Origin of the sequence: Streptomyces sp. NPDC090032, assembly GCF_044748025.1 — a bacterium.
In the GTDB taxonomy this organism is placed as follows: domain Bacteria; phylum Actinomycetota; class Actinomycetes; order Streptomycetales; family Streptomycetaceae; genus Streptomyces.
On the sequence record NZ_JBIVFF010000019.1, the window covers coordinates 55,254 to 111,154 of the forward strand.

Sequence of the window (55,901 nt, forward strand, 5' to 3'; positions counted from 1 at the left end):
GACATGGTGGCGCCGGAACGCGAGAAGCCGGGGAAGAGAAGGGCCAGGATCTGGGAGGAGCCGACGAGCATGGCGTCCTTGAGGGTGGTGTCGTCCTCGCCACGCTTGTGCCGGCCCATCTGGTCGGCGGCCCACATCAGTCCGCTGCCGACGATCAACGATCCGGCCACGACCCAGAGCGAGGCCAGCGGGCCGTCGATCAGCGGCTTGGCGGCCAGTCCGACGACCACGACGGGAATGGTGGCGTAGATGACCCACCAGGCAAATTTGTAGTCGTGGTGCTGGCGCTGGTCCCGGTGGCGGAGCCCACGCCCCCAGGCCCCCATGATCCGGACGATGTCCTTGAAGAAGTAGAGAAGCACTGCGGCGATGGCGCCGACCTGGATCACCGCGGTGAAGGCGACGACGGACTTGTCGTCCACCGGGATGTTCATCAGCCCCTCGGTGATCTTCAGGTGGCCGGTGGAGGAGACGGGCAGGAACTCCGTCACCCCCTCCACCAGGCCGAGGACCACTGCTTGTCCGATGCTGATGGCGCTCACGGGCGCTGCCTTTCCATCGAGGGGGTAGTTGAGGGTGTTTCAGCGGTTCGGCCGGCGGTGATCGCCGCCGGCCGGTACGGGGGGCCGTGGCTTCGAGGACTGAAGGCAGGCGAAGGTTGCATCAGGCATCCTGTGAGCAGGGGCCACCGCGGGCAGGGCGATGCAGCAGGGGCTGAGCGGACACAGTATCTTCTATTCGCGAATAGAAGATACTGGTGACTGTAGACCACGAAGGCAGGAGGACGACGTTGGCGGGCCACGATCAGGCACCGGGTTCGGGTGGCAGGCGCCGGGCGAACGGCGCGCTGGAGGCGGAGATCCTCACCCTGCTGCACGCCGTCCGACGCGCGCTGACACCTGGCGAGGTGACGGAGCGTCTGACCTCGCCGCTCGCGCACACCACGGTGGCCACCACGCTCGCCCGACTGCACACCCGTGGCGTACTGGACCGCACGCCGCAGGGGCGCAGTTACGTGTACGCGCCGGTCGCCGACGAGTCAGGGATGACCGCCCGGCACATGCATCAGGTGATGGAAGGGGGCAACGACCGCGCCTCGGTACTGACCCATTTCGTGGACGAGCTGTCCGATGACGACGAAGACCTGCTGCGCCGCCTCCTGGGCAACGACAGGTAGCGGAGAGACACACACCGATGCACCTGGCCGTCTACCTGCCGTTGTTGCTTCCTGCCCTGGCCGGCGTGGGCGCGGGCCCGCTCGCCCGCCGCTTGGAGCCTCGCTCGGCGACCTGGCTGCTGACCGTCGCCGGGCTGATCCTCGCCGCGTCCAGCACTGTGGTCCTGGGCCTGCTGGCCCTGGCCGGGCTGGTACGCGTCCCCCTGATCGCCGCGCTCAAGGGTTACTCGCCCGGGGTGATCGCCCGCGATGATCCGGCGACCTGGCAGGCAGCCGTCGCGGGGGCCGTACTGCTGGCCCTCGCCGCCTCGGCCACCGTCCGCTTGACCGTGCGCCGGGCGGGGGCGCTGTGGTCAGCCGCTCTGGAGGCGGCCTGCCTGCCCGGGCGGGAATCCGTCGTCGTCACCGAGGACCGGCACGCCGATGCCTACACGATGCCCGGCCTGCCGGGCCGCATCGTGATCTCCCACGGCATGCTCGACGCCCTCGATCCCGCCGGCCACGACATCATCCTCGCCCACGAGAGGGCGCACCTGGACAACCATCACTACGCGTTCGTCACGCTCGCGCAGATCGCGGCCGCCGCCAATCCGCTGCTGCGCCCGCTGGCCACGTCCGTCGCGTTCACCGTCGAGCGGTGGGCCGACGAGTACGCCGCTCAGCACACAGGTGACCGGCGCGCGGTGGCCGAGACCGTGGCCAGAGCCGCCGTGGCCGCCAAACGCACCCGGTCCCTGCCCGCCGCCGCTCTGGGTGTCCTGGGCCGTCGCCCTGCCCCGGGCGTCATCCCCCGCCGGGTCGCCGCCCTGCTCGAGCCTGCCCCGCGCAGCCCGTACCACCTTCTTGTCGCTGTGGGTGCGCTCGTGGCGGTCAGCGGCGTGTGCGTACTGGAAGCCGCTCATGACCTGCACGAGTTCCTCGAACTGGCCCACATTCACCGGCGGTGACCATCCAGGAGGGCGTGGTCTTGGTCGCGCTGCTGCTTCCTTCCGTTCCCGTGGCGTTCGGCGCGCTGAGAAGCGCCATGCTCGCCTTGGGTATCGCCTACGGTGACAACTCGCCATGAGTATCGCGTACGTGGACAAAGCGATAGGTGGTCTTCCGAGCCGGTGGACATTCCCGGTCAGGGCACTACAACCAGGCCCTGAGGACGATCTTGCCGTGGGTGTGGCGGTGTTCGAGCTCGGTGTAGGCCTCGCGGACCTGTGCCAGCGGATAGACGTTCGCGATCGGCACCTCGAGGTGTCCGTCGGCGATCAGGGCGGCAAGCTCGGCCAGCACCTTGGCACCCGGCCCGGCCGCGCTCCCCCCGTCAGTCTTCACCCCGTGCTTCTCGGCGGCCGCGAAGTCAGCGATGGTGTCGATCCGGTCGGTCGCCACGCCGAGGGCGAGGGCCAGCTCGACGTATCCGTCGCCGAAGGTGTCGATGAAGGCGTCCACTCCGCTGGGCGCGGCGGTCCTGATGCGGTCCGCGACGCCGTCACCGTACGCAATGGGGATCACGTCGTGGCTCTTCAGCCACTCGTGGTTGCTCTCGCTCGCCAGGCCGATGACCGTGGCCCCGGTACGGCGCGCGAGCTGGACGGCGAGCGAGCCGACTCCCCCGGCGGCTCCGGAGATGACGACGGTCTCGCCCTCCTTGAGCTGGACGGCGTGTACCGCCCCCCATGCGGTGACGCCGACGACGTACAGGCTGCCGGCCACCTCCCATGAAACCGTCTCCGGCTTCTGCGTGAGGTCATCGGTCTCGGCCAGGACCAGTTCGGCCTGGGAGGCCCGCTTCTGGGTGAATCCGAGCACCTGGTCGCCGGGCGAAAATCCAGTGACCCCGGTGCCGGCCTCCTCGACGACCCCGGCGAAGTCGCTGCCCTGCCCGGACGGGAACGTCGACGGGAACATGTCTGCCAAGGCCCCCGTGCGGATGACCGCCTCACTGGGGTTGATGCCGGCCGTTTTCACGCGTACAAGCACCTGCCCGTCCCCGGGCACCGGGCGTTCCACCTCGTCGACCCGCAACACGTCGATCCCGCCGAACTCGTCGTACCTGACCGCCTTGGGCATGATCTCTTTCCTTCGACTCGCTGAAGCTGACAGCTGACACCTGACAGAGGCGTGGGTCGGGGGCTACGCCCGCCGGAGTTCGAGCACGGGAATCATGCGGATTCCAGCAGTCTGGCGTCCGTACTCGGCAAACCCGGGGTAACGCCGCGCTTGCTCGGCGTAGACGCGGTCGCGTTCGGCGCCGGCCAGTTCACGGACGGTCACCTGGTAGGTCTCCGTGCCGCGTTCGACGGTGCCTTCACCGGCGGCGGTCAGGTTGCGGTACCAATCCGGGTTGGTGGGTGCTCCGCCCTTGGATGCGAAGACGTAGACGATGTCCGGCGCGGTGTCGTGCGGGAGGTACATCATCGGGCTGACGTACTCCTGCCCGCTCTTGCGACCGCGGTGATGGACGAGGACCAGCGGAGCGCCCTCGAAGACCCCGCCGACCCTGCCCTCGTTCGCTCGGAACTCTGCGATGGTCTTCGCGTTCCAGTCGCTTGCTTCGCTCATGTCGAACTCCTGTCGTTCACGATCCGGGTCAGGCTCAGGGGCGAGGGTGACCTCGACGTCGGCGACGTCCTGCCGGTGCCGGTAGACGGGCCGCTGGCATCGTCTCCACGAGGCAGGTGAGAAGGCATCACCGGATCACGGTGATTCGCCCGGCCGGGGCAGCCGCAGGACCGCCAAAGCATCAGCAGCGAAGTTCAACAAAGCCGCTTAGCATAAAACGTAAGGCTCCATCTCCAGGTCCGCGCCGCAGCGGCAGGGAGGCCGTCATGGCGTTCGACACGACCGGTTTCGAGCAGGCCGACAGCCGCTACATACCGATCTCGGAACACGGCCTGATCGGCGATCTTCGGACGACCGCCCTGGTCGCCACGAACGGCACCATCGACTGGTACTGCTGCCCGCGCTTCGACGCGCCCAGCGTGTTCGGGTCGATCCTCGACGCCGACCGGGGCGGCTCGTTCGAGCTGGCCGCCGAGGTCCCGACACGCACCAGGCAGTTCTACTTCCCCGACACGAACGTCCTGATCACGCGGTTCTTCGCCGCGGACGGCGTGGCCGAGATCCAGGACTTCATGCCCGTCGTCGACGAGTCGCGGGAGGCGTCCCGGCACCGGCTGATCCGGCGGGTGATCTGCGTCCGCGGAACCCTCCCCTTCAAAGCGCGGATCGCCCCCCGCTTCGGCTACGGCACCGAAGCGCACACCACGCACCTCGAAGGCCACGAGGCGGTGTTCGAGTCCCCGTCACTGACGCTCGCGCTGACCGCCACCGCACCCCTGGAGACCGACGGCCGGGACGTGTGGTCGCACTTCAAGCTCCTCGAGGGCGAGTCCAACGTGTTCGCCCTCGACCAGGTCGGCGACGACGTGGCCCCTCGGGCCTGTCCGCGCCTCGAGGCGCAGGAGCAGGCCGATGCGACGGTCAGGTTCTGGCGTCACTGGCTGGCCGGTTCCCGCTACCACGGGCGGTGGCGGGAAATGGTGAACCGCTCCGCTCTGCTGCTCAAGCTGCTCACCTACGTGCCGACCGGTGCCATCGTCGCCGCACCGACCACCAGCCTGCCCGAGCAGATCGGCGGCGAACGCAACTGGGACTACCGCTACGTCTGGGTCCGCGACGCCGCCTTCTGCGTCTACGCCATGCTGCGCCTCGGGTTCACCTCGGAGGCCGAGGCGTTCATGGGGTTCCTCTCCGAGCGCGGTACCAGTGCGAACGGCCCGCTGCAGATCATGTACGGCATCGACGGGCGCAGCGAGCTGCCCGAGTACGAGCTGCCGCACCTGGAGGGCTACCTCGGCTCCGCACCGGTCCGGATCGGCAACGCCGCCACCGGCCAGCTCCAGCTGGACATCTACGGAGCCCTGATCGACTCGATCTACCTGTACGACAAGTGGGGCCAGCCGATCAGCAGCGACCGCTGGGACGAGGTCGGCACGATGGCGGACTGGGTCTGCGAGCACTGGGACCAGCCCGACGAGGGTATCTGGGAGACCCGCTCGGGCCGGCGGAACTTCGTCTACTCGCGGCTGATGTGCTGGGTGGCGCTGGAGCGGGCGATGCGCATGGCGAACCACCGGGGCCTGCCGGCGGACCTACCCCGCTGGCGGAATTCCCGGGACGCGATCTACCGGCAGATCATGCAGCGTGGCTGGTCGGCCGAGCGGGGCGCGTTCGTCCAGGCACTGGACGACGGGCAGCTGGACGCCTCGCTGCTGATGATGCCGATGGCCAAGTTCATCGCGCCCACCGACCCCAAGTGGCTCTCCACCCTGGACGCCCTCACCGCAGACCTGGTCTCCGACTCCCTGGTTCACCGCTACGACCCGGCCACCAGCCCCGACGGCCTGCACGGTCCCGAGGGGACCTTCTCGATCTGCTCCTTCTGGTACGTCGAGGCACTGGCCCGCGCGGGCCGGCTGGAGGAGGCCCGGCTCGCTTTCGAGAAGATGCTCACCTACGGAAACCACCTCGGTCTCTTCGCCGAGGAGATCGGCCCGACCGGCGAACAACTCGGCAATTTCCCCCAGGCCTTCACCCACCTCTCGCTGATCAGCGCCGCCTTCAACCTCGACCGCGCACTCGGCTGAGTTGGCGCCGCCGCCCGGAGGCAGGGCCCGACGCGCAACGAGGCGTCGTCGCACCGCGAGGCGATGCCGAGCGCCCACTTCGCCACCGGTTCGCCGTTGCGGTGGCGACAGGTGCTGCCGAGAACGGCCCTGACTGTTTTCGCCACCGGTTCACCGTTGCGGTGGGGACAGGTGCTGCCGGGAACGGCCCTGGCTGTTGCGGGACATGACGTCATTGGCACGGGCCGGTGCCGGTACCGGCCCGTGAAACCGAGGTGCCTTGGCGGGCATCGGTCGGGTAGCGTGCGGGCCATGTCGAGCCCTGAGTCAGACAAGGTGGGGGCTTTCGGTCACGCCGTCAGCCCCCTGAACCACTGAGTTCATAGCCCTGTCGTCGCACCGCATTCCGCGGTGGGACGAAAAAAAGGGTGCTCCTGGGGCTGGCCGCGGTGACGAGATGACCTTCTCGTGCCTCTCCTCACCTCGGAGCCACTCGATGCCTTTTCCGCTGTACCTGCTTGCCATGGCGGTCTTCGCCATGGGCACCTCGGAGTTCTTGCTCGCCGGCCTCTTGCCGGACATCGCCTCTGATCTCGACGTCACCGTCGGGACAGCGGGCGTCCTCACCTCCGCCTTCGCGGCCGGCATGATCGTCGGCGCCCCCCTGGTGGCCGTTCTTGCCCGCAACTGGCCCAGGCGCTCCACCCTTCTCGGGTTCATCCTCACTTTCGCGACAGCTCACGCCGTGGGCGCCGTCACCACGAGCTTCGCCATCCTGTTCGCCACCCGAGTCGTCGCGGCGCTCGCGAACGCAGGGTTCCTGGCCGTGGCTCTGACAGCCGCCGGCACGCTGGTCCCGCCCGACAAGAAGGGACGTGCGCTGGCCGTGCTGCTGTCAGGCACGACAGTTGCCACGATCGCCGGTGTCCCTGGTGGGTCGCTGCTCGGCACGTGGCTCGGCTGGCGGGCCGCATTCTGGGCCGTCGCCGCTCTCTGCCTGCCTGCGGCTGCCGGCATCCTGAAGGGGATCGCAGCGGGACGCGTGAAGGACGAGGCAGCCGGCAGACCGGCTCTGCGAGCGGAGCTCGCCCAGCTCGCAAAGCCACGGTTGGTCCTGGTGATGCTGCTCGGCTCGCTGGTGAACGCGGCGACATTCGCAAGTTTCACGTTCCTTGCCCCCGTTGTGACCGGCACCGCAGGGCTGGGCGAGTGGTGGGTCTCTCTCGTCCTGGTCCTCTTCGGTGCCGGTTCCTTCGTCGGCGTGACGATCGCCGGCCGCCTGTCCGACCAGCGTCCCGCCCTGGTCATCACTGTGGGCGGTCCGCTGCTGCTCATCGGCTGGCCGGCCCTGGCGGTGCTGGCCGACCAGCCGGTCCCCCTGTTCACCCTCGTGTTCGTGCAGGGCGCGCTGTCGTTCGCGCTGGGCAGCACGCTGATCACGCGGGTCCTCTACGAGGCCGCGGCAGCTCCCGCCATGGCCGGCTCGTACGCGACCGCGGCACTCAACGTCGGCGCCGCCCTCGGCCCCCTCATCGCAGCGACCACCCTCAGCACCGAAGTCGGGGTTCTCGGGCCGCTATGGGCTAGCGGACTCCTTGTCGCGGTCGCGCTGCTCATCGCGTTCCCCCTTCTCACCGAGTGGAAGAAGCAGCGGGCTGCGCCCATGGTGAGGGTCTCGCCGTGGTCCCGCACCTCGTCCTCCACGAACACCCAGTAGTACGCCCTACTCCGGTCTCTGGAAGCTACTCCGGTCTGTGGACTACTCCGGTCTCTGGAAGCCGCCGATCTTCTGCTCGAGCAGTTCGGCCAGCCGCAGCGGGGTGCGGTCCTCGAACATCGGGCCGATGAGCTGCACTCCCACCGGCAGGCCCTCGGGGGATCGGCCCGCCGGTATGGCGGTGGCGGGCAGGCCGGGCATCGTGGGCAGGCCGGCCCAGACGAGCTGGTCCAAATACGGGTACTTGACGCCGTCGATGTCGATCTGGCGTCCCATCAGATCGGGGTTGTGGTCGTGCGGGAACGCGGGAGTGGGCGTGATGGGGCACACCACGGCGTCGAACTCGGCGAAGAGTTGCCGCCAGCCGTGACGGTGAGCCTCGCGACGGTCATTCGCCTCGATCCAGTCGCGGTGGCTGCACACCATGCCGCGCAGCCGCGCCGCTTCGAGACTCTGGTCGTCCGCGCGCAGTGCGGCGGCTTGGGTCCGCAGCTGCTCGTACGCTTCGACCGGGAAACGTGCAACGGAACCCGAGAACAGCAACTGTGTGTAGATCACGGCGGCTTCGGTCAGATCGGGCAGCAGCGGACTGTGACGTTCGACGCGGGCGCCGCCGCCGACAAGCGCGCCGGCCACCCGGTTCACGCCCGCCCGCACATCGGCCCCGGTCGGAATCAGTGGATGCTCGTCGAGGACCAGGACCCGGAAGTCGCAGAGCCGGTCGCGGCGCGCGGGCGGCAGCGTCAACTCATGCGCCACACCGAGCGTCAGCGGGTCCGGTCCGGCCATGACGTCGAGCAGGAGAGTGAGGTCGCGGGCAGTACGCGCCATCGGACCGACTACGGCGAGGTCAAGGTCGACCGGCAGAGCCGGTGCGGCCGGCGGGACCATACCGCGGCTCGCCGCCAGCCCAAGGGTGGGTTTGTGTGCGTAGATGCCGCAGAAATGCGCGGGGGTGCGCAGCGAACCGCCGATGTCGGAGCCGATGGACAGCGCGCCGAATCCGGACGCCAGGGCCGCCGCCGATCCGCCGGAGGATCCGCCCGACGTGCGACCGTGATTCCACGGGTTGTTGGTGGTGCCGTAGATGTCGTTGAAGCTCTGCACGTCTTGCAGTCCCAGGGGCACATTGGTCTTACCGAGCACCACCGCGCCCGCGTCCTTGAGCCGCGACACCTGCACCGCGTCCTCGGTCGGCATGTGGTTCCGGTGGGGCGGCATGCCCCAGGTCGTGGGCAGCCCGGCGATGTTGTACGACTCTTTGACCGTCACCGGAATGCCGAGCAGCGGCCGGTCCTCACCGCGGGCGCGGGCCCGGTCGGCATCACGCGCGGCAGCCCGCGCCCGGTCGAAGTCCGGTACGCAGATCGCGTTGATGGCCTTGTCGTCCCGCTCGATACGGGTGATCGCCTCGTCGGTCAGTTCCGCCGAGGTGACTTCACCAGCGCGCAAGGCCGCAACGAGTGTTTCGGCCGTCTGAAAATTCCAGTCCATGAATCCGACCGTAACGGCCTGTGGAAGAAGTCATAAAATGCCGTTTGGCGCAACAGGATGGACGGATCGCCGTACGTCTCAGTTCTCGTCAAGTCCCCTCTGGCCACAGGCAGTTCGTCCGGCCGCCGACGATGGCGACGCGCGGCGGGATCGGTGGCGGCCTGGGAGTTCAGATGGCCTCCATCGGACACCCGCGCGCGCTTCAGGGGCTGCGCAGCGCCGATTCCTTGAACAGCTTCATCAGCTCCGAACCGCGACCGGAGAAGCCTCTTCCTCCAGCTCCCCCGGACCGGCGCCATCCTCCAACTCCCGCGCACCAGCGCCGTCTTCCAGCTCCGTCAGACCGGCATCCAGCCGGCGGCGGAGGTCTAGGGTGTCCTCGGCGAGCGCCGAGGGGGAAGTTGCAGCTGATGAGTGCATCCGTAACCGCTGTCCGGGTCTCCGACGAGGTCCGGGAGGCCGTTCGTGAGGGGCGTCCGGTGGTGGCGCTGGAGTCGACGATCTTCACGCACGGTCTGCCGCGTCCACGGAATCTGGAGGTGGCTCCGGAAGCCGAGGACAGCCTTCGTGCGCAGGGTGTCGTGCCCGCGACGATCGGAGTGTTCGAGGGCCGGCCGACGGTGGGGCTGAGCATCGAGGAGATCACCGAGCTTGCCGCGACGGACGGTATCGCGAAGGCGAGTCTGCGTGATCTGCCGGTCGTGAGCACCCTGGGCCTGCACGGCGGTACCACGGTGGCGGCCACGGCGTTCCTCGCGCACCACGCCGGGGTCAAGGTGTTCTCCACCGGTGGTCTGGGCGGTGTTCACCATGGCGCGGCCCAGACCTTCGACGAGTCCGCGGACATGACCACGCTCGCCCAGACCCCGGTACCGGTGATCAGCGCGGGCGTGAAGTCGATCCTGGACGACGGCGCGACCCTTGAGCGGTTCGAGACGCTGAACATCCCGGCCCTCGGGTTCGGCATCACCAAGTACCCCGGCTTCTACGTGACCGAATCCGGACACGAGATCGCGTACTCGGTCGACACCCCCGGACAGGCCGCCGCCGTCCTGGACAGCCGTGACGCCCTCGGACTGCCCCAGGCGGTCCTGCTCGCCAACCCGGTCCCCGCGGACAAGCAGATGCCGCCCGCCGAACTCGACGCGATCCTCGCCCGCGCGTGGGAGCAGGCCGACAAGTCCGGGATCACCGGCAACGACACCACCCCCTTCCTCCCGGGCTTCATCCAGCGCGACACCGGCGGGCACAACCTCGAGGTCAACATCGATGTCTACCGCGGCAACGTCGCCCTCGGCGGCCGCATCGCCACCGCCCTCACACACTGATCCGCTCATACCGAGTGGAATAGCGGCACTAGGAGGCCTACCTTGCTCGGGATCATTGGCGATCTCGTCCAGGATGTCGTCGTGTGGCCGGCGGAGCCGGTTCAACACGGTACGGACACCGAGGCTGAGATCTTCCACACCCGTGGCGGCAGTGGTGCGAACGTCGCCGCCTGCGCGGCGCGTCTCGGACCGACCCGGTTCATCGGATGTGTCGGCGACGACGATCTCGGTGACTCGCTCGTGGACGGTCTGGCCGCGGAGGGCGTGGACGTCCGCGTCCAGCGCCGCGGAAGCACCGGCACGATCGTGATCCTCATCGACGAGAACGCCGAGCGGACGATGTTGCCGCACCGAGGCGCGTCGACACTGCTGGACGAGGTTCCGGACGCGTGGCTCGACGGGTTGCAACTGCTGCACGTACCCGCGTACACCTTCGACGGCGAGCCCATCGGAACCACCGTCGTCGAGGTGATCCGCCGGGCGAAGAAGCGCGGTGTCCTGGTCTCGGTCGACGCCTCGTCGACCGGCATGCTGTCGCACTACGGCGTCCAGCGGTTCCTGGACCTCATGGCTGACCTGAGGCCGAATTTCCTGATCGCCAACGAGGGCGAGGCCGCGTTCCTCGGCCTCTCGGCCGGCGGTGTGGCCGGGCCCAGCCGGGACCTGCTCCCGGAGACGGTCGTGGTCGCGAAAGCCGGGCCCGATCCGACCGTCGTCCACGTACCCGGAGGCGAGCGCGTCGTCGTACCGGTGCCGCCGGTGGAGCGGATCCGCGACCTCACCGGTGCGGGTGACGCCTTCGCCGCCGGCTTCCTGACGGCGTACCTCGCGACCCGTGACCTGCACGAAGCGTGCGTCGGCGGCCACGGCACCGCGGCACGCGTCCTTGCCTCCCCCGGCTCCACGATGGCTCCCGATCCCTCAGCCGGCCCTGACACAAGTGCAGGATCCCGATGACGCGACCCGCGGGCGACACCCTCGAAGCGACCGTGCCGCAGAGGGTGACAGGCCCGGGGTCCGTGGTGGCGTTGGTGATCGCGCTCCTCGCCGCGTGCACCGCCTTCCAGCTGAGCGCCAGCATGCTCAACCCGGTGCTGGTCGTCATGGGCAGACACCCGGCGCCCCGCATGCGCAGCCGGACGTGCCACGCACACGCTCCTCACCCCGGCAGGGCCCGCGTGACGGGTGGCGTTCGGCGGGGTGCAGGATCAGGGAGATGAGAAGAGGTTCGATGTACGTCAAGATCTGCGGTCTGCGCACCGCTGAGACCCTCGATGCGGCCGTCGACGCAGGTGCCGACGCCGTGGGCTTCGTCTTCGCTCCAGGCAGTCCGCGGCTGATCGACGCCGAGTCGGCCCGCGCGCTGGCTGAACGCGTACCCGCCGGTGTCGAGACCGTCGGTGTCTTCCGTCGGCAACCGGTGGAAGAGGTGCTGGCGACGGCCTCGGCCGTGGGCCTCACCTCGGTCCAGCTCCACGGGGACGAGTCGGACGGCGACTTCGAGCGGCTGCGCGCGTCGGGATTCCGAACGATCCGCGCAATGGCCCGGGACACATACCTCGCGCGCCCGTCGACGGAGACGGACCCTGCGGACCGTCTGCTCATCGATGCGCCGCTGCCGGGCGGCGGTACCCGTTTCGACACGGACGTGCTGCGGGCGCGGCCTCCGCGGGGGTTCTGGTTGCTGGCCGGCGGTCTGGATCCCGCGAACGTCGCCGAGGCCGTGCGGTCGGCACACCCTGACGGCGTCGATGTCTCCAGTGGGGTCGAGTCGTCGAGAGGCGTCAAGAGTGCCGACCTGATCCGCCGTTTCGTCGAGGCCGCGCGCAAGGCCTGACCTGGACGCGTCAGCGGGCCAAGGTCGTGGACTTCACGGACGTCTACTACCCGGGCGGCCTCGCGATGTTCGTCGCCGAGAACGACAACTCGGTGCACTCGCTGAACGACCTGGCCGGCAGGAAGGTGGCCGTGCGGGTCGGTACGAAGTCTGTCGAGTGGCTCAGGGAGCACCAGACCCGCGCCCAGTGAATGTGCTCGGGCGCAGCCGCGAGGAGGCCGAGGAACGCGGCCGTGCCCTGCTCGGGCGGGTCGGCACGAGCCACCGGGAGGACGTCTTCCCCAACCGGCTCTCCGGAGGCCAGAAGCAGCGCGTCGCCGTCGCACGGGCCGTGGCCATGGATCCGCAGCTGACGCTCTTCGACGAACCCACGTCCGCGCTGGACCCCGAGGTGGCCCACGATGTCCTGGAGGTCATGAGCGGTCTGGCCAAGGACGGCATGACCATGGTCGTGGTCACGCACGAGATGGGATTCGCCCGGCGAGTCGCCGACCGCGTCGTATTCATCGACGGTGGCCGGATCGCTGCGGACCTGCCGCCCGAGGAGTTCTTCTCACCGGCCAACGACAACGCCCGCGTCAAAGCCTTCCTGGCCAAGGTCCTTCAGGCCGGCGCGCCGGGGGCGTAATACCCCGGGGCGCCGCTGCGGCCTGGGCCTGGCGCCTGGTGTGCTCGCTCATGTGGGGGCGTCATGCGGTGAGCGTCATGTGGTGAGCAGGACTCCCGCGTAGCTCACCGACGCGACGACCACCCAGGAGGCGAGACCGAGCAGGGCCGTCCTGACGCCTGAGCGGGCGAGCGACGGCAGATGTACGGCGCTGCCGAGGCCGAACAGTGCCATGGCCAGGAGGAGTTGCTGCGCGGTGTCCGCGGCGTCCAGCACTCCGGTGGGGAGCATGCCCGTGCTGCGCAGGGCCGTCATCGCCAGGAAAGCGATGACGAACAGCGGCACCACGGCCGGGCGGCGGGTGCCCGCCATCTGCGGGCCGCCGGCCGCGTCATGGTTCCGGCGGCGCCGGTACGCCACCGCGACCCCGGCGACCAGCGGTGCGAGCATCGCCACTCGGATGAGCTTGACCATCACGGCTTCGCCGAGCGCGGTCGGGCCCGCGGTCTGCGCGGTGGCCACTACCTGGCCTACGTCGTGGACGCCGGCGCCCACCCACCGGCCGAACTGGATGTCGTCGAGGCCGAGCGGGTGGTGCAGCAGGGGAAGGACGGCGATGGCGAGGGTGCCGCACAGGGTGACCAGGGCGACGGAGGTCGCCACGTCGGCCGCCAACTGCTCGTCGTCCTCGTCCTTGCCGAGCGCACAACTGACGGCGCTGATCGCGGAGGCGCCGCAGATCGAGTAGCCGGTGGCGACGAGCAGCGGCTGGTCGCCGGGCAGGCCCAGCTTCCGGCCGAGCCACCAGGTCCCGAAGAAGGTCGCGAGGACCACGCCGAGCACCATGGTCACCGTCGCCCAGCCGAGGCCGAGGACGTCGCCGATGCTGAGTTTGAGTCCGAGCAGCACGATGCCGGCGCGCATCAGTCGCTTGCCCGCCGTCGTGAGCCCCGCACGGCCCCGACCGCGTACGAACGGATGGCCGCCGGGAAGGTGCGCCGCCATGACTCCGAGTACGACAGCGGCAGTGAGCATCGGCACGGCGGGCAGCAGGGCGTGCAACGCCTCGGCGAGGCCGAGCCCTACGACGGCGAGCGCGAGGCCGGGAGCGTTGCGGCGCACCGGACCCAATGCCTGCGCGCTGCCCCCGGGTGAAGGCTTCACCTGTTGTCGACCGGGGGACGGTGACGGGGCGCGTTCCGTACTCATTGTCATGATCACCAGCGTGTGGGGGATCGACACGGCCCGGTAGACGCCAATCAGAGCCCAGGTCATAGGGTTCCCCTATGGGGTTCTCTTGGGGAGGCCGCCACATGGAGGGCGTCGTCTGAAGGGCGTCGTTCGAGGGGGCGTCGCATGAGCGGCGTCATAGGAAAGGTGTCGTATGAGCGAGCGCGGCGAGGCCCCGGACGGGGGTCAACGGCCGCTGCCCGACCTGCAGTCACTGCAACTGCTGGTCACCGTCGCCGAGACGGGCAGCCTGGGCAGGGCTGCGGCGCGGCTGCTCATCAGCCAGCCGTCGGCCAGCGCGCGGATGCGCACGCTGGAGCGCCATCTCGGGCTCCAGCTCCTGGACCGGTCCACCGCGGGGTCCCGGCTCACCCCGGCGGGAGCGGTGGTGACCGACTGGGCCCGGGCGGTGCTCGAACAAGCCGCGGCACTGGTCGAGGGGGCGGCGGCCCTGCGCTCACGGCAGGACAGCCGACTGCACGTGGCCGCCAGCCTGACCATCGCGGAGGAACTGATGCCGGGCTGGCTCGTCACCATGCGGGACAGTGCGCCGGACGCCCACGTCGGGCTGACGGTGACCAACAGCTGGGGCGTGGTCGAGGCGCTGCGCCGCGGAAGCTGCGATCTGGGTTTCGTCGAGGGCCCGCGAGTCCCGGACGATCTGCACAGCTCAGCGGTGGGACGCGACCGGCTCGCGGTCGTGGTGACGCCCGGCCACCCCTGGACGCACCGCCGCAGTGCCCTCACCGGGCGCGAGCTGGCCGACACCCCACTGCTGCTGCGTGAGGCGGGCTCAGGCACCCGGGAGACACTGGAACGGGCACTGCGCCCGTACGACGGAATCGCGGTGCCGGTCCTCGAACTTGGCTCTACCGCGCCGCTGCGCAGCGCGGCAGCCCGGGGTCTGGCACCCGCGGTGCTCTCCGCTCTCGCCGTGCGCGAGGACGTGGCGTCCGGCCGGCTCGTCGAGGTCGAGGTCGATCCCGCCGTCCGGCTGCACCGGATTCTGCACGCGGTCTGGCCCAAGGGACGCGAACTCCCGGAGCCGGCGCTCCACTTGCTCCGGGTGGCCAAGCAGCGTTAGAGCGCAGGCAGCGTCTGGTTCCCGCTCTACATGCTGATGTACCGGTTCCTGATCATCGCGACGTACTTCGCGTCGACAAGCTGCCGGACCTGAAGGATCCGAACAGCGCGTTCATCACGACAGCCATCCGCATCCTGCCGCCCTGGCTCGTCGGGCTCGTCGCCGGAGCCGCGTTCGTGTCGCCGATCTTCGTGCTGGCCTTCGGCGGCCTCCTGGGTGGGCTCATCAGCCGCAATGTCGTGCCCGACATCGCCGAGCGCCGGCAGCGGTTCTGGGTCCGCACCGGGATCGTGCTGTTCTTCTGCCTGTCGATCCTGTTGACCCTCTACACCTCGCCGGCGCTGTTGGTGACGATCCTCAACCTGCTGTACTACGTCGGCGTGCAACTCGTGCCCGGCACCTTGGCCATCTTCTTCATGCACGGCATCCGCGCGGTGGGTGTGTCGGCGGGCCTGATCGTCGGCACGGTCTTGGCGCTGGTGCTCTACTACGGGCATGTCGACACCTTCGGCATCAACGTCGGCCTCATCAGCGGAGTGCTCAACTTCACCGTGATGGTCGCGGTGAGCGGGATCGCGCGCCGCGGCCACACCCCGCTGCCCGCGACGGCATGGTGCCGATCGCCTCCGGCGCAGCCGAGGCCCGTGCTCGCCGAAGAGCCCAGCTGATCACCGAGGCCTCAGCAGGTCGCTCGATCTCGCATCGGACGCGGGGCGGTCACAAGTCGCGGAAGGCCTTGGCGGCGGGGTAGGTGACGTGGGTGCAGCCGCGCCGGGTGGTGATGTCGTCGACGTAGGCGCGGAACAGGGAGCTGAGCGTCTTGCGGCCGAGGACGTCGTCGTAGATGTGGTCGGCCGTGAGGGTGTGCAGGGCAGGCTTGCCTTCGCAGATCGAGGACGCCCACCAGGCGCCCACCTTGCCTCCCGCCGTTCCCGGCTCGAGGATCACGTCGTCGCCGAAGTCGTCGTAGCCCACAGACTCTGCTTCGGCGCCGAAGTAGGACTCCGTGCGCAGCCACCAGGGTGAGTGCGTGAGCGCGCCCTCGGCGTATTCGCGCTGATCGTCGTCCAGGCCGCCGGCGATGGCTCGGACCCGGCCGGGGCCGACCGCCAGCAGGCAGCCTTCGACGGGGTTCGCATCACGGGCGGGGACAGCCAGAACGCGGTCGGGCAGCCGGCCCTGCCCTTGTTCCTTGACCAACTGGCCGGCCCAGCGGCAGGAGCCTGTGGCCGAGGTGGCCTTGCCCAGCTTCGTAGGGACGGCGGTCATCCGGTCGGGCAGGGCCGGTAGTTGGGTCCGGCAGCCGATCCGTTGGTTCAGCTGCTGCATGGCCGAGCGAGCAATGAGGGCCAGACGTCGGCGGTCCTCGGCGGAGACCTCCGAGTACCGGGCCGCGGCGGTGACGTTCAGCAGCCTCGGCGCCCCTTTGGTACTGCCGGGACCGCATTCGGCGCGGATGGTGGTGCGGAAGTTCGTGTATGAGCCCAGCGTGCCGTCACCCAACGGCCGCGCCTCGGGCTCGCGGTCGGCGACCGCGGTGACGTCGTCCTTCGGGCGGTAGCCGCTGAACGTGCTGAACGGGGAGTCCGTGCCGCCGACCACGTTCACCGGCTCGGAGCGGTCGCTGCTCTCGACGATCAGCCGGAACAGGTCCGTGGTCCTGTGCGAGCCACTCACCTTGTAGATGGTGCAGGCGCTGGGCAGATGCCGTGCATCGAGCCGGTACTCGTCGTAGTCGTCGGACTCCGCCCGGACCATGCCGCCCTGCAGGTCCATCACCTGCTCCCCCGACACCAGGCGGTCGCAGGCCGCGGCGATGTCGCGCTCGCTGGAAGCCCGGTCGCGGATGTCGTCGACGGTCAGCAGGCCCGCGTACAGACTCAGCCCGATCCCTCCCACGGCCAACGTCTGCCACAGCCTGCGCCGGCCCTCACCCATCACGTTCTCCCCCATGGCTCCCGTTCACGGCGGCTGCCGCGTCGATCACCGAGCGTAGAGGAGGTGCGCTTGAGGACCATAGGCGCCCCGACCGGCCGAGTAGACGGCTCAGCTTCGCCCAGTGACCGGCGGTCTTCACCGAAGTCGTCACCGAAGCTGTCGCCGCTGACTGGTGATCACGCAGCGGGCCCTCTTTGACCTTGACACCGTGGCAAGGCATTCACTGCATGCCAGGAGGTGATCTCGATGACGATCACGAGACAGACCACGGATGCGATGCGAGCGCTCCAAGGGCTGGAGGACGGCCGTTCATCCGTGCGACTGCGGGCTGCGCTGGCCGTCGGCACGACGCCCGACCCGCGCTTCGTCGACAAGCTCATCGAACGTTGCGCGATCGAGCCCGAGTTCTTCGTCCGCGACATGCTGACCTGGGCGCTCACCCGCCATCCGGTGACCTTGACGCTCCCGGGGCTGGTCCGCGAAGTCCGCTCGGCGCGTGCGCAGGCACGGAGCCAGGCGCTGCACACACTGTCCAAGATCGGGGACCGGCAGGCCTGGCCGGCGATCACACGGACGCTGTTGTCCGACGCGGACGACGAAGTGGCGCGGAGCGCCTGGCGGGCAGCGGTCTTGCTCGTACCGGAAGGCGAGGAGTCCGATTTGGCCGCGGTGCTGGCGACGCAGCTCGGGCGCGGTGAGCGGGAGACACAGCTGAGTCTCAGCCGGGCACTGGTCGCGCTAGGTGAAGCAGTCGTACCGGCTCTGCGTGCTGCGACGATGGTCCCTGACCCGCGCGTGCGTGCGCACGCGCTCGCCACACAACGGCTGCTGCGCGACCCGGACACCGGATTCGAGTTCGCGATCGAGGAGGCGAAGCGCGCAGTGGCCCTCGGCGGGTCCGGCCAGGAGGGACGATAGGACGTGTTGATCGGCGAGGTGGCGCGACGGTCCGGGGTCAGTGCCCGCATGCTCCGGCACTACGAGTCGCTGGGCCTGGTCCGGCCTTCCGGTCGTACGGGGTCCGGTTATCGGGAGTACTCCGGGGAGGACATCCGGCGGATCTTCCACATCGAGAGCCTGCGATCTCTGGGGCTGTCGCTGCGTGAGATCGGGCGCGCACTCGACGACTCCGGCTTCACGCCCTCGGCGCTCGTCGGCGACCTCATCGCTCAGACACGCGAACGCATCGCGGCCGAGACGGAGTTGCTCACGCGGCTGCGCCGTATCGATGCCGCGAGTCCCGCCGCCTGGGAGGACGTCCTTCAGGTCGTGGCACTCCTCCAGGCACTGGGCTCGAAGAGCGCCGACGCACGCCAGCGCGCGGCTCTATCCTCGGTCGAGGTTCCGGTGCCGGTGGAGGCCCTGGTCGAGGCGGCGTTGAGTGAGACGGAGCCGAACGTCGCCGGAGCCCTTCGGTGGGCGCTGGCGCGATCGGGCGACGGTGGCCCGGCACTGCTGGCGGAGGGCCTCGGCTCACCGGTGGCCGCGGTGCGGGAACGTGCCGTTCAGTCCCTCGCCGAGATGACCGGCGGTGCGGCCACCGCGCTGCTGCGGCAGGCCCTAGCGAACCCGGACGTCGTGGTCCGCAGGTGTGCGGCTCTGGCACTCGGGACACGTGGCGTGGCCGATGCGGTCCCGATGCTCATCGACATGATCGTGGAAGGAAGGAACGACGTCGATGCGGCCGACGCCCTGAGCGTGCTGGCGAGCGACACCGCGAGGTCCGATCAGATCGCGTCCTGGCTCGTCGGCCGTCTGGCCCACGGCACCACTGAAGCGGCAGCACGCGGACGGGTCACTCAGGCGCTGGCCGCCGTCCCGGGGAAGGCGGCGTCACGTGCCCTCGTGGAGCTGTCGGGTGACGAGGACCGTGCCGTTGCGCTGACTGCGGCGTACCTGCTTCAGCTGCGCGAGGCACCGTCCTCGGCATCACCTCCGTCGACGGCTACGGTTCGCCCTGCGGCACCGCCACGGTCGAGTTCGCCGACGGAACATCCACCGGCTTCACCCTGAAGACCTGGGGCTACTGCCACGGACCGCTCACCGGTGACGACGGCCGTGCGGCCTCCGACCAACTGCTGCTCGCCAGCGCGTGGCAGAGCGGAGGGGGCAGAGCGGAGCGGGGCTCCGGCGGTACGGGCAGCCCCTCGAACGGTAAGGGCGTCACGGCTTCAACTGCAGCTTCTGCGCGGCGTCGGTCATCTCCTCCAGCAGCGCCTCGATGATGGTGGCGTGCCGGGAGCCGGACAGCAACAGCCGCTGGGTCCCAAGCTTTTGCGCCCACTCGACTTTCTCCGCGCACGCGGCAGGTCGAGCCGAGGGTCAGCTCCACGTCTTGCGGGTCGCGCCCCGCCGCCCGCGCCTCCTCGCGCACCAGGGTGATGGCGGCCTCCAGTTCCCCCGGCCAGGCCGAGCGCCTGGAACCCGTCACCGCGCCGCCCGGCGCGGCGGGCCGCGGCAGCCGAGTGGCCGCCGATGTGCAGCGGCACCCCGGAGGCTCGCTGCCGGTCGCGGTGTCGCCGCACACCTCGGCGAGGTGGTTGCCCACCAGGTGGAAGGTGCGGTCGAAGACGGTCAACTGGTCGAGTGTCCTTGCCAGTTCCTGCGGGCCGGTCCGCTCCCGCCCCACGGTGCCGTCCGGCTTGTGCACGATGAGTCGAGTCGCCCGTCGGTGGTGACAACGTCCACAAGAAGCAACGGACCCCTGCTGTCGATGGCGAGCGCGTAGGTCTCCACCAGGCGGCGCAGGGCAAGGAGGTCGTTCATCGACTCACCGCTGCCACGCTGCCAGCCGGCGGGAGACGAGTATGGGCCGGAGGCAGGACGACGGCCATGGCGCTTTCCCGATGGGTGGGATTGCGCGGCCGTACGCCCTGGCAGGTTCGGCGGCGCACCTTCGGCCAGGCGCTGTTGGCGCGCGTGGTGACACGGATGGGGACCCGGCCCGCTCCGACTGCCGGCGAGAGGGTGAACGTAGTGCCTTTCGAGAGCAGGCCGTCCGGGAAGAGCGGGACGTCAAGCCGGCCGCTGAGCACGGCGACGAGGAACGCCATGAGTGAGCCCGCCGGGACGGTTTGCCAAAAGACGTACTCGCCGTAGTCGCTCACCACGTTGGGGAACAGGTCCCGGGCAAGGCGGGGGACGAACCGCCCCCGCTCCCCGTTGCGTTCGAGTTGTCGCAGAAAGAGCCGGGCCCACACCGTCTCGAATTGACGCCCCGTCACTGTCGATATCCACCTCGATCTCGATCTCGACGGAACTGCCATGACCCGGATTCGACGCGACCTTCACTTTCGGGATCGGTGATCGGCGAGGAATCGCCATGTGCCGTCCCGCCCACGCTCCCGTGCCAACAAACAGGGCCTCCTGCGAAGGAAGGGCCGGGCACGGACAGTCCGACATTGATGGATTTATGTCCGTTTCGATACGCAATGCCCCCTCGGCGATATGTCCGTGTTTGCACATGAAACATACTTCTTGGCATGATTAACGACTTATACCAAGACTGGCCGAATTATGAGTTATTCACATGAAACGTCATGCTACGACACCCTCTTCGAGTCGCATTCCAACCTGCTTCCCATTCAGTGAAATGGGTCACGCCTACGGCTTTGGCCCCCAAGAACAGCCGAGCGCACTTCCGTTCTGCGCAAAGAGAGTTGAGCTTTTCGATCAAAGGAAGCTCGGGGTTCCGGTCGCTGGAAAGCAGACTCCTCGCATTCCAAATTCAAATTTTGGTCTTGTTCCCTCCGAGCTTTCTCGCTTAACGTCACGGTCAATCCGGACGGAACGCCGAATCCTGCCGCTGTCCGGAAGCACCCACTCACTCACACGCTCACGGCAGGAGCGGGGAACCCAGTTATGCCGCCGATCCGGATTCCGGAACGGCTCGGGGTGAAGTCGCATTCACAGTGCGGCCGGACATCTCCCGTCCGAACCCGACAGCTCACCTCGTAGGCGACGGAGAGGAATTCGTCATGCCTGCAAAGGGAAAGCACCGCCGCGCCAAGTCCAGCTCGCTCACCCGGGGCCTCGCCGCCGCAGGCACGGGCGGGGCTGTGCTCGTTCTCCCGCTGCTCGGCGCGACCGCCGCCAGCGCGGCGCAGGCCGACACGGCCGCCAAGCCCGCCGCGGCCTCGACGACCTACGTCGTCGTCGCGGGAGACTCCCTCTCCAAGATCGCCCGAGACCACTCGGTGAGCGGCGGGTGGAAGAAGCTGTACGACGACAACCGCAGCGTCCTCGGCGACGACCCGAAGCTGATCCACCCCGGCGTCAAGCTCACCCTCGGTAAGAAGGGCCCGGCCGAGTCCACGCAGAAGCCGGCCGCCACCAGGGCGTCCGCCGAGCGGGCGGACCGCTCCGAGCGCACGACCAAGCTCACCGCCGAGCCCGCCGTTGCCCCGGCGAAGAAGACGTACACCAACGACCTCGACGGCTGGATCAAGGAGTCGCTGGACATCATGGCCCAGCACGGCATCCCCGGCTCCTACGAGGGCATCCACCGCAACGTCATGCGTGAGTCCTCCGGCAACCCGCTGGCGATCAACAACTGGGACTCCAACGCTGCCGCCGGAACCCCGTCCAAGGGACTCCTGCAGGTCATCGCCCCCACGTTCGCCACCTACCACGTGCCCGGCACCTCGATGGACAGCTTCGACCCGGTCGCCAACATCACCGCCGCCTGCAACTACGCGGCCGCCCGGTACGGCTCGATCGACAACGTGAACGGCCCGTACTAGACCGCATCCCACCTCGTCCGAGTCTCCTGACGGACACAGCAGGGCGAGGCGAGGCCACCTTTGCACGAGATCCCGTCCGATCTGACCCATCGGACGGGATCTTGGCGTTTGCGGGTCCTGCTGGGGGCGGTATCCGAACGGGACGCAGCGGACGTCCCTCATCGCCCTGCCGGACGCCGCGGTTCAGCATGCGAACGACACGGCCGTGGGCTGCCGAGAGCGGCGTGTTCCTGAAATAGCGTGTCGCCATGATGCGTAGCGGTGGTCCTCAGGACTGTGGACCGGACAGGTCTGCGGCTTCGGGCCGGCCTCTGGCCCCGCTGCTCGCGGTCTGCGCGGGCTACTTCATGGTCATCCTGGACGTGACCGTCATCAACGTCGCCGTTCCTGTGATGGGGCGGGACCTGTCGACCTCGCTGACCGGGATCCAGTGGATCACCAACAGCTACACCCTGGTCTTCGCCGGCCTGCTGCTCACCGGCGGCGCGCTCGGGGACCGGCTGGGCAACCGCCGGATCTTCTGCATCGGGGTAGCGGTGTTCACCGTCGCCTCGGCGGGCTGCGGGCTGGCCCCGAGCACCGGGACCCTGGTCGCCGCCCGGCTGCTGGAAGGACTCGGTGCGGCACTGATCGTGCCCCCCTCCCTCGCTCTTCTCCAGCAGGCGTACCCCTCACCCGCCGAGCGTTCCCGGGCCTTCGGCCTGTGGGGCTCCATGGCAGGCATCGCCGCCTCCGCCGGCCCCCTCCTGGGCGGGCTCCTGGTCACGACCGTGGGCTGGCGCTGGGTGTTCTTCATCAACCTTCCCGTCGGATGCGCCTGCCTGCTGCTCACGCTGCGCCGCGTGCCCGCTTCGGCCCGGCGGACGGACCGCCCCGTGGACTGGCCGGCCCAGTGCGCGATCATCGCGACGGTGGCCCTGCTGACCGCCGTACTCAACGAGGCCGGACGACGTGGTTGGACGGACCCACTGATCCTGATCGGGGCCGGCCTGTGCGTGCTGGCAGCCGCCGCGTTCGTCCTGCGCGAGCACATGGCCCGCACCCCCGTGCTGCCCCTGCGTCTGCTGCGCTCCCGCCAGATGAGTGGGGCGGCGACCATCGGCATGCTGTTCAACTTCGCCTTCTACGGCATGATCTTCACCGCCAGCCTGTACTTCCAGCATCAGCGCGGCCTGACCGCGCTGCGCACCGGGCTCGCCCTCTTCCCGGCGGTGGCGATGACGATGTTCGCCTCCGTCCTGTCCGGGCGACTGGCACCCCGTACGGGACACCGCCCGCTCGTGGTCACCGGCATGCTCCTCGGAGCAGCAGGCCTGGCCGGCTGGGCCGCGGCCGGACCGAACCCGGGCTACGCACTGCTCGTGGCGCCGATGATGGCGGCCGGCTTCGGGACGTCCTTCGCCCTCACCGGGTCAACCACCACCGTGATGGCAGCCACCCCGGACAAGTTCTCCGGCACCGCCTCCGCCCTGTTCAACACCACCCGTCAGGTTGGCAGTGCCGCAGGCGTCGCGCTGGGAGGCTCCCTGCTGGCCGGCACCGGCAGCTTCACCACAGGGTTGCGCACCAGCATGGCCATCGGTGCGGCCGCATACCTGACGGCCGCCGCCCTTGCGCTCTTCTGCATCCCGCGGAGGGCACCCCGCCACGCCACCGGCTGAACGGCCGGCGAGCCGAGGCAGGGCAGGCACGTCAGTCAAGGGATCAGCCCTCTCCCGCTACTTCTTGACGCGGTGCAACTGGATCTCTCGGTTCACGAAGAGGTGCACGAAGCCGCAACGCCAGCAGATCAGCCCCGTCGCTGTCTCATCGGCCCAGGCCAGATTGAACATCTCCCCGCCGGTGCTGTTGAGCTTGACGCCTCGCTCACGGAAGAGATCGCCCTTGCAGACCTGGCATGTGATCCACATCTCCCCCAACGAGGCCCGCACTGCTTTTGCCATTGCCGCTCCCCCATGGTTGCGCTTCAGGGACCGGGCGACGGGCGCTCAGCGCTCCGCCACTCGATCGCTTGGTGGTGGAGTGATCTTCACCGTGATCCAGCCAGAGATGAAGCGAGTTGAGCAAGACCTGAGCAAGACCTCAGCAACAGGAACGGGCGATGCCTCCACAGCGACTCCCGTACGGACAGCGCTACGGCGCCGTGAACAGGGTGGGGAAGCCCGGGGCGCGCCAGGGCTTGCGCCCCCAGGCGAGTATCTTGCCTCGCGCGATGGCCCGCGTCGGGCTGCACCGGCCCAGTGCCAGCAGGAAGAACGTGACCGGCTCGGCCGCGATCGTGCAGTCGGGGCGGCGCGGCGGTTCGGCGCTCACGGTCGCGACGCCGTCGGCGAAGGTCACGGCGAACCGGGAGCCGCCGCGCACGCGCAGTTCGTAGCAGCCGTTGTGACCGGCCGCGGCCCGTTTGTCGACGACCCGGGGCATCGCCAAGGTGAGGAACGGCAGGGCCAGTTCGAGGCGTTCACGGTCGATCATGTGGGGACGGCGCAGGGCGACGGCGATGTCGTAGCCGTGGCCGAGCATGTGGGTCAGCAGGTATGAGCCGAGGGTCGCCAGGTCCATGGGGCCCAGCGGGGTGAGCGTCGGTCCGTCCGGGGGGCGCAGGCAGGCCGCCTCGTTGAACGCGTGCGCGTGACGGACGATACCGTCCGCCAGCACGGTGCCGTCGCGCTCGGTGAAGACGGCGAGGGAGGCGGCGTTGGCCTCGGCGAGGCTCTCCGGGGTGCCGTCGCCGTACGGCAGTTGGCGGCCCTCGGCGAGGCCGGCCATCAGCTCGTTGGCCACCAGCAGATGGGCGGCGGCCTCGCCTACGGTCCACCGGGCACCGGGAATGGGCACCGCGGTGTCCACGCACGACCGCAGCAGGGCGGCCGTCTGCTCCGCCACGGCCGCGATGGCTTCGAACTGCTGCGAGCGGGCGGCCGTGGTGAACTCGTGGGGCTGAGAAGGGGTGATCACGGACGAGAAGAGTGGACCAGTTCCGCACATCTGTCCAGTGGCGGCGGCTTCGACGACGTTCCCGGTGCCGAGGGCCACGTCGACAGGTAGATCCCTCGGGGGCGGGGACGGCATAGGCTGCTGCCGTCGGTCAGCAGCAACTCGCTTGTTGACCAGGGGGCCAGGGGATCCGGGGAGCCGGGGGCCAGGGGATCCGGGGTCGGGTGATCCCGGGGATCAGGGGGTGACGAGTGGCGACGTGCGACGCGCATGAGGTGTTCGAGCCGCTGCAGGCGGACGATCCGTCCGTGGTGGCCGGTTACCGGCTGGCCGCGCGGCTCGGCGCAGGCGGCATGGGGCGGGTCTATCTGTCACATACGCAGGGCGGCCGACCAGTGGCGATCAAGGTCGTCCGGGCCGAACTGGCCGACGACCCCGACTTCCGGCGGCGTTTCCGCCGGGAGATGGAGGCTGCCCGGCGGGTCAAGGGCGCGTACACCGCGGAGCTGATCGACGGCGACGCGGACGGCGCACCGCCCTGGCTGGCCACGCTGTACGTACCCGGTCCCTCGCTGGCGGAAGCTGTCGGCCGGGGCGGGCCGCTGCCGGAGTCCGCGGTGCTGTGGCTGATGGCCGGAGTCGCCGAGGCTCTCCAGGCCATCCACGGCGCGGGGATCGTGCACCGCGACCTGAAGCCGTCGAACGTCCTGCTCTCGTCCGACGGACCGCGCGTGATCGACTTCGGTATCTCGCTGGCCGCGGGCGTCAGTTCGTACACCGCCACCGGGTCCACCATCGGCACACCCCAGTTCATGGCTCCCGAGCAGGCGTCCGCGGGCGAGGTCACGGCGGCGACCGACGTGTTCGCGCTCGGCCAGACCGCGGCCTTCGCGGCGCTCGGTGAGCCGCTGTACGGGGATGGTCCCGCGGTCAGCGTGCTGTACCGGATCGTGCACTCCGAGCCCGATCTGTCGCTGCTGCCCGCCCGGCTCCGTCCGCTGATCGCCCGCTGCCTGGCCGCCGATCCGGCGGACCGGGCCACCCTCGCGGAGGTCGTGGAGTGGTGCCGGCAGCAGCTGGGCGAGGACGCCGACGCGGGCGCGGGGCCCACCGTCTGGCGAGAGGTCATGGGGCCGGAGGTGACGGTGCCGCCGCCGGTGCCCGTCCCGACGCCGGCGCACACGCTGCCGTTGGACGCCACGGAGCCGCGGCAGGTGCGCGACCCATGGGCGGCGCCGACGGGCTCGGGCGAGGAGGCGTCACGAAGACGCGGGGCCGGACTGGCCGTGGGCGTGGCCGTGACGGCGGCCGTGCTGGTCCTCTCTGTTCTGGCATGGACGGTCATGGACGCGACGGGTGTGTTCCGCGACCGGGCGGACAAGGGCTCGGATCGTACGGGCGCGTCGGCGGGGGCCGATCCGAGGAGCTCGGAGAGCGCGTCGGCGTCGTCATCGGCGTCAGCTCGGGGAGCCGGGAAGGCGTCGGGGACAGACGGCAGCGGAGCCGACGAGCAATCGGACAAGACTGGGGACACGGCGGGCGACACCCTCACCACTGCCGGGCCGGTGCGGGGCGAGCCCCACTCGGGGCAGTGGCTGGACGCGAAGGACTCACTGAGCTTCAGGGAACCGTTCCAGCGCAAGGACCGCGCGGGGGACATCCGTTTCACCTGCGCGAAGGACGCCGGGTGCGCGCTGGAGAGCGACACCAGCGTGTTCACCATGGTCTTCGGCGAACCGGGCGCGAATCTCGAAGAGTGCCGCAGCCTCACCAAAAGCCAGACGGAACATCACCTCCCGCTCGCCGCGGCGGCGTCGGGTACCGAGATCTGCGTCCGGCACCGCAACGGAGACATCGCACTGCTCGTGATCCAGACGAAGTCGACCGCGATGCCGGACGTCGCCTTTCTGTCCATGGACATGACGCTGTGGCGGCACACGGACTAGGTCGTGCGTGGAGGAGGGCCGGGCCGACCGGCACATGCCCAGAGGGACACGGAACAGGTCGGCCGGCCACTAGGTGCCACGCTGGTGAATCCGGGGCTCACCTGGATCCGCAGTAGTGGGACCGTGCCGTCCACATGTCGCTCGCTCACCGCCCGATGGTCAGCCGGTACGTCCGGGAGGCGTCCGCGAGGCCTGCCGTGCTGCGTGCCGTGATGGTGAAGCGGGATGTGCCCCGCGCGGTGGGTGTGCCCGTGATGCCTCCGGTGTCCTGGTTGAGGTGCAGGCCGTCGGGCAGGGCTCCCGCGGATATCTCGTAGCGGACCGTCGCAGGGGTGTTGGTGGTGACGCGCGCCCCGTAGAGGTGGTTGTGCTGTGCCGCGGGCAGGGCGTCTGCTGACAGGACGGGGGTCGGGGTGAGGACGCGTTCGGGCGTGCCGGTCGGGGTGCCGTCCGCATCGGTCTGCTGGAGGGACCATTCCTTGCCGGGGGTGACGACGTCGAGGTGCCAGTTCGTGGTCAGGTCCCGCAGCCGCGTGCGCTGTGCCTCGGTGAAGGCGCCGACGTTGCGGGCCGCTTCCCACTGCTTGATGGCGTCGAGGATGCGCAGTGCCTTCTCGCCGCCCGCGGTCAGGTCGGCGATGCCGCCCTGGAAGCCGACGCCTGCGTTCAGGCCCGCCGCGCGCGCCAGCTTGCCCTCGATGCTCACGAGCGTCTCGGACGACCTGAGGCTGATCCAGCCCAGCATTCCGGGAAGGAAGTTGGCGCGGTAGAAGTCGTTGTTGACGAGGACCTGGTTCCAGGAGGTGACACCGACCTCGCCCCAGCTGGCCCGGGTCAGCGCGTCCCAGGTGTTGGACGACATCCTGCTGGTCTCGGTGACGAAGCCGTCCTTGCGCCGGTTCTTCCTGTAGGTGCCGTTGATGAGGCGCGCCATGCCGTAACTGCCCCAGCCCGACTCCCCCGCGGACTCGACACCGTCGTACGAGTTGGCGCGGATGCCGGTGGTGTTCCAGGCGGTGGAGAGGCGGTCGGCGATCTCGTCGATGATGCCGATGCCGCCGATGGGACTGTTGTAGCTGTTGAGCAGGACGCGCGCGGCGGTGTCGCCGCCGGAGTGGGCGACGGCGGTCGAGCCCCACTGGGCGCGCTTGACGCCCGTCAGTTCCCACGTGTCTCCGGACCGGGTGGCGGTCGCGTACTGCACGAACTCGTCGCCGATGCGCAGCATCTGGCCGTACGGGCCGCCGCCGAGGAGTGCGCCGGCGTCGAGGGCGAGGGTGGTGTCCGTCGCGGTGAGCGGGCGGGTGAGCCGCGCGCGGCCGCCGAGGGCGAGGCGCGGGTCGGCGGGGGCGGTGACGTAGGCGTCGTCGGTGGAGATGAAGTCGGAGATGGTGTGCACGCCGATGCGGACGCCGCCGGCCTCGGCGGCGCGCACGGCCGCTGTCGCACCGGCGTCGTCGCCGCCGAGCGAGGAGTCGAACTGGTAGTGGCCGGTGGTCTGCCAGGGGCCGACGGCGTTGGGCAGGGAGTAGACGCAGCTGACTCCGGCGGCCTGCGCGAGACGGGCCGCGTCCGGGATGCTCGCGGTCTTCAGGTCGTGGAACACGAGGAAGGACTCGCTGCTGGCCTGGGCCGTCTTCTGCCACTGGCCGTTCTGCGTGGGGTACGGCAGTCCTTCGGCGGCGGCGACGGCCGACAGGACGGTCGGGGTGAGGTCCGGCGCGGCGCCGAAGAGGGCGATGCGCGAGCCGGTCACGCGCCCCTGGTCGCCGGGCAGCGGGCCGACGGGGATGCGGTATCCGGCGCGGGTCCCGCGCGGGCGCTCCTTGGTGTAGTCGAAGGTGAAGGCGCGCAGCACGGAGCCCCAGGGGGTGCGCCCGGCCGCGCTCCACTCCTCGTGCGGGGCGACCTGGAGGTCGGACGGGTTGTCGGCGACCTCGCTCTCCCAGCCGAGGTTCTGGTACTCCTGGGGCCAGGCGCCCTCGGTGCGGTCGGTGAGCGGGCGCAGCCCGAGCGCGAACGCGTCGTCCCGTACGACGCCCACGCACTCGCCGACCGTCTGCGTCACGTTCGTCGCGAACGGCCCCCACAGCAGCGTCTGTACGTCCGCGCCGCGGGGGCTCTGGACCCGTACGGCTTCGAGCGTGGTGTACGTGTTCTTCGCCCGCACCTCCACGTCGACGGTCGCTCCCGCGGTGTCGTGGGTGAACCGCAGCAGGGAGTGGCCGGCGCGGGTGACGCGGGTCGGCCGGATCTGCTTGCCGTCGACGACGAGGCTGACGAGCGAGGCCGATCTGCCGTCGGCGGCGTACTCGTGACCGGTGCGGGTGTCGCGCAGGGAGACGACGGTGCCGGCCGAGTCGAGGCCGATGGAGAGGTGTCCCGCGGTGAGGGTGAGCGTGCCCTTGGTGTCCTGCGGCGCGAGCGCAGCTGACTGTCCGGCGGCGCCGGCGGGTGCGGTCGCGGTGATGCCCAGGCCCAGCGCCAGTGCGCCGGCTCCGAGGACCGTTCTTCGGGAGGGGTAGGTGCTCATGGCCTTCTCCTTCTTCCAGGGTGGTTCCGCGGTGGTCACAGGTCGGGGTGGGTGGCACGGACTACAGGCGCGCACGACCTGTCCCGTGCGCCGCGCGTGTTCCGCGGCGAAGACGATGCGGTGGGTGCCGCGGCTCTCCTGGGCGCCGGTCAGGAGCAGCTCGGGACGCCCTTGGTGCAGGGCCCGCAGGAACGCGGCCATCAGCCCTTCGTCACCGCAGCCGTGGCCCGCGGCGGAGGAGCCGCCGTTGTCCGTGTCGACGACGGTGCGTTCGTCGGTGGCGAAGTCGTAGATCTCGATGGTCCGGCCGTCTCCGGTGAGCTGGCCGCGCGTACCGAAGATCTTGGTGTGGCGGTTCTCCTGCGGGGTGAACGCGGTCAGCGTGAACGCGGCGGTGATCCCGCCCTCGTATTCCAGGTTCACCACCTGGTGGTCGACGACGTCGTTGTCGCTGCGGTACACGCAGAGTCCGTACGGTCCGGTGCGCAGGGCCTGGGTGACGGCCTCCTCGGTCAGTTCCTCGGCCGCGATCCTGGTGAAGTAACGCTTGGCGCCGCCCTCGCGCAGCCCCACCTGGTACAGCTTCTGTGCCGCGTAGGGGCAACTGCCCTGTACCAGTGGGCAGTCGAGGCAGCGCTCGGTCGAGCCGGCGGGCGCGTTCTCCGGCCGGAAGTGACACAGCGAACCGAACGAGGAGACGGCGTGCACGGGCCGTCCGACGATGTGGCTACGGTGCACGGATCACACTCGTTTCGGGCGGAAGTCGACGGCCGCGACGGACGGAAACGCGCCGGCGCCGGGCGGTTTCATTTCTGCTACCTGCGGTTTTATTTCTGCTACCTTCTGAAATAAAGCGGCTCGATAGTCCACCCGGACCACCACCACGTCAAGGGGGCCGATTCACATCGCTGCCACATCGGGGGCCGATTCCTCGCTGCTGCGCCGGTTCAACCAGGCCGCCGTGCTGCGCGCCCTGCACGCCGCCGCGGACACCGGATTGACCCTCACCGAGCTGGTCAAGGCCACCGAAGTCGCCCGCGCCACCGTAGAGAACGCGCTGACCGGTCTCGTCGAGCAGGGCCTGGCCGCGGAGGTCACCCCCGACCCCGACGCGCCCCGACTCCTGGGCCGCCCCGCCAAGCGCTACCGGTTCCGCGCCGAGTCCGGCTTCGTCCTCGGCCTCGACATAGGCGTCCACAAGGCGCTCGCCCTCGTCTGCGACCTGGCCGGCACCGTGCTCGGGGTGCGCCGCACCGCCTTGGGGCCCGACCTTTCACCGGGCCAACGCATCGCCTCCGCAAGGGCGTTGGGCCACCGGACGCTGCGCGGCGCCGGGCTCCAGACCGACGCCGTACGGGCCGTGGGCGTCGGCACCACCGGGATCGTCGACGCCGACCACACCGTCACGATCAGCTCCGTGCTGCCCGAGTGGCAGGGCACGAACCTCGCGTCCGCGTTCGAGACGACCTTCGGCGCACCCGTCGTCGCCGGCAACGACTCCAAGCTGGCCGCGCTCGGCGAGCGCTGGCGCGGCGGCGCCACCGACGCCCGCGACGTCGTCTACGTCCATGTGGGACGCCGCATCTCGGCCGGCATCCTGCTCGACGGCACCGTGCTGCACGGCCGGCACGGCGCGGCCGGCGAGATCGGCATGCTGCCCAGCTCCGGCTGGTACACCGCGCATCGGCGACTCCTGGACCGGTGGGGCACGCCCGAGCGGCTCTTCGACGCGGCGCGCTCCGACGACCCCGCGGCGATCAAGGCCCTCGACGACTTCGCCGCCGACCTCGTCCAGGGCGTCGCCGCCGTGGTCCTCACCGTCGACCCGGAGGCGGTCGTCATCGGCGGCGGTCTCTCCCGTGCGGGCGAACTCCTCCTCGCTCCCCTGCGCAGCCGCCTCGCCGAGCTCTGCCTCTTCCCCGTGACCGTCGTCGCCTCCCGACTCGGCGACGAGGCGGTGGCCCACGGAGCGCTCCGGCTCGCCCTCGACGGAGTGGAGAACCGCCTGTTCGCCATCGGGCACTGAGACCTCCTTCGACGCTGCACGCACGGCGACGCTCCTCACGCCCGCCCCTCAAGCCCGCCCCGCCACGCGCCGCGTGATGCCACGGCTACGGCTTCGCCGCCCCCGGACCCGCTCGGACACCGGCGGTGCGCGTGCGGGCACTTGCCCCCTACGTCGGACCTGCACTCAAGATTTTCCGACCGTTCACCGAGTGGGCAAAGTTACCTGCGAGAAACATGGGATGTGCGATGACGAATACATCCCCCCGCGGCCCGACCTCACCGAGTCCCAGTGGCTGGACCTGGACACGACCATCACCACCACGGGCCGCCCGGTACCCGCCGCCGGGGCCCCGTCCGCTCTGCTCGGCCGGCGCACCGTGCTGGGCGGCGCCGTAGCCGGGGCCGCCGCCCTGGCCGTGCTGCCGCAGACCGCAGCAGCCGCGCCGAGATCCAACACCACCGCCGATGCCCCGGTGGGCAAGTTCCCCTTCCCTCACCGGCCTGGCCCCGACTGCGAGTACGCCGTACTGCTGACCGGGGACGCGGGCACCGGCGACGACGTCCAGCACGCCGTGGCCACGGCCGCCAAGGCGATATGCCGCACCGAAGGCGTCTCGCTCGCTGTCGGCCTCGGCGACAACCTCTACGAGAACGGCCCGGAGTCCGCGCACGACGACGAGTTCGCGACCAAGTTCGAGCAGCCCAACGACGGCATCGACGTCCCGTGGCTGATGGTTCTCGGCAACCACGACTGCTCGGGCCTCATCCCCGGCAGCGGCGGCGACCCCTCGCGAGGCGACCGCGAGGTCGCCTACTCCACGACGTCGCGGCGCTGGCACATGCCGGCCCGCTACTACTCCGCCGCGCTGCCGTCGGCGGCGGGCTCGGACGTCCCGCTGGTCGAGTTCTTCGCCATCGACACCAACCCGGTCGCCTCGACCGTGGCCCAACTGGACCCGTACTTCTACTGGAACGGTCCGTACATGCGCGAGCAGCGCCGCTGGCTGGACTCCGCGCTCTCCGCCTCGCGCGCCACGTGGAAGATCGTGATCGGCCACCACCCGTACCTGAACAACGGCAAGCACGGCAGCGCCGGTTCCTACGACGGCTTCGTCATCGGCAACTACACCAGCGGCATCCACCTCAAGGAGCTGTACGAGGAGGTGGTCTGCGGACGAGCCGACCTCATCCTCTCCGGCCACGACCACACCCAGCAGATCCTGGAACCGACCGCGCGCAGCCGCGGCACCCGCCAGATCGTGTGCGGCACGGCCGGCAAGTCGGGCGACGGCAAGGCCCACGGCACCAACCCGGCACGCTGGCAGGACTTCTCGCACAACGGCTTCATGGTCCTCAAGGCATCAAAGAAGAGCCTCACGGTCGACGCCTACACCGTGGACGCGACGACGTCGGCATCGAACCTGGCCCACACCTTCACCACCACGTCCGCCCTGACGGCGACCCGCTGAGGTCCCCGGGCTCGCCATGCCGGGCCACCGCACCCCGGGAAAACTCCGGGGTGCGGGAGGGCGTGCACGAGCCCGCTCCGATCCGCCGACCACGCCGGCCAGTCGTCCGTGCCGCTCAGTCTGAGGCTTCCCCTCCCGGTCCTTTGGGCTTGTGGGCGAAGAAGAAGCCTTGCCGGCCTTGCCGGGGCTTCTCGCTCTCGTCGGGTTCACGGATCATCTGGGCATCCATGACGAGGCCGGCCTCGCTCATCAGTCCAGACACGCGTTCAGGAGACATCCAGTAGACATCGAGCGACAACTCGTGGCCGTACGCCTGGTCCAACTGCCGTCGCCGGTCCCCCACCTTGAACGCCAGGAGCATGTGGCCGCCCGGGGCCAGCACCCGGAGACACTCGTCGAACACGGTCGGCAGCAGCTCCGGTGGGGTGTGGACGGTCGAGTACCAGGCGACGATGCCGCCGAGACTGCCGCCTGCCAGGTCCAGAGAGGTCATCGATCCCTCTTCGAATCGAAGACCGGGGTGCGTCCGGCAGGCGACCTCGACCATTTCGGGCGAGAGGTCGATGCCGAATGCGTCCACCCCGAGTGAATGGAGGTGGGCCGTGATGCGGCCGGGGCCACAGCCGAGGTCGGCCACCGGCCCGGTGCCTGCTTCCTGTACGAGTTCGGCGAACGCGGCGAGCATCGCGCGGTCCAACGGTTTGGCGCTCAACTCGTCACGAAGGAGCTTCTCGTAGTCGACGGCAACGGCGTCGTAGGCCGCCCGAGTGGCTTGCAGGTAACTCGTCTCAGTCATGGTCGACGACGCTAGTCCCGGCCAGCCCCGCCAGGGCCATAACAAGTGCGCGCAGACAACTAATTGGCCGCCCGGCGAGCGAGACCGGTCTCGGTCATGATGCGCTCCACCGTGGCCTGGAGCCCGCTGTCCGGGCCGATGACAGTCTCCAGGCCGCCCGGCAGTAGGTCGCGCTGCCGGTACCACTGCCACAGATGTTGATCGGTGACCTCGGCCAGATACTCCGCATCGGCTTTCGAGGCATGCCGAGCCAGCGTCTCCTCGATCGGGATGTCGAGGTAGTAGCAGCGCGACACGCCCCGGTGGTCGCCGACCAGGCCCGCAAGCATGTCGCTGTAGCGGTCGGCGTACAGGATGCCCTCGACCACCACGTGATAGCCGGCATCGAGAGCGTAACGGGCGGTCAGGTCGATCAGCCCGACGTTTGCACCGCCGGGAACGTCCCGCTCCCGCAGCACGACCCGCCTGAGATTGTCCTGCCCCACGAGGGCCAGGCCGCGCCCATAACGCTCCCGGATTCCGGCCGCCACCGACGACTTGCCCGAGGCCGAGTTCCCCCGCACGATCACGAGCCGGGTCTGTTCACTTCCCACGATCACCCTCAGCACGATAGCGACGCCCACTGACATCGGTCGCTGGACTATTGGACGTCGCTCAGCCTCGATCAATGCGCGGGCGACGTACGCCACTCGCACTAGGCAGCCCCGGTAGAACGCCACCAGCCACGGGAGCCGGCCCAGCGTCGCGTCGCGCACGTCCCTTCCACGCCGCGTTCACCTCCGCGCCCACCCTCGACGTGCAGGTGCCGAGCTGCCCCGAGTGGACGCTCTTCGATCTGGTGCAGCACATGGGCGAGAGCCACCGCTTCTGGGCCGCCACCGTCGCCGCAGGGCCTGCCGCCACTCCGCCGGCCAAGTCCGCGTCGAAGGACGTCCTGGGTTCGCCTCGGGAGCGCGAGGCACTGCTGGCCTGGCTGACCGCGTCGACGCAGCAGCTGCTGGACGCACTGCGGGAGGCCGGCCAGGATCGCGGTTGCTGGACGTGGTGGGGTACGTCGCAGACGGCCGGTGCCGTCGCTCGGCACCAGCTCCAGGAGATCTCGCCGGATACCTACGACGCCCAGATCACCGTGGGTACCCCGCAGCCGCTCCCGGACGAGGTGGCACTCAACGGTGTCGACGAGTTCCTGTCCACCTGCTCCGCAACGACAAGTCCCTGGCCGCACACGCCCGGTGCCGTCGACCTCCACGCGACCGCGGGCCGCTCCTGGCGCCTCTCGGTCTCCGCCGGCGGCGCCCGGATCACCCGTCTCCCCACGCCCGGCACAATGCCCGCACCGCTGCCGGCGAGGCCCCGGACGCAGCCGACGCCTCACTCCGGGGCACGCACGGCCTGCGAGCTGGTACTCGCCCTGCACGGGCGTACTCCGGTGGACTCCCTCGAACTCGAAGGCGACCGGCATCTCGTCGACCTCCTCCAGGCCTGGGACCCCGACGAGTAGGGCGTGTCGATGCACCACATCCATGGGGCATCCAGCGCTGGGAAGGCCGCCCGCCTGCGTGTTCTTCAGCCCGCGTGGAGGATCCGAAAGCGATCGGGTTTCGCCGGGTCTCGATCAACGACTTGAACGGGCGGCCAGGTCCACTGCCAGACGCTGATGCCTGGCGTGCGGGAGAACTGGATCTGTCCTCGGGTGCCTTCGACTGCTACGCGCGGCCAGGATCCGGCGATGCCCGCCCGGTCCACCCCGTGCGAACGCAGCACATCGGCGAGGACGGCGACCGTGTCATAGCCCTCGAAGGCGACGAAGGAGGGCGCTTCGCCCAGCTGCTCGCGGAGGGCCGTCTCGACTCGTGCACCGAGAGGGCTCAGGCGCTCGGGCAGGTAGCGCAGGAACGGGATCCCGGCGCCGTCGTCGCCCAGCAACGCCGCCCATTCGGCGAGCTCCGGTTGCCCCGCCGGAGCACCGATCAGCATCTCGGCGAGGCGCTGGTCGTGGCGGACGGACTTGACGATCGACACGGCCGGCTCCGGATGGCCGACCAGCAGAAGGAGCGCTGTGGCGCGATGCTCGGCGAGTTGGTCACACACCGCCGCGGGGTCGAGCTCTTGCATGTCGAGTTCGACGACGGTGCCACCGCGTGGAGCGAGGTGGTCCCGGAGAATGCGGGTCCCAGATGCCCAGTAGACACTCGGCTGGACCGCTACGGCGACTCGGCTGTGGCCCGCGCCGAGGAGGAAGTCCGCGTAGGTCTGCCAGCCGCGGGACTGCGGCGGGGCGAGGCGCGCGACCCATTCCGTCGGCTGTTCAGTGAGCGCGTCGAGCACCGCTGACGAGCAGAGGAAGGGCAGGCCGAGGGCATCGGCCCTGGCAGCAGCGGTGCGAGCGACGACGCTGTGATACTCCCCCGCCAAGGCAGCCACGCCCAGACGAGCCAGTTCGTCCACGGCCGCCGCGGCCCGCTGTGGATCAGCCGCGGTGTCCCGGACCACCAGCTCGAGTGGTCGTCCGCCGATCCCGCCGTCGTCATTGACCTCGCGGACGGCCAACTCGAGTCCAGCGAGCAGGTGTTGGCCTGCCCCGACCCAGCCGGGGCGAGTGAGCGGAACGAGAGCACCGATCCGGACGGCTGATTCGTCAGTACGGCCCGTTCCCGCCGGCGATGGTGGCGTGCTCATTGGTTGGTGTCTCCCAGGTGGCGATTCGGTCGCAGTTGCCCGGATCGCGGAGTGAACGGTGGTCAGGTGGCGGGCGGCAGCGACAGCCAGTGCTGCCAGGTGATGTCGCGGCCCACATAACGGGGCTGCTGGAAGGGCCAGTTGACCGTGATCCACTGAGGCACCAGCGCGTCGAGCGCGCGCTCCGCCTCGCTGTCGACGAGGTCGTCGACGACCCACCAGGAAATCTCGCCGTCGGAGCCGGTGCGCTCGGGCGGGTCGATGTAGACGCAGCCGAGGATCGCCGTCTCCTCCTCGTCCAGCAGTGCGTAGTTGAAGGACTGGTGCGCGGCTATCTCCTTCTCGTGGCGCAGCAGGTCGAGGCGGTCCTCTTCATAGGTCATCGTCTCCATGGGCCATGACCAGGCCGGACCGAAGATCTCCCACAGGCGCTCCTGGGAGCCCATCACGGCGGGGTAGTCGAGCGGGGTGTCCGCCTCGCGGATCGGCCGCAGGTGGAGCGCGGTCCGGGGCACGGGTACGTGGACGGGGTGGACGAAGTCATCCGGCAGCCAGCTCATAGGGCGAGGCTACAACCCGCTGGTGCGGGGTGGTCCACACGGCGTAGGTGGCCGTCGGACCGAATTCGCCGATCCGAGGTCGTTCAACCGATCTTGAGTTCGTTCAAGGTGAAGACAGTTCCTCCAGCATCTGCCGCTGGCGGCGGTGGCCGATCGTCTCGTAGCCGAAAACGGTGACGAAGGGGGCCAGCATCACGATGAGGAGGCACGCGGCGATGGCGACTCCGGCCGCGGACAGGAGTACCGCCGCGAGCAGTACCGCCAGCGTGAGCGAGATCAGCAGCATCTGGAAACCCTCGGTCGCGGACAGCAGCAGCGCGTGGAGGAGATACACCATCAGCAGGAACAGGCCTACCGGGACGGCCAGGGACAGCACCACGGTGACATCGGTGATCTCCGAGTGGTGCTCCAGTTGCAGGCCGGCCACGTGCAGGCCGGCTCCCGCACCGGCCACCCCGATGAAGAGCGGGATGTGCCCGTAGCCGAAGAGGTATCCGCGGCTGCGGCGGTGCACGAGGATGTCGCCGAAGGGGGTGGCGAAGTACACCCACCACATGCCGAAGGTCAGTCCGACGCCGGCGACGACCACGGCGATCGCGTTGCCGCTCCACTGCGTCCCGTCCGCACCGCCGAGAAGCTCGCCCGAGGACGCGACGGTGCCGACGACTCCCTCCCCGAGGACGATGATGGCGAACAGGCCGTACCGTTCCGCGACATGGTGCGGGTGCCAAGGGGTGCCGCCCGCGTATCCCTGGGTGAGGACAGGCAGTGCGAGTTCGAGGGCGCCGAGCACGATGAAGGCGACGAACACCGCGGTGAGCGGCAGATGCGTGAACGCGACCACGACCCAACCGACCTGAACGATCACCGTCCAGCGGATGTTGGCCCTTCCGACGTCCCGGAATTCAGGGGACTCCCGGGCCGCGCGCCGCCACTGCAACACCATCGCGATCCGCATCACGACATACCCGAGCACCATCACCCTCAGTTCGAGGTGTTCGCCCTCGTCGACCGAGTGGAACATCGCGGGCAGGCCGAGCGAGAACACGACGACGCCGATCATCTGGATCATCGTCAGCGCCCGGTAGAGCCAGTCGTCCGTACCGAACGCCGAGGCGAACCAGCTGAAGCTGATCCACGCGACACTGATCGCGAACATCGCCAGCACGAACGCGGTGACCGCCGGTCCGGGATGCCCCTCGGCGAACAGCTCGGCGAAGTCGGAGGCGGCGGTTCCTACCGCGACCACAAACGTCAGGTCGAACAGCAGCTCCAGCGGCGAGGAGACCCGACCGGGTTCTTCCGGATCGCGGCCGGTCATCGGCACCCGGCTGTGTGCCAGGTTGCCGCCGGCACCGTGCGTGTGGGGGGCGTCGCTCATGCTGAGCATGATGCCGCATGGGTGCGCGTCGAGCTGAGAGATACGGTCGGCATGGGCATCGGCGTCGGCGTCACCCAGCCCCCGAACGCGTCACCTCAGCCGGCCAGAGCCTTGCCGAACGCTCCCGAACTCTGCTGCACACCGCTGCAGTTGGCGAGCGGGTCGTCCGACGAAGTGTCGGCGGAGGAGCACTCCTGGTCACGGAACGTGGACCACATGGAGACCCACGCAAGACCCTCTTTCTCCGCGAAGGCACGCAGTTGGGCGGCGTCGGAAAGGGTGAACGTCTCGTTGTCGATGTCGTTCGTGCCGAGCATCGGCGTCACTGCGAGTCCGCGCCAGGCGTTCCTGTCCGACAGCCCGAAAATGTCCGCGAGTTGGGCGTGCGCCGCCTTGGCCGACGTAATGGCGTAGTCGCCCATGTCGCCGGTGTACGACGTTCCGTAGTTCATCGTCATGATGTTGACGCTGGACACGTTCACACCCTGGTCGTTGGCCGACTCGAGGAGCGCCACGCTGTCCGCGTCCAGGCCCGAGGGCATCACGGGAAGAGTGAAGGACACCTTGAGGCCGGTGTGCTTCTTCTGCAAGAGGGCGATCGCCTTCGAGCGCAGGGTCACCGAGTCGGAGTCCTTGAGCGCATCGCCCTCGATGTCGAAGTCGGCCTCGGTGGCGCCCGCGGCATCGAGCGTGGCGGCGTAGGCGTCGGCCAGAGCGGACGCGCTGCCGCACGTCTCAGCCAGTTCCTTGCCGGATGCCCCGCCGAAGGAGACGCGCAGGGTCGCGTCGCCGGATGCCTTGAGTGCCGAGATCCGCTGCTTCACCTTCGCGTCGCCTATGGCGTGCGTGCCGTTCCACGTGGGTGTGCAGGAGCTGCCGTCCGCGATGGCGAAGGCCAGGTTGTACGCGGAGGGGGTCCCGGCCGCGTCCAGGTCGGAGGCGGTCGTGGCGCTGACGTAGGGGGCGAACGGGCTGGACGAGGAGGGTGCGGTCGCGCCCGGTGATGGCGCACCGTGCGGTGACGCGTCGGCCGAGTCCGAGCCCGAGTTCCCCGATGAGCACCCCGCGCAGGTCGCTGCCGCCACCAGCGACACGATCGCGGCGGCCGGCCTCCCCAGAAGATTCCTCATCGCGTATGCACCCATTTCTTTCGGTCTTGTCCCGGTACTGAAACACGGAAGCCTGTGATCCAGGTGTCAGCAGGTACATCACAGGGAACTGAGGGCGTTCTCAGGGGGCACACAGGAATGACTGGGAGTTGCCACATGAAGAGCGTCTAGCGTCCCGGGAATGCATTTCGATTCCTCCGTCGAAAACCGTGCCGCTGGGCGCGGAAGCCACCGCAAGCGTGGCAAAGGGTCCGAAGAGGGCCCCGTCTTCGTCGACAGCTCCGGACGCCGGGCCAAGCTGCTGCGCAGGTTCGGCCTTGCCGTGGTCGTCGCCTGCCTCGGCTACGCGGTCGTCCTCGGTCTGTCGTTCATGGGGTGGGGTGTGTCCGTGAGCACGACGGACCTGCTGCCCTTCGGCGGTGGAGGTGGCGGTGGAGGTGCCGGGGGCGGCGTCGGTCGTGGTCCGGCCGGCGCCGGGTACGGCTTCCCGGGCGGCGCCGGTCAGCAGCAGGCCACGCCTCCGGCGATCCGCCCGTCCCTCTCGCCCAGTCCTTCGCTGCCCGTCCCCTCGGTGTCAGCCACCGCCGACGCCCGCTGACGCGCAGGTTAGGGAAAACATGACTCGCACCACCTCCGCGCGGCGCCGTCGCCGCGCCGCTCCCTCCCGCTTCGAGCGCGCCGGGCGTCGAGCCGCCGCCCTGCAGCGCCCACGCGTCGTTCTCGCGCTCGTTCTCGTCCTGGGACTCGTCAGCGTGATGATGCTCGACGGATATCTGCGGTCCGAGGTTCTGGGCGACCACCGCGTCCGCACCGGCGCGTCCTACGACAAGGTGCCTCAGCGCATTCTCGACGGTGGCCCGATTCTGACCTCGACGAACGGGTCCATGCGGACGCAGTCCGTTCCGAAGAAGACCATCGTGCTCACCTTCGACGACGGTCCCGACGCCACGTACACCGAGAAGGTCCTCGAGATCCTCGCGGACAATGACGTGCACGGCACGTTCTTCCTCGTGGGTTCCATGATCGCCCGGCACCCCGGCATCGTGAAGGACATGGTCGGCCAGGGGAACGAGGTCGGTCTGCACACCTTCACCCACGTCGACCTCTCCTACCAGAGCGACGCGCGCGTGGCGCGCGAACTCACCCAGACCCAGCTGGCGTTGGCGGGAGCGGCCGGCATCACCACGAAGCTGGTGCGCGCGCCCTACTCGTCCGAGGCCGCCGCGATCGACAACTACAGCTGGCCGGTCTACAAGAAGCTCGGCGCCATGGGCTACACCAGCGTCTTCGTCGACACCGACAGCGACGACTGGAAGCAGCCGGGCGTCTCGGAGATCGTCCAGTGGGCGACGCCGAAGAAGAGCAAGGGCGCGTCGGTGCTCTTCCACGACGCCGGTGGCAACCGTGACCAGACGCTCAAGGCACTGCCGAAGTACATCAAGAAGATGAAGGCGAAGGGGTACACCTTCACGACAGTCAGCGGAGCCATGGCCAAGACCGCGGCACAGGCCGGCTCCGCGCAGGACGATTCCGCCCAGCCCGGCGAGGAGCAGCGGTCCGGTCAGGTCCCGGGCGGCGCGGCCCGGCAGGGCACGGGTATCCCGCCTTCCTCCGGGACGAACCCTCCGGGCAGCACCCTGAACGTCGAACAGGCCGCCCACGCCGAAGCCGCCGGCACCACCCTCTACGAAGGGAAGGCGCTCATCGCGGCGGTCGCCCTCGCCGAGTGGACGGTGCCGGCGCTGGCCGTCTTCCTCGCGGTCGTCGGAGTCGCGGTCATGGCGCGATTCGCGATGATGCTGGTCCTCGCGAGGCGCCACTACCGGCAGCGCAACAAGCGCCGGTTCAGCTGGGGGCCGCCCGTCACCAGGCCCGTGAGCGTGATCGTCCCCGCGTACAACGAGAAGGAGTGCATCGCCAACACCCTCAAGTCCCTCGCACAGAGCACGCATCCCATCGAGATCATCGTCGTGGACGACGGCTCCACGGACGGCACGAAGGAGATCGCCGAGTCCCTCGGCCTGCCCAACGTGCGGGTGATCCGGCAGGAGAACGCGGGCAAGCCCGCGGCGCTCAACAACGGTGTACGCAACGCCAGTTACGACATCGTCGTGATGATGGACGGCGACACGGTCTTCGAGCCGGACACCGTCCGGCAGCTCGTGCAGCCCTTCGCCGCCCCGGACATCGGCGCGGTCGCGGGCAACGCCAAGGTCGGCAACCGCAACACCGTCATCGGTGCCTGGCAGCACATCGAGTACGTGATGGGCTTCAATCTGGACCGCCGTATGTACGACCTGCTGCGCTGTATGCCCACCATCCCCGGAGCGATCGGAGCGTTCCGGCGCCAGGCCGTCCTCGAGGTGGGCGGCATGAGTGAGGACACCCTCGCCGAGGACACCGACATCACGGTCGCGATGCACCGCGCCGGATGGCGCGTGGTGTACCAGGAGCACGCACGGGCCTGGACGGAGGCGCCGGCCTCGCTCAAGCAGCTGTGGAGCCAGCGCTACCGATGGTCGTACGGCACCATGCAGGCGCTGTGGAAGCACCGCAAGTCCCTGGTGGACAAGGGACCTTCGGGCCGCTTCGGGCGGGTGGGGATGCCGCTCGTGGTGCTCTTCCAGATCGTCACGCCGGTCTTCGCACCGCTGATCGACCTCTTCACCGTCTACTCGATGATCTTCGTGGACTTCAAGGCGTCCCTGCTCGCGTGGCTCGCCGTACTCGGCATCCAACTCGTGTGTGCCGCCTACGCGTTCCGCCTCGACGGAGAGAAGTACCGCTACCTGTGGATGCTCCCGCTCCAGCAGATCGCGTACCGCCAGATGATGTACCTGGTCCTCATCCACTCCTCCATCACCGCTCTCACGGGTGGCCGGCTGCGCTGGCAGAAACTCAAGCGCACCGGCGAGGTCGGGACTCCGACGGGGGTGGGGCGGTGACCTCGCAGGCACAGGGCAATCGCCACAGAGCCGCCCGCCGAACGCGCGGAACCACTGAAGGGACGCAGGGCCTGGATCAGGACACCGCACTTCTGCGGGTGACCGAACCGGACCGGGAAACCGTGCCCGAACGATCTGCGCCCCGGGCAGGCGGCCGCGACCGCTACTTCGACACGCTGCGCGCCCTCGCGCTGATACGCGTCGTGGCCTACCACACCTTCGGCTGGGTGTGGGCGGGCCTCGTCTTCCCCTCCATGGGCGTCATGTTCGCGCTCGCCGGCTCGCTGATGGCCAAGTCCCTTGAGCGGCCTGCCCTTTCGGTGATCAGAAGCCGGATGCGACGGCTGCTGCCGCCCTTCTGGCTCTGGGGACTCTTCGTCGTCCTAGCGATGCTGCTGCACGGCTGGATGCCGGGGTGGCAGGTCGTGTACTGGGTGGTCCCCCTCGGCGACCCGCCGGGTAACAGCTGGGGCATGCAGGCCTGGGAGATCCTCTGGTACCTGCGCGCCTACCTGTGGTTCGTCATCCTGTCGCCACTGCTCCTCAAGGTGTTCCGGTGGGCGCCCGTGGCGGTGCTCCTCGCTTCGGTCGCGCCGATCGTGGTGCTCCAGTTCGTATGGCAACCGCCGGACAACCGGTTCGGCAGCGGTCTCCTCGACTTCGCCACGTTCCTGTTCTGCTGGCTCGTCGGCATCGCGCACCGTGACGGCGTCCTGGCCCGGCTGCGCCCGGGACCCGTCGTCGTACTGTCCCTCGCCGCCCTGGCCTACGGTGCCTGGTTCGCCCTCACCCACCAGGTGGAGTACGGGAGTTACGACCTGGACGACATCCCGCTCGCGCAGGCCTTCTGGTCGGCCGGGTTCGTGACACTGCTGATGTACTCGAAGGCGTACTTCGAGGTCGACTTCGCGTGGCTGGCCCGCTTCGAACGGCTCGACCGGATCGTGTCGGTCTTCAACGCGCGGGCGATGACGATCTACCTCTGGCACGAGATCGCGCTGATCCTCGCGGTGCCGCTCATCGACCGGTTCTGGAACGTGCCGGCGTTCGAGAAGTACCTGCCGCTGGAGAGCCAGTGGTTCATGTTCGGTGTCGGCTGGGTGCTGATCGCCGTGGCGATCCCGCTGGTGGGGTGGGTGGAGGACGTCGCGGCGAAGCGACGGCCTCGACTGTTGCCCTGAACTCAGGCCTGGACTTCTCGGGATCGGTCTCTGATCTCGGGGAGTTGCCGGAAGCCGGCTGACGCGTAGGTGGCGACGGCGGCGACGTTGAGGCTCGGGGTGCAGACGATTGCGCTCGACGAGCCCAGCTGCTGGAGTGCGGCGGCCGCGGCGACGGTGATGGCCTTGCCGTAGCCGTGGCCGCGGTGGTCCGGGTGCACGCCCAACGGCTCGAGCAGGCCGGGCTTCCCCGCACCGGCCGACCAGACCGTCACCGCCGCCACCGCGTTGCCCAGGTCGTCGTGCGCGACCAGACAACGGGCGTCGGCGTACGCCGGTCCGCCCGCCATCGCGTGCCAGCGCTCGTCCGTGAACGTCGGCTTCCCGAATGCTGCCCGCTGTACGGCGGTCCGCACGTGCGCCTGATCCGGCCCGATCACGTCGATCCGCACGCCCGCGTCAGGCACCCGCTGCGTGAGGTCGCGGCGCAGCGGCGTCCACGGCTCGGCGCTTTTCCAGCCGTGCTCGAACAGCAGATCTTGGATCAGTGCGCCCACCGGTGCTTCGATGGACGCCGTCCCCTTGGTGAACACCCCGCGCTCCGGCCCGGTCACGTCCTCGACCAACTGCTGTGCCAGCTCCTCGTCCTGCTGGGCGTCCGGCGCGATCGTCAGCCGCAGCAGCTCGGGCCCGTCCAGCAGCCCGACGGCGAGGATCCGTCCGTCCCGGCGCCACGTCCGGACGGCCGCGGCCGTCGCCTCGGCGCCGAACCGCCAGAACCAGCCCAGGTCCCCCGGATGCAGCTGCATCGGTGCCCCGTCGTACTGCCACTGGCGCAGCACACCCACAGCCTCGCTCAGCCCGTCAACTCCCGGCTTGCGCAACACAATCGCCATACCTCGATCACACACCACCGCACCGCCGACGCGCATCCGTTTTCCGGCCGGCCACGTTCAGCCCAGGAGCAGGGACCTCGGCTGGGCCGAGAGGGCCTGGTCGAGGACGAGGGAGGCCGCCCCGATCGCGGCCACGTTCTCGCCCAGTGTGGTGGAGGCGACGATCGTGGCGTGGGACGCTCTGACGAACGGGGACCTGGCCACCATCGGCTCGATGGTGGCCAGGAGACGGTCGCCGAGCACGTGCCAGGTCGGTCCACCGAAGACGATGGTGTCGACGTCTAGGAGTGTTGCCGCAGCGCACACGGGTGACGCGGATGACTACGTCGCCGGAGCGGCCATCGCGGGATTCATCCGCGTCGCCGACACGATGCTCGCTCAGGGCATCAACTGATCCGTACGACTCCGTGCGACCACTGAGCACGTCGCCGTCTTCAGCTGAGACGGCGACGTGCCGTGGGGCAGCGGTCGGACTCGGCTTCACGGCACCGGCTTGCACGCGCCCGGCCTTCACGGCTCGGCCGGGCAGGGAGATCTTCGCTCACCGGGAGAAGGGCGACACCCTGCACGCCTACGTGGGACTGTCCGAGCCGCAGGAATGGTTCGCCGCCATCGACTTCACCGATGCCGAGGTGGCCACCGCCCGGATCGTGCAGGAGTTCGGCGGCTGGGCGCCGGAGCTCACCGCGCTGATCACCGACACCGACATCCCTCCGGTCCTGCGCCCCCTCCACGCCCTGCCGACCGGGCACCGGTGGGACCGGGTGCCGGGGGGGGTGACCCTGCTCGGCAACGCGGCGCACCTCGCCGCCCCGAACGGCGAGGGCGCCAACCTGGCCATGCTCGACGGCGCCGAGCTCGGCAGGGCCCTCGCCGCGCACCCCGACGACTTCGAGGCCGCCCTCACCGAGTACGAGCAGGCCATGTTCGCCCGCAGCGCCGAGGCCGTCACGTTCGAAGGCGCCGAGGTCCACGAGATCGACTCCGAAGACAACACGGCCCGGGCCATGCTGAAGATGTTCACCAAGCTGGGCCGGTAGGCGACTTGAGGCTCGACCGGCGGACAGTTGCGCGGACGGCAGCTCGACGCCGCCACCGCCGCCGGGTGCCACGGGAACGCGGCGCATCGGGAGCGGCGGGTGGCCGGCCGTCGTCCCCGGGCCGAAATCCGCCGAGCAGCCCGGCATGATCGTCCGGACAAGTCTCAGGGAGTGTCCGCGGAGGCTTTCCAGCCGTTCTCGAGCAGGTCGAAGGCCGCGTCGACGGCTTGCTCGGGATCGCCGGCGCGGTCGGCCAGGGCCGAGGCTTCGAGTGCGAAGCGCGCGAGCGCGGCGCAGCGCAGGTCGTCGGCGCCGGTCTCTTCGGCGATGACCTGCGCGAGAGCGCCCTGGTGGCGGATCCACATGCGGTGGGCGTACTCGTCCAACGCGGGCGTGTTCCGTACGAGTTCGACGAAGGAGGCGAACCGGGGGTCGTCGGAGTTCCTGTCGCCGCTGCGTGTCCGCTTGATGTACGCGCACAAGGCCTGCGGGACGGACTCCTCGGGTGCGCGGTCGCGTACGGCGGCGACGAGGTGGGCCTCCTGGTCCGCTTCCTCGTCGAAGACCAGGGCCTCCTTGCCGGGGAAGTGCTTCAGCAGGGTCGTGGTCGACACGTCGGCCGCTTCGGCGATGTCCCGGAGCGTCACCTGGTCGTAGCCGTGTTCCAGGAACAGGCTCAGGGCCGCGTCCGCCAGGGACTGGCGGGTGGCGGCCTTCTTCCGCTCGCGGCGGCCGATGGTTGCAGTCATGTTTGGATCATACCTTAAGTTGCTCGACTAACTTAGTTGTGTCGTTGCACTTTTTGGGTGAGCGTGCTTTTGTGATCGAGGCGACCGGCCCCGTCATGCCGTCAGCCCGTCATGCCGCAGATCACCGAACCATCGAGACCTCCGGAGTAAGTCATGAGCACTGACATTCCACGTATCGCGATCATCGGCGCCGGTCCCGGCGGCCTGATCTGCGCTCGCATCCTCCAGCGACGCGGCATAGCGGTCACCGTCCACGACCTGGACGTCTCACCCACTGCCCGAAATCAGGGTGGCACCCTCGACATGCACCCCGACTCGGGCCAACACGCCCTGCGCGCAGCCGACTTGTGGGCCGACTTCCGGAGGCTGGCACGGCCCGAGGGCCAGCAGATGCGCTTGGTCGGCCGCGACGGCCAGGTCCTCTTCGACGCCGTCCCGCCACAGGCCGACACCACGGACGGCAATCCCGAGATCGACCGCGGCCAGCTGCGCGACATCCTGCTGGACACCCTCGCCCCTGACACCGTCCAGTGGGGCCACAAGCTGGAGAAGGCCGAGCCGCTCGGGGGCGGCACCCACAGGCTGCACTTCACGAACGCCACCACCATCGAGACCGACCTCGTCATCGGCGCCGACGGCGCCTGGTCACGCGTACGGCCCCTGCTGTCCGACGCCACACCCGTCTACACCGGCGTCACTTTCGTCGAGACCGGCCTCGACGAAGCGGACACCCGCCACCGCCGTCTCGCCGAACTCACCGGCAACGGCACCATGATGGCCCTCGACAACAACCAGGGGTTCGTCGCCCAGCGCAACAGCAGCGGCCACATCCGCATCTACCTGGGCATGCGCACCGACGAGGACTGGCACCAGCAGGCCGGCCTCGACCTGGCCGACACCCACGCCGTACGGCAGTTGCTGCTCAAGGAGTTCGCCGGCTGGAGCGACAGCCTGACCGGCTTCATCAGCGACACCGACTGCGGATACACCAACCGTCCGCTGTACGCCCTGCCCGTCCCCCACACCTGGTCCCACACCCCCGGCGTCACCCTCCTCGGCGACGCCGCCCACGTCATGTCGCCCTTCTCCGGCATGGGCGCCAACCTCGCCATGCTCGACGGCGCCGACCTCGCGCACGCCCTCTGCGTCCAGCCCACCATCGACGACGCCATCACCGCCTACGAGAACGCGATGCTGCCCCGCTCCACCGAAGCGGCGGAAGGAGCCGCCGAAGGACTCGACAGCGCCTTCGCCCCCGACTCCGCCGAACAGACCCTCGCCCACATGACGGCACACCACTGACTCCTGCGAGAGCACCCGAACGTGAAGACCGAACCGAACCGAACCCCCACCCCCACCACCAGCCCCTGACGGCGGGCCCCTACAGACTGCGCTGCCAGGTCTGGCCGACGAGGTCGTGGCCGAAGCTGTGGTGGGGCTCTTCGTCGACGAGCTCGAAGCCGTGTTTCTGGTAGATCCGCCGAGCCGAACCAAGCACGTCGTTGGTCCACAGGGTGATCGCCTCGTACCCGGCATCCCGCGCGAACGTCAGGCACTCCTCGACCAGGCGCGCTCCCAGTCCCAGGCCGCGTGCGTGCGGGTCGACGAGCAGCAGGCGCAGCTTCGCCGTCCGGTCGTCATGGCGGACGCAGAAAATGCAGCCGGCCCGCGCTCCGTCGACCTCGGCGATCCAAGCCGACTGCGGACCGGGGTCCTTCTCCTCGGCGTAGTCGGCGACGATCCGGCTGACCAATGTCTCGAAGCCGGCGTCCCAGCCGAATTCCCGGTCATAGAACTCACCGTGCGCCATCACCACCCAGCCCAGGTCGCCGGGCCGGCCCAGCGGCCGGACAACCACGTCACGCTGCGCCATTTCGCCCTCGCCTCCCGCCTCTGTCTCACTGAAACGACTGTTTCAGTAGACTAACGCGATGAGCCGATCCGCCCCAACCCCCTCACCCCCCTCACCGCGACGGCAGGAACTGCTGGAAGCGGCGTACGCCTATGCCCTGCGCAGCGGCCTGGGCGAGCTGTCCCTGCGTCCGCTGGCCGAGGAGATCCACTCCAGCCCGCGCGTACTGCTCTACCTGTTCGGCAGCAAGGACGGCCTGATCCGCGCCCTGCTCGCGCGAGCCAGAGCCGACGAACTCGCACACATCCAGCAGGTCCACGCCTCACAGGACGGGTCGCAGGGGCTTCAGTCGGTCGCTCGGGAGCTGTGGCGATGGCTTTCCGACGAGGCTCACCGCGGGCTTCTGACGTTGTGGGTCGAGAGCTACGCCCGTTCCCTCATCGAACCCGACGGCCCGTGGGCCCGCTTCGCCCGCGACACGGTCGGCGACTGGCTGGCGCTGCTCGCCTCCAGCCAGTCCGCCGCGCTGCGTGACACCGAGGCCGCTCTCACCCAGCGCACCCTCGTACTCGCGGTCCTGCGGGGCGCGATGCTGGACCTGCTCGCCACCGGCGAGACCGCGCGCACGACCTCGGCGGTGCACCGGCAGCTGGACGCGTTGGGGTGACACGGGCGGCCGGCCGCGACCTGACGCCTGGGCACGGCGCGCTCACCGCTCGCGCTCCTGCCGTCAGCAGAGCTTGTGTGCAGCACTCCCACACGGCACACCACCCTGCCCCGACCGTGTGCTCAGGCGGTGTGCGCCTGCACCGCGTCGATGATCTCGGGCCAGAGCTCCCGCGGCCGGTCGTGGCCCATGTCCGGGATCAGCAGGAGCTTCGCTCCGGGTACGAGTTCCGCGGTGCGTTCCCCTCCGCTCGGGGTGATCAGCGTGTCGTCCAGGCCGTGGATCACCAGAGTCGGCAGCCGAAGGGGCCGAAGTGCCTCCGCTCGCGAGCCGTCGAGGATCATCGCTCCGAGTTGACGCCCGACGCCTGCCGGGTAGTACGCGCGGTCGTAGCTGTCGGCGGCCAGTTCACGAAGGAGCGCGGGGTCGCCATATCGTCGGGAGGCCCACACCAGTTCCCGCTCCGCCGCTGCGACGTACCCCTCGCGGTCTGCCGGCTTCGGACTCAGGAGTACCGCTTGGGCCTCGGGAGCGGCCTGGCCGTATTCGGGTTCGCCGGTGGAGGACATCATCGAGGTCAGGCTCAGCACCCGCGCGGGCCGGGTGATCGCCATCTTCTGGGCGATCATGCCGCCCATCGAGGTCCCGACCACGTGGGCGCGTTCCATGCCGAGCGCGGTGAGCAGGTCGAGGCCGTCGGCCGCCATGTCCGCCAACGTGTACGGCATCACGGCGAGGGCGGAGGCAATGTCTCCCGAGCTCACGGCGGCGATGAACCGGCCCATGTCGACGGGGTGGCCGTCGAACTTGGTGGACAGGCCGCAGTCGCGGTTGTCGTATCGGATCACGTAGCGACCACGGGCGGCCAGTGCACGGCAGAAGTCCTCGTGCCAGGCGATCATCTGGGCACCGAACCCCATCACCAGTAGAACGGGTGGGTCGGAAGGATCACCGAACGTCTCGTACGCGAGGGACATTCCGGGCGAGACTTCGGCAATCGGCATGCCCTGATCTTCTCAGCATCGGCTGTCACCTCTGCGTGCCGGGCGGGTGGCAGCGGTCGACACCCCCGCCGCAGGCCTCGTACGAGAAGAGCCGGGAGCCCCGCACAGACACTCCGCACACTCGCGATCAGCACGGAACTCCGGCGCAACGGTCAACTGTCTGGAATCCCAGACAGTAACCCTCCGCAGCCACTGACGAAGGCCTTCCGCTTTCGGGCTTGATGGAGTCATGAACGAAACCTTCGTAGGGGTCGGCCCCCTCTCCGTCGCCGATGTCGTGTCCGTCGCCCGGCACGGGGCCCGCGTGACCCTCACCCACGAAGCCCTGGGAGAGATAGCCCAGAGCCGGAAGGTGGTCGAGAACCTCGCCAACGACGTCGTGCCCCACTACGGCGTCTCCACCGGCTTCGGCGCCCTGGCCACCCGCCACATCCCGCTGGAGCTGCGCGCGCAGCTCCAGCGCAGCCTGGTGCGCTCGCACGCCGCCGGGTCCGGCGCCGAGGTCGAGCGCGAGGTCGTCCGCGCCCTCATGCTGCTGCGCCTGTCGACGCTCGCCACCGGCCGCACCGGCGTGCGCCCCGACACCGCCCAGGCCTACGCCGACCTGCTCAACGCCGGCATCACCCCGGTCGTCCTCGAGTACGGCTCGCTCGGCTGTTCCGGCGACCTCGCCCCGCTCGCCCACTGCGCCCTCGCCGTCATGGGCGAAGGCCAGGTGCGTGACGCGAAGGGTGACCTGATGCCTGCCGCGGACGCCCTCGCCGCCGCCGGACTCTCCCCCGTGACGCTGCACGAGAAGGAGGGCCTGGCCCTCATCAACGGCACCGACGGCATGCTCGGCCAACTCGTCATGGCCGCACACGACTTGCAGTTGCTGCTGCGCACCGCCGACATCGCCGCCGCCATGAGCGTCGAGGGACAGCTCGGCACGGACGCCGTGTTCGCCGCCGACCTCCAGGCCCTGCGCCCGCACCCGGGCCAGGGTGCGAGTGCCGCCAACCTCACCGCCCTTCTGAAGGGTTCGGAGATCGTGGCGAGCCACCGCGGTCCCGAGTGCACGCGGGTCCAGGACGCGTACTCGCTGCGCTGCACCCCGCAGGTCCACGGCGCCGCCCGCGACACGCTGGCGCACGCCGAGACGGTCGCCTCGCGTGAGCTGGCCAGCGCCATCGACAACCCCGTCGTCACGCCCGACGGGCGCGTCGAGTCCAACGGCAACTTCCACGGCGCGCCCGTGGCCTGCGTCCTGGACTTCCTGGCCATCTCCGTCGCCGACGTCGCCTCGGTCAGCGAACGCCGCACCGACCGCTTCCTCGACGTCGCGCGCAACAACGGCCTGAACGCGTTCCTCGCCGACGACCCGGGCGTGGACTCCGGCCACATGATCGCCCAGTACACCCAGGCGGGCATCGTCTCCGAGCTCAAGCGCCTCGCCGCGCCCGCCTCGGTCGACTCGATCCCCTCCAGCGCCATGCAGGAGGACCACGTCTCCATGGGGTGGGCCGCGGCCCGCAAGCTGCGGCGCGCCATCGACGGCCTGACCCGCGTGGTGGCCGTGGAGATCCTGACCGCGGCCCGCGCGCTCGACCTTCGTGGCCCCCTGGCCCCCGCGCCCGCCACGGCGGCCGTCCTGGCCGGTCTGCGCCGCGACGTCGAGGGCCCCGGCACCGACCGCTACCTCGCTCCCGAGATCGAGGCCGCCGTGCAGTTCGTGGCCACCGGCGGTGCCCTCGCCGCCGCCGAGTCGGTGACCGGCCCGCTGAGCTGAACCGTTCGGACTGGTACCTGTGACCGTCCGGACCTGGTGCCTGTGACCGTCCGGACCTGGTTCCTGTGACCGTCCGGACCTGGTTCCTGTGACCGTCCGGACCTGGTTCCTGTGACCGTCCGGACCTGGTTCCTGTGACCGTCCGGACCTGGTCCATGTGACGGGCCGACCTGGTCCGAACAAGACCGAACTCCCGCCGTCGGCCCGTCCGGCGGCGGGAGTTCGGTTTCTACGTGAGGCGTCCCGCCACCTGCGTACGAGCGGTTGCGTCGGCCACCCCGCCGATGCGCCGGCTCAGTTCGTTCGCCGTACGGGTCACCTGCGCGGCGATCCGCCGCTCTTGCTCCGCACCGACCTCGTCGCCGGGAAAGGTGACCGCCACACCGGCGACGGGGTGGGCGCTGTGGTCGAGGACCGCGGCCGCCACGGACGCGAAGCCCGGTGTCACCTCGCCGTCCTCGGTGGCGTACCCGCGTCGGCGTACCTCCACAAGGAGTTGGCGGAGCGCGGTCAGCGAGCCGGGACCGAACTCGTTACGCAGGACAAAGGCCGACGCGTCCGGGAACAGGGCCCGCACCTGTGCCTGCGGCAGACGCGCAAGGACCGCCCGGCCGCTTGCGGTGAGGTGGGCCGGCAGCCGCACACCGACCTCGGTGACCAGGGGGGAACGTCCCGGCGCCCGTTCCTCGATCACGTAGATGACCTCCCGGCCGTGGAGTACGGCGAGGTGCGCGTTGTGGCCCGTGCTGTCGACGAGCTTCGCCAGCGGTACCCGTGCCAGGCGCTGGAAGGGCGCCTGCCTGCTGTATCCGGAGGCGAGTTCGAAGGCGCTGACACCCAGTCCGTAGCGTCGCTCCTCCTGCAGGTGCACGACGAAGCCTTCGCGCGCCAGGGTGTCGAGCAGGTGGTACGTCGTCGAGCGGGGGAGCCCGACGTCGCGGCTGATCGCCGCGGCGGGTACGGGCCCGGCCTGGCCTGCGAGATAGCGGAGGATGGCCAGCACCTGGGCGGCGGCGGGAACGGGAGACATACCGGGAGGTTACGTCCGCACGCCCGCGCCGCCGCGGGCCACCCCTTCGAAGTCCGGGATACGAGGCGCGCACCAAGGTCAACACCTCGACACAAGATTACCGACCGCTTAGTATCCGCAGGCAGCGCACGCAACCCCTCGCGTACCCCCAACAGACAGTCGCCGGCCGTCAGCCCTGGCAATCAGCGCGGGCGGTCCCGACGGAGAGGCCGCCCATGAACGGCGCGCAGTCGCTGATCCGTACCCTCGTCCGCGCCGGTGTCGAAGTGTGCTTCGCCAACCCCGGCACATCGGAGATGCACTTCGTCGCCGCGCTCGACTCCGTGCCCGATATGCGGGGCGTGCTCGGCCTGTTCGAGGGCGCCGTCACCGGGGCCGCCGACGGATACGCACGTATCGCGGGGAAGCCGGCCGCCACCCTGCTCCACCTCGGCCCCGGCCTCGGGAACGGGCTGGCCAATCTCCACAACGCGCGCCGGGCCCACACCCCCATCGTGAACGTCGTGGGCGACCACGCCACCCACCACAAGAAGTACGACGCCCCACTGGAGTCCGACATCGAGCCGGTGGCCGGTTCGGTCAGCGGCTGGGTACGGCGCAGCGACCGGGTCGCCGAGGTCGGGGCCGACGCTGCGGCCGCCGTAGCGGCGTCGATGGAGGCACCGGGACAGATCGCGACACTGGTCCTGCCCGCCGACGCGTCCTGGGACGAGGGCGGCCTGGTCGCCGAACCGGTGTCCCTGCGTACGCCATCGGTTGCCGACCCGCAGACGGTGTCGTCCATCGCCGACATCCTGCGCAGCGGCGAACCCGCCGCGCTGCTGATCGGCGGCGAGGCCTGCCGTGCGCCCGGGCTCCTCGCGACCAGCCGCATCGCGAATGCCACCGGTGTGCGCGCACTGGTGGAAACCTTCCCCGCGCGGCTGGAGCGCGGCGCGGGCCTGCCCGCCATCGAGCGCCTCCGCTACCTCGCCGAGCAGGCCGTCCGCCAACTCGACGGCGTCAAGCACCTGATCGTGGCGGGCACGCGCTCCCCGGTGTCGTTCTTCGCCTACCCCGGCAAGCCGAGCGACCTGGTTCCGGAGGGCGCCCAGGTGCACACCCTCGCCGATCCTTCCCAGGATGTGGTCGCTGCGCTGGAAGCGCTGGCCGACCAAGTGGCGGCGGACACCTTGCCGACCCTGGCCGAGCCGGACCGCCCGCCGCTGCCGAGCGGCCCCCTCACCGCGAACAACTGGGCCGAAGTCATCGGCGCGCTGCTCCCCGCCGGCGCGATCGTCTCGGACGAGGCGAACACGTCCGGCGCGGCCCTGCCCGCGGCGACGGCCGGCGCACCCCGGCACGACGTCCTCACGCTGACCGGCGGCGCGATCGGGCAGGGCATCCCGGTCGCCACCGGGGCGGCGATCGCGGCCCCGGACCGGCCGGTCATCAACCTGGAGGCCGACGGCAGCGCGATGTACACGATCTCGGCCCTGTGGACCCAGGCACGCGAGAACCTCGACGTCACCACCGTCATCCTCAACAACAGCGCCTACGCCGTACTGCGCCTCGAAATGCTGCGGGTCGGCGCCGACCTCTCTGGCCCTGCCGCGAAGACGCTGCTCGACCTCTCCTCCCCCGACCTGAACTTCGCCAAGATCGCGGAAGGCATGGGCATCCCCTCATCGCGGGCGACGACCTGCGAGGAACTCGCCGAGCAGCTCCGCCGCGCACTGGCGGAACCGGGCCCCCATCTGATCGACGCCGTGGTCCCGCCCCACTTGTAGTGTGCTGCTCCAAATGGGCTCACAGCGCTCACAGACAGAACCGCACATCCGATGAAGGAGAACATGTGAAAGGCCATGAGCTGCAGGAACAGGCGAGCACCGAGGTGCAGGAGCGCATCCGGGCCAGTTTCGACCGGCAAGGGCTCATGGCCCACCTCGGCGCACGGCTCACCCGCATCGCGCCGGGCGTCGTGCACATCGCGCTTCCGGCCCGGCCTGAAGTCACCCAGCAGCACGGCTACTTCCACGCCGGTGCCACCAGCGCCATCGCCGACAGCGCCGGCGGCTACGCGGCCTCCACGCTGTTTCCTGAGCCTGAGAACAGCGAAGTGCTCACCGTCGAATACAAGATCAACCTGGTCGCGCCCGCCGTCGGCGATCACCTTGAGGCCGTCGGAACCGTCCTCAAGGCCGGACGCCTCCTGACCGTGTGTCAGCTGGAGGTCTTCGCCGTCCAAGAGGACGGCACACGGAAGCTCGTGGCCAACGGGCAGCAGACACTGATACGGGTGAGCGGAACCGAGCAGTGAGCACGCAAGGACCGTAGCCCCCTCCGCGACCGACGATCAGCGAGCGGGCCTCGCCGACGAACAGCTCGACGCGGCACGAACCCTGGTCAGATGGCGTCGCGCACAGCCCGTTCGAATCCCTCGACATGCGCACGGGCGATCTGGGCCGCCGCTTCCGGCTCACCGGCGACGATCGCGTCGATCAGCGGCCCGTGCTCCTCGACGTGACCGGCCATGTCGGCGAGCCGGTCGATGAACAGGCACCAGATACGCGTGGCCAGGTTGTCGTGGCGGATCAGGGTGTCTTCCAGGTACGGGTTGTGCGTGGCGGCGTAGACGGCGCGGTGGACCTTGAGGTCCAGGTGCATCAGCTCGGCGGCGTCGCCCTGCCGGGGGTCCACACGTTCCAGCTCCCGCCGGACGGCCGTCAGGGCCGCACGGTCCTCGGCCGTGGCCCGCCGCGCCGCCCGTGCGGCGGCCAGGGGCTCCAACTCCAGGCGGACTTCGGAGATATGGGCCAGGTCGGTGATGTTGACGTCGGTGGCGAAGGTGCCGCGTCGTGGGTAGGTCGTGACGAGGCGCTCGTACTGGAGCCGCTTGAGGGCCTCGCGCACCGGCGTGCGGCCGACGCCGAGGGAGTGCGCCAGCTGGTCCTCGTTGATGGGCGCGCCGGGGCGGATGTCGAGCATCACGAGCTGGTCGCGGATGGCGCGGTAGGCGCGCTCGGCGAGGGACAGTTCCTCTCCACCGACCGCCGGCTCGGTCGCCACGTGCTGCATGAGGCTGGCCCCCTTGACCCGTCCATCGAGGTCCCATACCTTACCGCACAGACTGATATATCAGTTGCTCATTAGTCGGCTCTCAGAATGGTGCGCAGATGGCAACGGAAGCCCAGTCGATCACCACGCCTACGATTCCCGCTTCACTCCACGCCCCGCTCAGCGAGCTCGACCCGGACGTCGCCGCCGCGATCCACGCCGAGCTGCTCCGTCAGCAGTCGACGCTGGAAATGATCGCGTCGGAGAACTTCGCTCCCGCCGCCGTCATGGAGGCCCAGGGCTCGGTGCTGACCAACAAGTACGCCGAGGGCTACCCCGGCCGCCGCTACTACGGCGGCTGTGAACACGTGGACGTCATCGAGCAGTTGGCCATCGACCGGGTCAAGGACCTGTTCGGCGCCGAGGCCGCGAACGTGCAGCCGCATTCGGGCGCCCAGGCCAACGCCGCCGCGATGTTCGCGCTCCTCGGTCCGGGGGACACGATCCTCGGCCTCGACCTGGCGCACGGCGGTCATCTGACCCACGGCATGCGCATCAACTTCT

50 protein-coding genes, 2 pseudogenes and 1 riboswitch (2 of these 53 cut by a window edge) are annotated in these 55,901 nt (G+C 69.6%); of the genes and pseudogenes, 30 read left to right on the top strand and 22 right to left on the bottom strand.

Annotation, left to right across the window (positions count from 1 at the left end; genetic code table 11):
* Positions 1-542 carry the 5' portion of an undecaprenyl-diphosphate phosphatase gene (locus ACIPWY_RS35840; RefSeq protein ID WP_393705343.1) on the bottom strand. The gene continues 295 nt to the left of window position 1, outside the view, so 542 of the gene's 837 nt are visible here — the first part of the coding sequence; it begins with the start codon at positions 540-542; its stop codon lies off the left edge, out of view.
* A gap of 248 nt (positions 543-790) precedes the next feature.
* Between ACIPWY_RS35840 and ACIPWY_RS35845 the strand changes: the two genes are divergently transcribed.
* The 3 genes from ACIPWY_RS35845 to ACIPWY_RS35855 are packed head-to-tail and all read left to right on the top strand — an operon-like array spanning position 791 to position 2,243.
* Positions 791-1,177: a BlaI/MecI/CopY family transcriptional regulator gene (locus ACIPWY_RS35845; RefSeq protein ID WP_393705342.1), complete on the top strand. Its 387-nt coding sequence runs from the start codon at positions 791-793 to the stop codon at positions 1,175-1,177.
* Between the two features lie 17 nt (positions 1,178-1,194).
* Positions 1,195-2,124 (top strand): M56 family metallopeptidase, encoded by a 930-nt coding sequence (locus ACIPWY_RS35850; protein ID WP_362908361.1) that lies wholly within the window; start codon positions 1,195-1,197, stop codon positions 2,122-2,124.
* Positions 2,121-2,243: a hypothetical protein gene (locus tag ACIPWY_RS35855; protein ID WP_362908360.1), complete on the top strand. Its 123-nt coding sequence runs from the start codon at positions 2,121-2,123 to the stop codon at positions 2,241-2,243. The genes ACIPWY_RS35850 and ACIPWY_RS35855 overlap by 4 nt, the downstream gene beginning before the upstream one ends.
* Positions 2,244-2,308: 65 nt before the next feature.
* Here the strand turns inward: ACIPWY_RS35855 and ACIPWY_RS35860 are convergent, their stop codons facing one another.
* Complete coding sequence (locus ACIPWY_RS35860; protein WP_362908359.1) at positions 2,309-3,238, bottom strand: NADP-dependent oxidoreductase; 930 nt, start codon at positions 3,236-3,238, stop codon at positions 2,309-2,311.
* A gap of 63 nt (positions 3,239-3,301) precedes the next feature.
* On the bottom strand, positions 3,302-3,730 hold the full coding sequence (locus ACIPWY_RS35865; protein ID WP_383893735.1) for a nitroreductase family deazaflavin-dependent oxidoreductase: 429 nt from the start codon (positions 3,728-3,730) through the stop codon (positions 3,302-3,304).
* A 266-nt stretch (positions 3,731-3,996) separates the two neighbouring features.
* On the opposite strand from ACIPWY_RS35865, the gene ACIPWY_RS35870 reads away from it, so the two are divergent.
* Positions 3,997-5,817: a glycoside hydrolase family 15 protein gene (locus ACIPWY_RS35870; RefSeq protein WP_362908357.1), complete on the top strand. Its 1,821-nt coding sequence runs from the start codon at positions 3,997-3,999 to the stop codon at positions 5,815-5,817.
* Between the two features lie 475 nt (positions 5,818-6,292).
* On the top strand, positions 6,293-7,513 hold the full coding sequence (locus ACIPWY_RS35875) for a Cmx/CmrA family chloramphenicol efflux MFS transporter (protein ID WP_393705341.1): 1,221 nt from the start codon (positions 6,293-6,295) through the stop codon (positions 7,511-7,513).
* A 42-nt stretch (positions 7,514-7,555) separates the two neighbouring features.
* Here the strand turns inward: ACIPWY_RS35875 and ACIPWY_RS35880 are convergent, their stop codons facing one another.
* On the bottom strand, positions 7,556-9,007 hold the full coding sequence (locus ACIPWY_RS35880) for an amidase (RefSeq protein WP_393705340.1): 1,452 nt from the start codon (positions 9,005-9,007) through the stop codon (positions 7,556-7,558).
* A 410-nt stretch (positions 9,008-9,417) separates the two neighbouring features.
* Here ACIPWY_RS35880 and ACIPWY_RS35885 point away from each other — a divergent pair, with 410 nt between their 5' ends.
* From ACIPWY_RS35885 to ACIPWY_RS35905, 5 genes and pseudogenes are all read left to right on the top strand, one after another.
* Positions 9,418-10,335 carry a pseudouridine-5'-phosphate glycosidase gene (locus ACIPWY_RS35885; protein WP_393705339.1) on the top strand — a complete coding sequence of 306 codons (918 nt, stop codon included), beginning with the start codon at positions 9,418-9,420 and terminating at the stop codon, positions 10,333-10,335.
* A gap of 42 nt (positions 10,336-10,377) precedes the next feature.
* Complete coding sequence (locus ACIPWY_RS35890; RefSeq protein ID WP_393705338.1) at positions 10,378-11,292, top strand: carbohydrate kinase family protein; 915 nt, start codon at positions 10,378-10,380, stop codon at positions 11,290-11,292.
* A gap of 274 nt (positions 11,293-11,566) precedes the next feature.
* Positions 11,567-12,172, top strand: coding sequence for a phosphoribosylanthranilate isomerase (locus ACIPWY_RS35895; protein WP_393705337.1), 606 nt, complete (start codon positions 11,567-11,569; stop codon positions 12,170-12,172).
* 26 nt (positions 12,173-12,198) lie between these two features.
* Positions 12,199-12,363 (top strand): hypothetical protein, encoded by a 165-nt coding sequence (locus tag ACIPWY_RS35900; protein ID WP_393705336.1) that lies wholly within the window; start codon positions 12,199-12,201, stop codon positions 12,361-12,363.
* Positions 12,360-12,800: pseudogene (locus ACIPWY_RS35905) on the top strand (amino acid ABC transporter ATP-binding protein); the annotation flags it as partial. The gene ACIPWY_RS35900 and the pseudogene ACIPWY_RS35905, both read left to right, overlap by 4 nt.
* Before the next feature lie 75 nt (positions 12,801-12,875).
* On the opposite strand, the gene ACIPWY_RS35910 reads toward ACIPWY_RS35905, so the two are convergent.
* Positions 12,876-13,994 carry a putative sulfate exporter family transporter gene (locus ACIPWY_RS35910; protein ID WP_362908351.1) on the bottom strand — a complete coding sequence of 373 codons (1,119 nt, stop codon included), beginning with the start codon at positions 13,992-13,994 and terminating at the stop codon, positions 12,876-12,878.
* 169 nt (positions 13,995-14,163) lie between these two features.
* Here ACIPWY_RS35910 and ACIPWY_RS35915 point away from each other — a divergent pair, with 169 nt between their 5' ends.
* Positions 14,164-15,093 (top strand): LysR substrate-binding domain-containing protein, encoded by a 930-nt coding sequence (locus ACIPWY_RS35915; RefSeq protein WP_362908350.1) that lies wholly within the window; start codon positions 14,164-14,166, stop codon positions 15,091-15,093.
* 176 nt (positions 15,094-15,269) lie between these two features.
* Positions 15,270-15,761: a hypothetical protein gene (locus ACIPWY_RS35920; protein ID WP_393705334.1), complete on the top strand. Its 492-nt coding sequence runs from the start codon at positions 15,270-15,272 to the stop codon at positions 15,759-15,761.
* Positions 15,762-15,810: 49 nt separating this feature from the next.
* Here ACIPWY_RS35920 and ACIPWY_RS35925 read toward each other — a convergent pair whose 3' ends face one another.
* Positions 15,811-17,046: a hypothetical protein gene (locus ACIPWY_RS35925; protein WP_393705333.1), complete on the bottom strand. Its 1,236-nt coding sequence runs from the start codon at positions 17,044-17,046 to the stop codon at positions 15,811-15,813.
* Positions 17,047-17,277: 231 nt separating this feature from the next.
* Between ACIPWY_RS35925 and ACIPWY_RS35930 the strand changes: the two genes are divergently transcribed.
* The 4 genes from ACIPWY_RS35930 to ACIPWY_RS35945 all read left to right on the top strand — a co-directional run bounded on the left by ACIPWY_RS35930 (position 17,278) and on the right by ACIPWY_RS35945 (position 23,434).
* A complete protein-coding gene (locus tag ACIPWY_RS35930; RefSeq protein ID WP_393705332.1) occupies positions 17,278-17,949 on the top strand; it encodes a HEAT repeat domain-containing protein in 672 nt (223 codons plus the stop codon).
* Between the two features lie 3 nt (positions 17,950-17,952).
* The gene (locus tag ACIPWY_RS35935; RefSeq protein ID WP_393705331.1) at positions 17,953-19,044 is read left to right on the top strand and encodes a MerR family transcriptional regulator; all 1,092 of its coding nucleotides are present in this window, start codon (positions 17,953-17,955) and stop codon (positions 19,042-19,044) included.
* Positions 19,045-20,811: 1,767 nt separating this feature from the next.
* A riboswitch (cyclic di-AMP (ydaO/yuaA leader) is annotated at positions 20,812-21,004 on the top strand.
* Positions 21,005-21,008: 4 nt separating this feature from the next.
* Complete coding sequence (locus ACIPWY_RS35940) at positions 21,009-21,773, top strand: transglycosylase SLT domain-containing protein (RefSeq protein WP_383893667.1); 765 nt, start codon at positions 21,009-21,011, stop codon at positions 21,771-21,773.
* Between the two features lie 251 nt (positions 21,774-22,024).
* Complete coding sequence (locus tag ACIPWY_RS35945) at positions 22,025-23,434, top strand: MFS transporter (RefSeq protein WP_401536649.1); 1,410 nt, start codon at positions 22,025-22,027, stop codon at positions 23,432-23,434.
* A gap of 57 nt (positions 23,435-23,491) precedes the next feature.
* On the opposite strand, the gene ACIPWY_RS35950 is transcribed toward ACIPWY_RS35945, so the two are convergent.
* Entirely contained in the window at positions 23,492-23,716 is a 225-nt protein-coding gene (locus ACIPWY_RS35950) for a hypothetical protein (protein WP_362908342.1), read from the bottom strand.
* Between the two features lie 190 nt (positions 23,717-23,906).
* Entirely contained in the window at positions 23,907-24,728 is an 822-nt protein-coding gene (locus ACIPWY_RS35955) for a maleylpyruvate isomerase family mycothiol-dependent enzyme (protein WP_401536651.1), read from the bottom strand.
* A gap of 233 nt (positions 24,729-24,961) precedes the next feature.
* Between ACIPWY_RS35955 and ACIPWY_RS35960 the strand changes: the two genes are divergently transcribed.
* Complete coding sequence (locus tag ACIPWY_RS35960; protein WP_362908340.1) at positions 24,962-26,656, top strand: serine/threonine-protein kinase; 1,695 nt, start codon at positions 24,962-24,964, stop codon at positions 26,654-26,656.
* Positions 26,657-26,801: 145 nt separating this feature from the next.
* Here the strand turns inward: ACIPWY_RS35960 and ACIPWY_RS35965 are convergent, their stop codons facing one another.
* A complete protein-coding gene (locus tag ACIPWY_RS35965; RefSeq protein ID WP_401536604.1) occupies positions 26,802-29,927 on the bottom strand; it encodes an Ig domain-containing protein in 3,126 nt (1,041 codons plus the stop codon).
* Positions 29,928-30,150: 223 nt separating this feature from the next.
* Between ACIPWY_RS35965 and ACIPWY_RS35970 the strand changes: the two genes are divergently transcribed.
* Positions 30,151-31,215, top strand: coding sequence for an ROK family protein (locus tag ACIPWY_RS35970; RefSeq protein ID WP_401536606.1), 1,065 nt, complete (start codon positions 30,151-30,153; stop codon positions 31,213-31,215).
* Between the two features lie 220 nt (positions 31,216-31,435).
* Positions 31,436-32,665, top strand: coding sequence for a metallophosphoesterase (locus ACIPWY_RS35975; protein ID WP_393705325.1), 1,230 nt, complete (start codon positions 31,436-31,438; stop codon positions 32,663-32,665).
* Between the two features lie 115 nt (positions 32,666-32,780).
* Here ACIPWY_RS35975 and ACIPWY_RS35980 read toward each other — a convergent pair whose 3' ends face one another.
* Together ACIPWY_RS35980 and ACIPWY_RS35985 are read right to left on the bottom strand one after the other, a co-directional pair.
* Positions 32,781-33,461, bottom strand: coding sequence for a class I SAM-dependent methyltransferase (locus ACIPWY_RS35980; RefSeq protein ID WP_401536608.1), 681 nt, complete (start codon positions 33,459-33,461; stop codon positions 32,781-32,783).
* Positions 33,462-33,520: 59 nt separating this feature from the next.
* Positions 33,521-34,090 (bottom strand): AAA family ATPase, encoded by a 570-nt coding sequence (locus ACIPWY_RS35985; RefSeq protein ID WP_401536653.1) that lies wholly within the window; start codon positions 34,088-34,090, stop codon positions 33,521-33,523.
* A 167-nt stretch (positions 34,091-34,257) separates the two neighbouring features.
* On the opposite strand from ACIPWY_RS35985, the gene ACIPWY_RS35990 reads away from it, so the two are divergent.
* Complete coding sequence (locus ACIPWY_RS35990) at positions 34,258-34,962, top strand: maleylpyruvate isomerase family mycothiol-dependent enzyme (protein WP_401536610.1); 705 nt, start codon at positions 34,258-34,260, stop codon at positions 34,960-34,962.
* A gap of 65 nt (positions 34,963-35,027) precedes the next feature.
* On the opposite strand, the gene ACIPWY_RS35995 is transcribed toward ACIPWY_RS35990, so the two are convergent.
* The 4 genes from ACIPWY_RS35995 to ACIPWY_RS36010 all read right to left on the bottom strand — a co-directional run bounded on the left by ACIPWY_RS35995 (position 35,028) and on the right by ACIPWY_RS36010 (position 39,211).
* Positions 35,028-36,140, bottom strand: a complete 1,113-nt coding sequence (locus ACIPWY_RS35995) for an ABC transporter substrate-binding protein (protein ID WP_401536612.1) — start codon at positions 36,138-36,140, stop codon at positions 35,028-35,030.
* 62 nt (positions 36,141-36,202) lie between these two features.
* Complete coding sequence (locus ACIPWY_RS36000) at positions 36,203-36,700, bottom strand: N-acetyltransferase (protein WP_362908333.1); 498 nt, start codon at positions 36,698-36,700, stop codon at positions 36,203-36,205.
* 103 nt (positions 36,701-36,803) lie between these two features.
* Positions 36,804-38,081: a low temperature requirement protein A gene (locus ACIPWY_RS36005; RefSeq protein ID WP_362908332.1), complete on the bottom strand. Its 1,278-nt coding sequence runs from the start codon at positions 38,079-38,081 to the stop codon at positions 36,804-36,806.
* Between the two features lie 95 nt (positions 38,082-38,176).
* A complete protein-coding gene (locus ACIPWY_RS36010; protein ID WP_393705323.1) occupies positions 38,177-39,211 on the bottom strand; it encodes a chitinase in 1,035 nt (344 codons plus the stop codon).
* A 160-nt stretch (positions 39,212-39,371) separates the two neighbouring features.
* Between ACIPWY_RS36010 and ACIPWY_RS36015 the strand changes: the two genes are divergently transcribed.
* The 3 genes from ACIPWY_RS36015 (at position 39,372) to ACIPWY_RS36025 (ending at position 43,316) form a co-directional block, all read left to right on the top strand.
* Positions 39,372-39,788, top strand: a complete 417-nt coding sequence (locus tag ACIPWY_RS36015) for a hypothetical protein (protein WP_362908330.1) — start codon at positions 39,372-39,374, stop codon at positions 39,786-39,788.
* A 19-nt stretch (positions 39,789-39,807) separates the two neighbouring features.
* Complete coding sequence (locus ACIPWY_RS36020; protein WP_393705322.1) at positions 39,808-42,135, top strand: bifunctional polysaccharide deacetylase/glycosyltransferase family 2 protein; 2,328 nt, start codon at positions 39,808-39,810, stop codon at positions 42,133-42,135.
* 92 nt (positions 42,136-42,227) lie between these two features.
* Positions 42,228-43,316: an acyltransferase gene (locus ACIPWY_RS36025; RefSeq protein WP_393705369.1), complete on the top strand. Its 1,089-nt coding sequence runs from the start codon at positions 42,228-42,230 to the stop codon at positions 43,314-43,316.
* 2 nt (positions 43,317-43,318) lie between these two features.
* Here ACIPWY_RS36025 and ACIPWY_RS36030 read toward each other — a convergent pair whose 3' ends face one another.
* Positions 43,319-44,191, bottom strand: a complete 873-nt coding sequence (locus ACIPWY_RS36030; protein WP_393705321.1) for a GNAT family N-acetyltransferase — start codon at positions 44,189-44,191, stop codon at positions 43,319-43,321.
* A 57-nt stretch (positions 44,192-44,248) separates the two neighbouring features.
* Positions 44,249-44,497: a hypothetical protein gene (locus ACIPWY_RS36035; protein ID WP_393705320.1), complete on the bottom strand. Its 249-nt coding sequence runs from the start codon at positions 44,495-44,497 to the stop codon at positions 44,249-44,251.
* A 215-nt stretch (positions 44,498-44,712) separates the two neighbouring features.
* Between ACIPWY_RS36035 and ACIPWY_RS36040 the strand changes: the two are divergent.
* A pseudogene (locus ACIPWY_RS36040) lies at positions 44,713-45,231 on the top strand (FAD-dependent oxidoreductase); the annotation flags it as partial.
* 164 nt (positions 45,232-45,395) lie between these two features.
* Here the strand turns inward: ACIPWY_RS36040 and ACIPWY_RS36045 are convergent.
* Positions 45,396-45,980: a TetR/AcrR family transcriptional regulator gene (locus ACIPWY_RS36045; RefSeq protein WP_393705319.1), complete on the bottom strand. Its 585-nt coding sequence runs from the start codon at positions 45,978-45,980 to the stop codon at positions 45,396-45,398.
* Positions 45,981-46,133: 153 nt separating this feature from the next.
* Here ACIPWY_RS36045 and ACIPWY_RS36050 point away from each other — a divergent pair, with 153 nt between their 5' ends.
* Entirely contained in the window at positions 46,134-47,282 is a 1,149-nt protein-coding gene (locus ACIPWY_RS36050) for an NAD(P)/FAD-dependent oxidoreductase (protein ID WP_362908324.1), read from the top strand.
* 79 nt (positions 47,283-47,361) lie between these two features.
* Here ACIPWY_RS36050 and ACIPWY_RS36055 read toward each other — a convergent pair whose 3' ends face one another.
* A complete protein-coding gene (locus ACIPWY_RS36055; protein WP_362908323.1) occupies positions 47,362-47,853 on the bottom strand; it encodes a GNAT family N-acetyltransferase in 492 nt (163 codons plus the stop codon).
* A gap of 58 nt (positions 47,854-47,911) precedes the next feature.
* Here ACIPWY_RS36055 and ACIPWY_RS36060 point away from each other — a divergent pair, with 58 nt between their 5' ends.
* Positions 47,912-48,499, top strand: coding sequence for a TetR/AcrR family transcriptional regulator (locus tag ACIPWY_RS36060; protein ID WP_393705318.1), 588 nt, complete (start codon positions 47,912-47,914; stop codon positions 48,497-48,499).
* Positions 48,500-48,621: 122 nt separating this feature from the next.
* Here the strand turns inward: ACIPWY_RS36060 and ACIPWY_RS36065 are convergent, their stop codons facing one another.
* The gene (locus ACIPWY_RS36065; protein WP_393705317.1) at positions 48,622-49,503 is read right to left on the bottom strand and encodes an alpha/beta fold hydrolase; all 882 of its coding nucleotides are present in this window, start codon (positions 49,501-49,503) and stop codon (positions 48,622-48,624) included.
* Positions 49,504-49,732: 229 nt separating this feature from the next.
* Between ACIPWY_RS36065 and hutH the strand changes: the two genes are divergently transcribed.
* Positions 49,733-51,271, top strand: a complete 1,539-nt coding sequence (hutH, locus tag ACIPWY_RS36070) for a histidine ammonia-lyase (protein ID WP_362908320.1) — start codon at positions 49,733-49,735, stop codon at positions 51,269-51,271.
* A gap of 229 nt (positions 51,272-51,500) precedes the next feature.
* On the opposite strand, the gene ACIPWY_RS36075 is transcribed toward hutH, so the two are convergent.
* A complete protein-coding gene (locus ACIPWY_RS36075; RefSeq protein ID WP_362908319.1) occupies positions 51,501-52,301 on the bottom strand; it encodes an IclR family transcriptional regulator in 801 nt (266 codons plus the stop codon).
* 215 nt (positions 52,302-52,516) lie between these two features.
* Here ACIPWY_RS36075 and ACIPWY_RS36080 point away from each other — a divergent pair, with 215 nt between their 5' ends.
* Together ACIPWY_RS36080 and ACIPWY_RS36085 are read left to right on the top strand one after the other, a co-directional pair.
* The gene (locus tag ACIPWY_RS36080) at positions 52,517-54,070 is read left to right on the top strand and encodes an acetolactate synthase large subunit (protein ID WP_401536618.1); all 1,554 of its coding nucleotides are present in this window, start codon (positions 52,517-52,519) and stop codon (positions 54,068-54,070) included.
* A 146-nt stretch (positions 54,071-54,216) separates the two neighbouring features.
* The gene (locus ACIPWY_RS36085) at positions 54,217-54,600 is read left to right on the top strand and encodes a PaaI family thioesterase (protein ID WP_362908413.1); all 384 of its coding nucleotides are present in this window, start codon (positions 54,217-54,219) and stop codon (positions 54,598-54,600) included.
* A gap of 86 nt (positions 54,601-54,686) precedes the next feature.
* Here the strand turns inward: ACIPWY_RS36085 and ACIPWY_RS36090 are convergent, their stop codons facing one another.
* Complete coding sequence (locus tag ACIPWY_RS36090) at positions 54,687-55,358, bottom strand: GntR family transcriptional regulator (RefSeq protein ID WP_401536620.1); 672 nt, start codon at positions 55,356-55,358, stop codon at positions 54,687-54,689.
* A gap of 98 nt (positions 55,359-55,456) precedes the next feature.
* Between ACIPWY_RS36090 and glyA the strand changes: the two genes are divergently transcribed.
* Positions 55,457-55,901 carry the 5' end (the start) of a serine hydroxymethyltransferase gene (glyA, locus tag ACIPWY_RS36095; RefSeq protein ID WP_401536622.1) on the top strand. Its footprint extends 920 nt past the window's final position, so the window shows 445 of its 1,365 coding nt (coding positions 1-445); its start codon is at positions 55,457-55,459; its stop codon lies off the right edge, out of view.

Excerpts from the sequence above, each read along its gene's own strand:
- ACIPWY_RS35885 (WP_393705339.1), top strand. The coding sequence starts at position 9,418 with ATGAGTGCATCCGTAACCGCTGTCCGGGTCTCCGACGAGGTCCGGGAG.
- ACIPWY_RS36050 (WP_362908324.1), top strand. The coding sequence starts at position 46,134 with ATGAGCACTGACATTCCACGTATCGCGATCATCGGCGCCGGTCCCGGC.
- ACIPWY_RS35875 (WP_393705341.1), top strand. The coding sequence starts at position 6,293 with ATGCCTTTTCCGCTGTACCTGCTTGCCATGGCGGTCTTCGCCATGGGC.
- ACIPWY_RS35860 (WP_362908359.1), bottom strand. The coding sequence starts at position 3,238 with ATGCCCAAGGCGGTCAGGTACGACGAGTTCGGCGGGATCGACGTGTTG.
- ACIPWY_RS35895 (WP_393705337.1), top strand. The coding sequence starts at position 11,567 with ATGTACGTCAAGATCTGCGGTCTGCGCACCGCTGAGACCCTCGATGCG.
- ACIPWY_RS35985 (WP_401536653.1), bottom strand. The coding sequence starts at position 34,090 with ATGTCAGTGGGCGTCGCTATCGTGCTGAGGGTGATCGTGGGAAGTGAA.
- ACIPWY_RS36075 (WP_362908319.1), bottom strand. The coding sequence starts at position 52,301 with ATGTCTCCCGTTCCCGCCGCCGCCCAGGTGCTGGCCATCCTCCGCTAT.
- ACIPWY_RS36090 (WP_401536620.1), bottom strand. The coding sequence starts at position 55,358 with ATGCAGCACGTGGCGACCGAGCCGGCGGTCGGTGGAGAGGAACTGTCC.
- ACIPWY_RS35940 (WP_383893667.1), top strand. The coding sequence starts at position 21,009 with ATGCCTGCAAAGGGAAAGCACCGCCGCGCCAAGTCCAGCTCGCTCACC.
- ACIPWY_RS36030 (WP_393705321.1), bottom strand. The coding sequence starts at position 44,191 with ATGGCGATTGTGTTGCGCAAGCCGGGAGTTGACGGGCTGAGCGAGGCT.
- ACIPWY_RS35975 (WP_393705325.1), top strand. The coding sequence starts at position 31,436 with ATGTGCGATGACGAATACATCCCCCCGCGGCCCGACCTCACCGAGTCC.
- ACIPWY_RS36000 (WP_362908333.1), bottom strand. The coding sequence starts at position 36,700 with ATGAGCTGGCTGCCGGATGACTTCGTCCACCCCGTCCACGTACCCGTG.
- ACIPWY_RS36010 (WP_393705323.1), bottom strand. The coding sequence starts at position 39,211 with ATGAGGAATCTTCTGGGGAGGCCGGCCGCCGCGATCGTGTCGCTGGTG.
- ACIPWY_RS36055 (WP_362908323.1), bottom strand. The coding sequence starts at position 47,853 with ATGGCGCAGCGTGACGTGGTTGTCCGGCCGCTGGGCCGGCCCGGCGAC.
- ACIPWY_RS36080 (WP_401536618.1), top strand. The coding sequence starts at position 52,517 with ATGAACGGCGCGCAGTCGCTGATCCGTACCCTCGTCCGCGCCGGTGTC.
- ACIPWY_RS36060 (WP_393705318.1), top strand. The coding sequence starts at position 47,912 with ATGAGCCGATCCGCCCCAACCCCCTCACCCCCCTCACCGCGACGGCAG.
- ACIPWY_RS35995 (WP_401536612.1), bottom strand. The coding sequence starts at position 36,140 with ATGAGCACGCCACCATCGCCGGCGGGAACGGGCCGTACTGACGAATCA.
- ACIPWY_RS35850 (WP_362908361.1), top strand. The coding sequence starts at position 1,195 with ATGCACCTGGCCGTCTACCTGCCGTTGTTGCTTCCTGCCCTGGCCGGC.
- ACIPWY_RS35980 (WP_401536608.1), bottom strand. The coding sequence starts at position 33,461 with ATGACTGAGACGAGTTACCTGCAAGCCACTCGGGCGGCCTACGACGCC.
- ACIPWY_RS35870 (WP_362908357.1), top strand. The coding sequence starts at position 3,997 with ATGGCGTTCGACACGACCGGTTTCGAGCAGGCCGACAGCCGCTACATA.
- ACIPWY_RS36015 (WP_362908330.1), top strand. The coding sequence starts at position 39,372 with ATGCATTTCGATTCCTCCGTCGAAAACCGTGCCGCTGGGCGCGGAAGC.
- ACIPWY_RS35925 (WP_393705333.1), bottom strand. The coding sequence starts at position 17,046 with ATGGGGGAGAACGTGATGGGTGAGGGCCGGCGCAGGCTGTGGCAGACG.
- ACIPWY_RS36045 (WP_393705319.1), bottom strand. The coding sequence starts at position 45,980 with ATGACTGCAACCATCGGCCGCCGCGAGCGGAAGAAGGCCGCCACCCGC.
- ACIPWY_RS36065 (WP_393705317.1), bottom strand. The coding sequence starts at position 49,503 with ATGCCGATTGCCGAAGTCTCGCCCGGAATGTCCCTCGCGTACGAGACG.
- ACIPWY_RS35880 (WP_393705340.1), bottom strand. The coding sequence starts at position 9,007 with ATGGACTGGAATTTTCAGACGGCCGAAACACTCGTTGCGGCCTTGCGC.
- ACIPWY_RS35910 (WP_362908351.1), bottom strand. The coding sequence starts at position 13,994 with ATGACAATGAGTACGGAACGCGCCCCGTCACCGTCCCCCGGTCGACAA.
- ACIPWY_RS35865 (WP_383893735.1), bottom strand. The coding sequence starts at position 3,730 with ATGAGCGAAGCAAGCGACTGGAACGCGAAGACCATCGCAGAGTTCCGA.
- ACIPWY_RS36020 (WP_393705322.1), top strand. The coding sequence starts at position 39,808 with ATGACTCGCACCACCTCCGCGCGGCGCCGTCGCCGCGCCGCTCCCTCC.
- ACIPWY_RS35945 (WP_401536649.1), top strand. The coding sequence starts at position 22,025 with ATGCGTAGCGGTGGTCCTCAGGACTGTGGACCGGACAGGTCTGCGGCT.
- ACIPWY_RS35915 (WP_362908350.1), top strand. The coding sequence starts at position 14,164 with ATGAGCGAGCGCGGCGAGGCCCCGGACGGGGGTCAACGGCCGCTGCCC.
- hutH (WP_362908320.1), top strand. The coding sequence starts at position 49,733 with ATGAACGAAACCTTCGTAGGGGTCGGCCCCCTCTCCGTCGCCGATGTC.
- ACIPWY_RS36005 (WP_362908332.1), bottom strand. The coding sequence starts at position 38,081 with ATGAGCGACGCCCCCCACACGCACGGTGCCGGCGGCAACCTGGCACAC.
- ACIPWY_RS36085 (WP_362908413.1), top strand. The coding sequence starts at position 54,217 with ATGGCCCACCTCGGCGCACGGCTCACCCGCATCGCGCCGGGCGTCGTG.
- ACIPWY_RS35930 (WP_393705332.1), top strand. The coding sequence starts at position 17,278 with ATGACGATCACGAGACAGACCACGGATGCGATGCGAGCGCTCCAAGGG.
- ACIPWY_RS35950 (WP_362908342.1), bottom strand. The coding sequence starts at position 23,716 with ATGGCAAAAGCAGTGCGGGCCTCGTTGGGGGAGATGTGGATCACATGC.